The sequence below is a fragment of the Deltaproteobacteria bacterium genome, from assembly GCA_016208165.1.
GTDB lineage: Bacteria > Desulfobacterota > Desulfarculia > JACQYL01 > JACQYL01 > JACQYL01.
This window is the reverse complement of record JACQYL010000001.1, coordinates 1-57671: the sequence shown is the minus strand read 5'-3', so window position 1 is coordinate 57671 and position 57671 is coordinate 1. Positions and strand designations below refer to the sequence as shown.

The 57671-nt window shown below is 55.1% G+C and carries 53 protein-coding genes and 2 pseudogenes (1 of these 55 running past the window's edge); 16 read left to right on the top strand and 39 right to left on the bottom strand.

Translation table 11 applies throughout. The features are described 5' to 3' along the window. Positions 1-959: the 5' portion of an MFS transporter gene (locus tag HY788_00275; GenBank protein MBI4772609.1), read on the bottom strand. The gene continues 367 nt to the left of window position 1, outside the view; the window shows 959 of its 1326 coding nt (coding positions 1-959); it begins with the start codon at positions 957-959; its stop codon lies beyond the left edge, outside the window. A 695-nt stretch (positions 960-1654) separates the two neighbouring features. Here HY788_00275 and HY788_00270 point away from each other — a divergent pair. The 3 genes from HY788_00270 to HY788_00260 all read left to right on the top strand — a co-directional run bounded on the left by HY788_00270 (position 1655) and on the right by HY788_00260 (position 4560). After that, positions 1655-2350 carry a glycosyltransferase gene (locus HY788_00270; protein MBI4772608.1) on the top strand — a complete coding sequence of 232 codons (696 nt, stop codon included), beginning with the start codon at positions 1655-1657 and terminating at the stop codon, positions 2348-2350. Beyond that, positions 2347-3534, top strand: a complete 1188-nt coding sequence (locus HY788_00265) for a DUF4915 domain-containing protein (protein MBI4772607.1) — start codon at positions 2347-2349, stop codon at positions 3532-3534. Before HY788_00270 ends, HY788_00265 begins: the two co-directional genes overlap by 4 nt. A 108-nt stretch (positions 3535-3642) precedes the next feature. Next, entirely contained in the window at positions 3643-4560 is a 918-nt protein-coding gene (locus tag HY788_00260) for a sulfotransferase (GenBank protein MBI4772606.1), read from the top strand. A gap of 146 nt (positions 4561-4706) precedes the next feature. Here the strand turns inward: HY788_00260 and HY788_00255 are convergent, their stop codons facing one another. The 10 genes from HY788_00255 to HY788_00210 form a co-directional block, all read right to left on the bottom strand. Next, positions 4707-5222 (bottom strand): Rieske (2Fe-2S) protein, encoded by a 516-nt coding sequence (locus tag HY788_00255; GenBank protein MBI4772605.1) that lies wholly within the window; start codon positions 5220-5222, stop codon positions 4707-4709. Continuing rightward, positions 5219-8473, bottom strand: a complete 3255-nt coding sequence (locus tag HY788_00250; protein MBI4772604.1) for an efflux RND transporter permease subunit — start codon at positions 8471-8473, stop codon at positions 5219-5221. The genes HY788_00255 and HY788_00250 overlap by 4 nt, the downstream gene beginning before the upstream one ends. A gap of 34 nt (positions 8474-8507) precedes the next feature. Beyond that, positions 8508-9602 carry an efflux RND transporter periplasmic adaptor subunit gene (locus HY788_00245; GenBank protein MBI4772603.1) on the bottom strand — a complete coding sequence of 365 codons (1095 nt, stop codon included), beginning with the start codon at positions 9600-9602 and terminating at the stop codon, positions 8508-8510. Between the two features lie 96 nt (positions 9603-9698). Further along, positions 9699-10376, bottom strand: coding sequence for a dienelactone hydrolase family protein (locus HY788_00240; GenBank protein MBI4772602.1), 678 nt, complete (start codon positions 10374-10376; stop codon positions 9699-9701). 295 nt (positions 10377-10671) lie between these two features. Then, positions 10672-11553: a hypothetical protein gene (locus HY788_00235; GenBank protein ID MBI4772601.1), complete on the bottom strand. Its 882-nt coding sequence runs from the start codon at positions 11551-11553 to the stop codon at positions 10672-10674. A gap of 93 nt (positions 11554-11646) precedes the next feature. Then, on the bottom strand, positions 11647-12768 hold the full coding sequence (locus tag HY788_00230) for a DUF3696 domain-containing protein (protein ID MBI4772600.1): 1122 nt from the start codon (positions 12766-12768) through the stop codon (positions 11647-11649). Then, entirely contained in the window at positions 12758-13933 is a 1176-nt protein-coding gene (locus tag HY788_00225) for a DUF262 domain-containing protein (protein MBI4772599.1), read from the bottom strand. Before HY788_00225 ends, HY788_00230 begins: the two co-directional genes overlap by 11 nt. Before the next feature lie 442 nt (positions 13934-14375). Further along, positions 14376-14576 (bottom strand): hypothetical protein, encoded by a 201-nt coding sequence (locus tag HY788_00220; protein MBI4772598.1) that lies wholly within the window; start codon positions 14574-14576, stop codon positions 14376-14378. A gap of 120 nt (positions 14577-14696) precedes the next feature. Then, positions 14697-15932: an insulinase family protein gene (locus tag HY788_00215; GenBank protein ID MBI4772597.1), complete on the bottom strand. Its 1236-nt coding sequence runs from the start codon at positions 15930-15932 to the stop codon at positions 14697-14699. A 9-nt stretch (positions 15933-15941) separates the two neighbouring features. Then, positions 15942-17189: an insulinase family protein gene (locus tag HY788_00210; GenBank protein MBI4772596.1), complete on the bottom strand. Its 1248-nt coding sequence runs from the start codon at positions 17187-17189 to the stop codon at positions 15942-15944. Positions 17190-17846: 657 nt separating this feature from the next. Here HY788_00210 and HY788_00205 point away from each other — a divergent pair. From HY788_00205 to HY788_00185, 5 genes are all read left to right on the top strand, one after another. Beyond that, a complete protein-coding gene (locus HY788_00205) occupies positions 17847-18281 on the top strand; it encodes a hypothetical protein (protein MBI4772595.1) in 435 nt (144 codons plus the stop codon). A 287-nt stretch (positions 18282-18568) separates the two neighbouring features. After that, a complete protein-coding gene (locus tag HY788_00200; protein ID MBI4772594.1) occupies positions 18569-20302 on the top strand; it encodes an AMP-binding protein in 1734 nt (577 codons plus the stop codon). Between the two features lie 165 nt (positions 20303-20467). Next, entirely contained in the window at positions 20468-20902 is a 435-nt protein-coding gene (gene moaC, locus HY788_00195; GenBank protein ID MBI4772593.1) for a cyclic pyranopterin monophosphate synthase MoaC, read from the top strand. A 10-nt stretch (positions 20903-20912) separates the two neighbouring features. Further along, a complete protein-coding gene (locus tag HY788_00190; protein MBI4772592.1) occupies positions 20913-21413 on the top strand; it encodes a molybdenum cofactor biosynthesis protein MoaB in 501 nt (166 codons plus the stop codon). Positions 21414-21497: 84 nt separating this feature from the next. Continuing rightward, positions 21498-22775 carry an MFS transporter gene (locus HY788_00185; GenBank protein MBI4772591.1) on the top strand — a complete coding sequence of 426 codons (1278 nt, stop codon included), beginning with the start codon at positions 21498-21500 and terminating at the stop codon, positions 22773-22775. Between the two features lie 73 nt (positions 22776-22848). Here HY788_00185 and HY788_00180 read toward each other — a convergent pair whose 3' ends face one another. Further along, a complete protein-coding gene (locus tag HY788_00180; protein MBI4772590.1) occupies positions 22849-23823 on the bottom strand; it encodes a helix-turn-helix domain-containing protein in 975 nt (324 codons plus the stop codon). Between the two features lie 674 nt (positions 23824-24497). Here HY788_00180 and HY788_00175 point away from each other — a divergent pair. After that, positions 24498-24929 (top strand): MaoC family dehydratase, encoded by a 432-nt coding sequence (locus HY788_00175; protein MBI4772589.1) that lies wholly within the window; start codon positions 24498-24500, stop codon positions 24927-24929. 136 nt (positions 24930-25065) lie between these two features. Here the strand turns inward: HY788_00175 and HY788_00170 are convergent, their stop codons facing one another. The 24 genes and pseudogenes from HY788_00170 to HY788_00055 form a co-directional block, all read right to left on the bottom strand. Further along, positions 25066-26961, bottom strand: coding sequence for a HAMP domain-containing protein (locus HY788_00170; protein MBI4772588.1), 1896 nt, complete (start codon positions 26959-26961; stop codon positions 25066-25068). A gap of 185 nt (positions 26962-27146) precedes the next feature. Next, on the bottom strand, positions 27147-27566 hold the full coding sequence (locus HY788_00165) for a hypothetical protein (GenBank protein ID MBI4772587.1): 420 nt from the start codon (positions 27564-27566) through the stop codon (positions 27147-27149). A 452-nt stretch (positions 27567-28018) separates the two neighbouring features. After that, positions 28019-29348: pseudogene (locus HY788_00160) on the bottom strand (IS1380 family transposase). Between the two features lie 411 nt (positions 29349-29759). Further along, on the bottom strand, positions 29760-30320 hold the full coding sequence (locus tag HY788_00155) for a hypothetical protein (protein ID MBI4772586.1): 561 nt from the start codon (positions 30318-30320) through the stop codon (positions 29760-29762). Between the two features lie 41 nt (positions 30321-30361). Next, complete coding sequence (locus HY788_00150) at positions 30362-31204, bottom strand: universal stress protein (protein MBI4772585.1); 843 nt, start codon at positions 31202-31204, stop codon at positions 30362-30364. 126 nt (positions 31205-31330) lie between these two features. Next, the gene (locus HY788_00145; protein ID MBI4772584.1) at positions 31331-32389 is read right to left on the bottom strand and encodes a hypothetical protein; all 1059 of its coding nucleotides are present in this window, start codon (positions 32387-32389) and stop codon (positions 31331-31333) included. A 157-nt stretch (positions 32390-32546) separates the two neighbouring features. Then, positions 32547-33149, bottom strand: a complete 603-nt coding sequence (locus tag HY788_00140) for a hypothetical protein (protein ID MBI4772583.1) — start codon at positions 33147-33149, stop codon at positions 32547-32549. A 75-nt stretch (positions 33150-33224) separates the two neighbouring features. After that, positions 33225-33572 carry a hypothetical protein gene (locus tag HY788_00135; protein ID MBI4772582.1) on the bottom strand — a complete coding sequence of 116 codons (348 nt, stop codon included), beginning with the start codon at positions 33570-33572 and terminating at the stop codon, positions 33225-33227. A gap of 28 nt (positions 33573-33600) precedes the next feature. Next, positions 33601-33795, bottom strand: coding sequence for an ATP:cob(I)alamin adenosyltransferase (locus HY788_00130; GenBank protein MBI4772581.1), 195 nt, complete (start codon positions 33793-33795; stop codon positions 33601-33603). A gap of 330 nt (positions 33796-34125) precedes the next feature. Then, positions 34126-34371 carry a YHS domain-containing protein gene (locus HY788_00125; protein ID MBI4772580.1) on the bottom strand — a complete coding sequence of 82 codons (246 nt, stop codon included), beginning with the start codon at positions 34369-34371 and terminating at the stop codon, positions 34126-34128. A gap of 90 nt (positions 34372-34461) precedes the next feature. Beyond that, complete coding sequence (locus HY788_00120) at positions 34462-34953, bottom strand: hypothetical protein (GenBank protein ID MBI4772579.1); 492 nt, start codon at positions 34951-34953, stop codon at positions 34462-34464. A gap of 290 nt (positions 34954-35243) precedes the next feature. Beyond that, the gene (locus tag HY788_00115) at positions 35244-35876 is read right to left on the bottom strand and encodes a redox-sensing transcriptional repressor Rex (GenBank protein MBI4772578.1); all 633 of its coding nucleotides are present in this window, start codon (positions 35874-35876) and stop codon (positions 35244-35246) included. Positions 35877-35971: 95 nt separating this feature from the next. Beyond that, positions 35972-36349: an ATP synthase F0 subunit C gene (atpE, locus tag HY788_00110; protein MBI4772577.1), complete on the bottom strand. Its 378-nt coding sequence runs from the start codon at positions 36347-36349 to the stop codon at positions 35972-35974. Positions 36350-36428: 79 nt separating this feature from the next. Beyond that, complete coding sequence (gene atpB, locus HY788_00105) at positions 36429-37118, bottom strand: F0F1 ATP synthase subunit A (protein ID MBI4772576.1); 690 nt, start codon at positions 37116-37118, stop codon at positions 36429-36431. 5 nt (positions 37119-37123) lie between these two features. Continuing rightward, on the bottom strand, positions 37124-37459 hold the full coding sequence (locus HY788_00100; GenBank protein MBI4772575.1) for an ATP synthase subunit I: 336 nt from the start codon (positions 37457-37459) through the stop codon (positions 37124-37126). Between the two features lie 13 nt (positions 37460-37472). Next, complete coding sequence (locus HY788_00095; GenBank protein MBI4772574.1) at positions 37473-37751, bottom strand: AtpZ/AtpI family protein; 279 nt, start codon at positions 37749-37751, stop codon at positions 37473-37475. Between the two features lie 87 nt (positions 37752-37838). Next, positions 37839-39125 (bottom strand): glutamate-1-semialdehyde 2,1-aminomutase, encoded by a 1287-nt coding sequence (gene hemL, locus HY788_00090; GenBank protein ID MBI4772573.1) that lies wholly within the window; start codon positions 39123-39125, stop codon positions 37839-37841. Between the two features lie 2 nt (positions 39126-39127). After that, positions 39128-39592: an Lrp/AsnC family transcriptional regulator gene (locus HY788_00085; protein ID MBI4772572.1), complete on the bottom strand. Its 465-nt coding sequence runs from the start codon at positions 39590-39592 to the stop codon at positions 39128-39130. A gap of 77 nt (positions 39593-39669) precedes the next feature. Next, positions 39670-41349 carry a response regulator gene (locus HY788_00080; GenBank protein MBI4772571.1) on the bottom strand — a complete coding sequence of 560 codons (1680 nt, stop codon included), beginning with the start codon at positions 41347-41349 and terminating at the stop codon, positions 39670-39672. A gap of 12 nt (positions 41350-41361) precedes the next feature. After that, complete coding sequence (locus HY788_00075) at positions 41362-41802, bottom strand: response regulator (GenBank protein ID MBI4772570.1); 441 nt, start codon at positions 41800-41802, stop codon at positions 41362-41364. Continuing rightward, positions 41799-43532 carry a PAS domain S-box protein gene (locus HY788_00070; protein ID MBI4772569.1) on the bottom strand — a complete coding sequence of 578 codons (1734 nt, stop codon included), beginning with the start codon at positions 43530-43532 and terminating at the stop codon, positions 41799-41801. The genes HY788_00075 and HY788_00070 overlap by 4 nt, the downstream gene beginning before the upstream one ends. Before the next feature lie 2 nt (positions 43533-43534). Beyond that, a complete protein-coding gene (locus HY788_00065) occupies positions 43535-44815 on the bottom strand; it encodes a PAS domain S-box protein (protein ID MBI4772568.1) in 1281 nt (426 codons plus the stop codon). Positions 44816-45241: 426 nt separating this feature from the next. After that, positions 45242-46285, bottom strand: a pseudogene (locus tag HY788_00060) (PAS domain S-box protein). Positions 46286-47106: 821 nt separating this feature from the next. Beyond that, positions 47107-47697 carry a class II aldolase/adducin family protein gene (locus HY788_00055; GenBank protein MBI4772567.1) on the bottom strand — a complete coding sequence of 197 codons (591 nt, stop codon included), beginning with the start codon at positions 47695-47697 and terminating at the stop codon, positions 47107-47109. A 332-nt stretch (positions 47698-48029) separates the two neighbouring features. Between HY788_00055 and HY788_00050 the strand changes: the two genes are divergently transcribed. From HY788_00050 to HY788_00030, 5 genes are all read left to right on the top strand, one after another. After that, complete coding sequence (locus HY788_00050) at positions 48030-48746, top strand: pyridoxine 5'-phosphate synthase (GenBank protein ID MBI4772566.1); 717 nt, start codon at positions 48030-48032, stop codon at positions 48744-48746. Between the two features lie 6 nt (positions 48747-48752). After that, positions 48753-49130, top strand: coding sequence for a holo-ACP synthase (locus HY788_00045; protein MBI4772565.1), 378 nt, complete (start codon positions 48753-48755; stop codon positions 49128-49130). 1 nt (position 49131) lies between these two features. Continuing rightward, entirely contained in the window at positions 49132-50733 is a 1602-nt protein-coding gene (locus HY788_00040; protein MBI4772564.1) for an NAD(P)H-hydrate dehydratase, read from the top strand. A gap of 49 nt (positions 50734-50782) precedes the next feature. Further along, a complete protein-coding gene (gene tsaE / locus HY788_00035; GenBank protein MBI4772563.1) occupies positions 50783-51280 on the top strand; it encodes a tRNA (adenosine(37)-N6)-threonylcarbamoyltransferase complex ATPase subunit type 1 TsaE in 498 nt (165 codons plus the stop codon). 126 nt (positions 51281-51406) lie between these two features. Further along, positions 51407-52642, top strand: a complete 1236-nt coding sequence (locus HY788_00030) for an aspartate kinase (protein MBI4772562.1) — start codon at positions 51407-51409, stop codon at positions 52640-52642. A 101-nt stretch (positions 52643-52743) separates the two neighbouring features. Here HY788_00030 and HY788_00025 read toward each other — a convergent pair whose 3' ends face one another. Next, positions 52744-53331, bottom strand: coding sequence for a hypothetical protein (locus tag HY788_00025; protein MBI4772561.1), 588 nt, complete (start codon positions 53329-53331; stop codon positions 52744-52746). Positions 53332-53537: 206 nt separating this feature from the next. Between HY788_00025 and HY788_00020 the strand changes: the two genes are divergently transcribed. Together HY788_00020 and fetB are read left to right on the top strand one after the other, a co-directional pair. Continuing rightward, entirely contained in the window at positions 53538-54209 is a 672-nt protein-coding gene (locus tag HY788_00020; GenBank protein MBI4772560.1) for an ATP-binding cassette domain-containing protein, read from the top strand. Positions 54210-54212: 3 nt separating this feature from the next. After that, the gene (gene fetB / locus HY788_00015) at positions 54213-54992 is read left to right on the top strand and encodes an iron export ABC transporter permease subunit FetB (protein MBI4772559.1); all 780 of its coding nucleotides are present in this window, start codon (positions 54213-54215) and stop codon (positions 54990-54992) included. Between the two features lie 52 nt (positions 54993-55044). On the opposite strand, the gene HY788_00010 is transcribed toward fetB, so the two are convergent. Together HY788_00010 and HY788_00005 are read right to left on the bottom strand one after the other, a co-directional pair. After that, the gene (locus tag HY788_00010; protein MBI4772558.1) at positions 55045-55914 is read right to left on the bottom strand and encodes a B12-binding domain-containing radical SAM protein; all 870 of its coding nucleotides are present in this window, start codon (positions 55912-55914) and stop codon (positions 55045-55047) included. A gap of 83 nt (positions 55915-55997) precedes the next feature. Then, a complete protein-coding gene (locus HY788_00005) occupies positions 55998-57326 on the bottom strand; it encodes a radical SAM protein (protein ID MBI4772557.1) in 1329 nt (442 codons plus the stop codon). Positions 57327-57671 lie beyond the last annotated feature (345 nt).

The following is a 57671-nucleotide window of genomic DNA, read 5'->3' as shown; positions in this document are numbered from 1 at the left end:
ACGAACAGGGTAGCCATAAGGGTACCTTTCTGGCCGAGGCGATCCGATAGAAAGCCTAAAAGGAGGGATCCGAAAAACGCCGTCCCCTGAATCACCAGGAAGAACAGGATCAGCTCGTGCGTCTCCATGCCCACCACGGCGGCTCCGAAGATCGAGGCGAACACAATGACGGTTTCAATGCCGTCGTTGAACAGGAGATAGGCGACTAGGAATTTCGTGAATTCCTTGTGTTGGCGTATATGATGAAGGGTCTCGAACACCCTCGAAAATCCGAGGCGAAGGTATCCGGAACCGGGCCGCGCCGTTGTGCAGTCCCGCCTTTCCTTCACCCAGAAGAAAAACGGCAACGCAAATACTCCCCACCAAACAGCCACGGAAACAAAGCAATGACCCACAGTGAAGGTTTTGGCGGGAAATCCAAGCCAATGCGGAAATTCGAGCATCACCAGATTCAGCGCCAGCAGGAGCCCGCCTCCTATGTAACCGAGAGCCCATCCGATCCCGGAGATACGGCCCACATTGTCTTCGTTCGAAATTTCAGTCAAAAATGCATTGTAGAAAACCATCCCTCCACCGAAGCCCACATTCGCCAGAATGAACAGCGTGCTTCCCAACAGGACGTCTCCGGTGTGCACGAAATAGAGCAGGGCGGAACACACCACTCCCAGGCAGCAGAAGACGCCGAGAAACCTCTTTTTCGCGCGGGTTTCATCCGCTATGGCGCCCAGTACGGGACCCATGAACGCCGCCACCGCGTAACTCATGGAAAGCACATAGCCGAACAATGCCGCGCCAGGGATTCGTACCCCCCAGATCAGGACACCGGTCTCCCCACCGGCCACCACCTGGGCGAAATACTTGTTGAAGATCACGGCGAGGATGGTGGTGGCGAACGCCGAGTTGGCGAAATCGTACAGGCTCCAGCCCAGCACCGCTTTGTTGTATATGCTCCGGTCCAATATCGCACCTCGATACCCGTGTTGAGCAGCTGCAGTGGAACTTAATTGGTTCTACGGAGAAGGATCCGCCGGAAGCGAGTATCCCTCGAATTTCCTGAGCATGACCTGACCGCTTTTGGCTTCGTGGACGAGCCCTCGGGAGTACTTGCGATGGTTCGCGCAACGCGCCGATGGCGTCCAATACATTTGAGCGTCCGGGTTCTATGGTCTTAGTGCGCTTAGGTTCTTCATCACCTTCTTGGGACAGGGTACCTGCTTTCTTGGGGTGTAACAGTCCTTCGCGATGTTTACCCCTCAGTTCATGATAGGGCTGCTCTTCCCGTCGCACAACAAGTCTAACAAAGACTTCCCGAAAGTTCAAAGCAGGGAACCTCCGGCTGAAGTGTCATGAGGCGCCCTTTATACACGACCGTGAGGAAGTTGACCAGATATTAGGATAAGCTAATGTTGTCACCTAGATATTAAGATAGAAGCGAATCACCGTGGAAAACCGCTTCCCAACCGAGTTACCCCCATGGTAAGACGGAATTTAGTCGAAATTGAATGCACCTGCAAAGCGGGGGCGGCGGAAAGTTCTGCAAATGCTCGGCGTTGTTCCATTCGTGTCCGCGCTCCCGAGACCGGTATTTGTGCCTCTAATCCCGCGCCTCCGACGAACCGGCCGGCGCCATTCTTACATTACTGGACTTGTACCGATGTACACGCTCTGCTCTATAGTTCTTCCCATTTGCAATCAGGCTGATCACATCCGAACCGTTGTAAACGAGTACGCGGAGAAGCTCGCCGAGCTCACCGTCCCTTATGAAATCATACTGGTAGTAAACGGCTGCCGTGACAACTCGGAGGCCCTCTGCCGGGACCTCGCGGAGAGGCGCGAGAATGTCCGCCTGATTGTCAGTCGCACCGGTGGCTGGGGGCTTGCCGTAAAACTGGGCATGAGTTCCGCGGGCGGCAATCTTCTGTGCTTCACCAATTCCGCCCGTACCACGGCCGACGATCTCCTGTTTTCAATCCAGTTCGCTTTGGACAACCCCGGAATCGTGGTCAAGGCCAATCGCAAAATTCGCGAAACTGCCCTGCGCAGGCTGGGCTCCATCCTCTATAATATCCAATGCCGGATGCTGTTCGACATTCCGGTTTGGGACATAAACGGTACCCCCAAGTTATTTCCCAGGGATTTTAAGCACCTGCTTACACTATCCGAGGACGGCGACCTCTTCGACATGGAGTTTATTTTCCGGTGCACCATGAATGGGTACAGGATAGTGGAATTCCCGATTAACCTGACGCCCCGGCACGGAGGAAAAAGCACCACAGGCATTTTATCGGCGCTGAGAATGTACGGAGGGGCCTTTGGATTTTACCTGAATTCGCCCGGAGGTCGCAAATGAAAGGCGTTTCATGGACCGAACCGGACGGTTTGTGGGGCAGAAACGAAGCTCTTTGGAGAAATCCGGCCCAGGTTGCGGGACTGTGGGACGGGGCCGGTAGTATCGATCCAAGGCTTCTCGAGTTTTACGTAAGCGGCAAGTGGTGGGACACTCTGGAATCCGCGGAAATAACCCTCATCGTCAGCAGGGAATACGAGCACTCGCTGATCGCCCTGGGGACCGATGGAAAAGGGAATGGACGGGTCACCAGATGGCCGATTCCTCATCCTTCCGGCCTGGCCGTGGACAGACAAGCCTGCAGACTATATGTAGCAAGCACTCGGAATCCAAACCAGATTTTCGAATTCCTTCCCGCTCGCGGGCGGCAGGAACGCAAGGAAGCGAAATGGCGCGGGACCGGTGGCGATAAGAGCCTCGTGCCCGTGGGCTCCAGGTTTTTCCCCGGCTGTCTGTATATTCACGACATAGCACTCATCGGCCGGGAACTACACGCCAATTCAGTGGGAAACAACTCAGTGATTCGCCTGGGAAATGACGGCAGGTTCGAGCACGTCTGGTGGCCCCGGTGCATCGAAACCGGGTCGGAACCCTCTCTGGGGATAAATTATCTCCAGTTGAATTCCATAGCCGCCGGGAACTCCATCAACGAATCCTTTTTCTCGGCCTCATCGGAGCGTATCTCATCCAGGCGTCCTGGTCACAGGAATTTCCCGGTTAAAGGAAGAGGTGTGATCTTCTCCGGGAAAACGGGCGAGCCCGTGGCGCGAGGTCTTACCAGGCCGCATTCGGCGCGACTTCACCGGGGCCGGTTATGGGTCGATAACAGCGGGTACGGCGAGATGGGCTTCATAGACGACGGAAAATTCGAGGCTGTGGTAAGACTGAACGGTTGGACACGGGGACTTTGCTTCCATGAAGATATTGCATTCCTGGGCACATCGAAGGTCATTCCCCGTTTCGGCCAATACGCTCCGGGACTGGATATCGAGAGTAGTATATGCGGCATTCACATGGTGGATGTAAGGTCGGGAGAGATCATTGGGAGCCTCATCTGGCCACACGGGAACCAGGTTTTTTCCATCGAATGGCTGCCCGCCGGCTGCGTTTCAGGTTTTCCCCTGCCGGGAAATGGCAGGACCCGGAAAGTGGAGATCGAGGAACTTTTCTATAATTTTAGAACCTGACCGAGTTCCGCCCGGCGAAATACCTTCGCAATTGATGCCGAAAGGTTTTTTTCCGACGCGGAGTTCACCATCGGAAAACCTCGACGCGAGGCGCAAGAATACATGGAAATGGAATTCCGGTTGCTAATGATCGGCGCGATGTATGAGAACGGAGGAAACGTCACCCACCGACTGTTTGACGGTCATCCCCAGATGTTTGTGTATCCTTTCGAATCGCAGATCGGGACCTGCCTGGTCCAGGATATGCTCTCATCCGTTTTCCCCGTGAAATACCGTTGGCCTGCTTTTGAACTCAACGCCTCGGCCATCGACGACTACAAGGCGATTATCGATGAGGAGTGCAAGATTCGAGCACGAACGCCTCATGCGAGCAAGTTTCGCCATATGCCCTTCGACTTTTCCGACGACAATCGCCGCGAAATCTATCAGAGCTATATCAGGGAATCAGGCAGGTCGAGGTCGACAAACATAGCGGCATTCTTCAAGTCCACCTTCGATGCGTGGAAAGACTACAGGCACAATGGGAAACGGACCTTATACGTCGGATACAGTCCGATAGTCGTTGTGGATTTCGAGAAGATTTTTTATGATTTCCCCAATGCACATTTTCTCCATGTTGTTCGAAATCCATGGTCAGCGTACGCCGATACCAAGAAGAGGCCGGTCCCGATGAGCTTGGCGAACTACATCCTGGGCTGGAACCTCAACCAGCATTTTGCGCTCCTGGGCCGGAAGAAATTTCCGGGAAGGCTTCACATAGTGCGGACCGAGGATGTGATGGCTTCCCCTGAAAAGACGCTCGGAGCAATCTGTGAGAAGCTTGGTCTCGAGTCGGCCCACAGCCTTGGCCAACCGACGTTCAATTCAATACCCCTCGAGGAGGTCTACCCGTGGGGGACCATCAAAAAGGCGACACCCGAGGCAAACAAGGCTACCGCCGCCGAACTATCGGTCGAAGAGCGCGAGGAGATCCGCATCCGGACCTGGCAGTACCTCGAGACATTTGACTACAGGAACTTCATTTGAAAAGGGTACTGAAACGAAAATTCTGCAACGAACCAAAGTCGATTCAATCCCATGGCATCGGGAATGCGTCATAGACCATGGTTGTTGAAACAGGCGGGAAATACCGATTCGGGAGAGGCTTCAAGGGGCGGTAAAGCGCTCATGCGCTACACGCCTACCCGGTAGGACTCGGACACGTTTTCTCGGAGATCGACCATAAGTTCGTCATCCCGCCCACGGCGGACCAGGATCCGTTGCATGCTCTTTCGGGCCGGACCGGACTCGTATATTCCGCCTTCCGAGAAACGGCTTCCGTGGCAGGGACAAACATATTCCTTCCGATCCGGATAGTAAACGGGTTTGCACCCCAGATGAGGGCAACGATCCAGGAACGCGAACAGGCCTTGGTCGTCGCGGTCCAGCCAGAATTCGGCTCCTTTGAAAGGGAACCGCTCAGGCATGGGCACGGGATATCGTACCTTTTCCTTCGGCCCGCTTGCCGCCAGGAAAGCAGAGATGCTTCGAAGCATGACCGCCAAAACTATTAGGACAAGGGCCCAAATCAGAAACAGCACGCTTCGGCGCGAGGCGCCGTCAGTCGCACTCCCGGACGGCGAAAATGCTTCCGGATCAGGAGCGTCTGTTTCTTTCATCTCGATCGGTCGGATTTTGTCCCCTTTCACGATCCCCCGTATGCTCCACTCGTTCCGAACCGCTTCCTATATATCATGAAATAGACCACGGGAACCATTACTAGTGAGAACGCCGTTGACACGAACAGCCCGAAGATCAACGCCCAGGCCAGACCGGAAAATATGGGGGCCAGGGTTATGGGCCAGGCGCTCAGCGCCGTAGTCGCGGCCGTCAGGAAAATGGGCCGCATGCGCACGGCTCCGCTCGATAGTATGGCGGCCTCGAGGGACTGTCCCTCGGCGAGTTCGTCCCTTATGAAGGTGATCAGCACCACGGAGTTGCGAACCACGATGCCCGCCAGGGCAATGGTCCCGATCATCGCGGTGGCCGTGAAGAAAATCGGATTCGGGTAACCTCCCACCTGTCCTCCCGTCACCGCGTTGAGCAGCCAGAAGCCGGGCATGATGCCGATGATGGTCAGAGGCACCGCGATCAACAATACGCAGGGAATCAGGTAGCTCCTCGTTTCGTACACCAGGAGAATGTATATACCCAAAAACGCAACGGCGAAGGCGATTCCTAGATCTCTGAACACATCCACCGTGATCTTCCATTCTCCTTCACCCGTCCATTCGACCTGAAATCCTTCCGGCAAGGGGTTTCGTTCGAGCTTCCGTTGCATGCTGAAAATCGCTTCCGCCGGCGGTCGGCCCGCCAATTCACCATAAATGTACACCAGGCGGCGGAGATTCTTATGGTAGATCGTCTGATCCACGGTCGACTCCGTGAAAAGACCCAGTTCGGCAATCTGCACCGGCACGCCCGGATTCCCCCGGACATAAAGCGCCTTGAGGTCCTGCAACGTTGATCTTCGAGCCATCGGAAGTTGCAGATAGATGTTGAACGGATTCGCTTCGTGTGGAAGATGCACCACCCCGGCGTCCGCTCCCCCCAGAGCCATCTGCACCGTACGGGCAATATCCTCGGTGGAAACGCCGTTCAAAGCGGCTTTCACTTTGTCCACTTTGAACACATACAGAGTTTGAGGAAATTCCACCGAAACGTCCAGATCCACGAGCAGAGGCTCCTTGGCCATCATGTCCCGAACCATGCCCGAGGCTTCGATCATTTCTTGGTAGGTGCTGTAAGGCGCTCCGTATATTTCGGCCGTTATGGTGGCGATAACGGGCGGTCCCGGCGGAATTTCCACGATTTTAACATTGGCATGGAACCGTTCGGCTATGTGCTCGATATCCTTTCGGATCCGCAGCGCGATGGCGTGACTCTGCTGCTCGCGGTGATATTTGTCGATCAGGTTCACTCGGATGTCGGACACATTGCTGCCTTCCCGAAGATAATAGTGCCGCACCAGACCGTTAAAGTCCATGGGGCTCGAAAGGCCCACATACGTGGTATAATCGGTCATCTCGGGTACACTCGGCAGATACCCGGCTATGGCGTCCGTGGCTTCCGCCGTGCGCTCGAGGGTCGTTCCTTCGGGCATGTCCACCACGATCTGCAGCTCATTCTTGTTGTCGAACGGCAGCATCTTGAGCGGTACCAGCCCTAGGGCGGCCAGAGACACGGCTCCGAAAAACAGAACCACCGTCCCGGCGAGCAGCAGGAAACGCCAATAGGACGAGGATAGAAACGGACGCATAATCCGGCTGTAGCTTTTGCGCAGCCAGGCCGGCGTCACATCTCGAGGAACGGTTTCGGCCGACTCGCTCTCTCCCTGTTTTCGCAGCAGATAATAACTGAGCCAGGGCACGATGGTAAGGGCGCACACAGTGCTGAACGTCACCGCCAACGGCACGTTGATCGCCATGGGCCTCATGTAAGGACCCATCATGCCCGTGATAAAGAACATGGGCGTGAAGCTAACAATGATGGCCAGCGTGGAAAGAATCACCGGCGGCAACACCTCCTGCACCGCGGCAATCGTGGCGTCCAACGGTTTGCGCAGGCGCATGCGTATGTGCCGCTGGATGTTGTCCACATTGGTGATGGGGTCGTCCACCACCAATCCCAGAGACAGGATCAGGGCGAAAAGGGTCACCCGATTGATGGTATAGCCGGCCAGGTAGTTGACCAGAAGCGACAAACTGAACGTTATGGGCACCGCGGTAACTACAATGAAGGCTTCGCGCCACCCCATGGAAAACAGAATCAGCCCGGCCACGATAATCCCTGCAACGATGAGGGATTCCACTAAGTCGTTCACCTTGTCGTTGGCTGTCCGGCCGTAATCCCGGGTAATGGCGATGTCCATTCCGTCCGGCAGAACCGTGCTCCTGAGCTCCTCCAGTCGAGCCTGAACGGCCCGGGAGACGCTTATGGCGTTGGCGCCTTTCTTCTTGGCGACGGCAATGGTAACCGAAGGATAAGGACCCGGGGAAGCCTGATGGTCCGAACCGGTCCATCGAGGGTCCGCCGCCGGTCCGAAACCGAAACGGGTATAGCTGTCGATTTCGTCGGAACCATCCGAAACCCGCGCCACATCCCGGAGGTACACCGGCCGGCTCTCGTGAACGCCCACCACCAGGTTCATGACGTCTTCCGGACGAGCCAGTGCATCGCCCGCGTCCACAACCTGTTCCCGATTGACCGAGTCAAACGAACCGGCTCTTAACGTAACGTTGGCGGCCGCAAGAGCCCGGGACAGGTCCAAAGGCTGCAGACCATGAGCGGCCATGGCCTCCGCATCCAAACGCACGTTGAGTCGGCGCCGGAGTCCCCCAACGATTCTGGTTACGCCCGTATCGGGAATAGCCTGAAGCTCGATTTCCAGTTCTTCCGCCACCCGCCGGAGTTCGTACTCCTTGTATCGCCGGCTGAACAACGTGGCGCACAGAATGGGAACGTCGTCTATTTCCACCGGTTTTACGACCCATCCCGTAACTCCCGGTGGAATAAAATCCACATTCATCTGAATCTTGTTGTACAAACGAATGAGACTGTCTTCCCGATCCTCGCCCACATAGAACCGAACCGTCACCACGGCCAGGTTGGGTTTGGACATGCTGTAAACGTATTCCACTCCGTCGATCTGGTAGAGCAGTTTTTCGAGACGCGTGGCCACCAGTCGCTCGACCTCGCCGGCGCTGAAACCGGGCATGCGGACGAACACGTCCGCCATGGGGACTACGATCTGGGGATCTTCCTCTCGGGGGGTCATCAGGAGAGCGCCCATACCGGCGGCCAGCGCGAACAGGATCAGCAGAACGGACAGATTCCGGCTGATGAAGGCCCGGACCACACCTCCGATCACGCCATCCCTTTGCTGAGACACTTCAGACACTCGTCACCTCAACGTTATCAAAGTCTGTCTCGCATCAATGCAGCAGAACCCGCTGAAGCGGGGCTCCCGGCTCGGGAGACTCGATTCCCGAAAGGACCTCGAGCCGGTCCCCGAACCGTCTGCCCGTTTGCACCTCCTGCCGCACGACCGTCCCGTCCGGACGCACCAGGTCCACGAGTTCAACCTGTCCGATCCGTCGGACCGCGGATGCGGGAACGAGGAGCCGGTGGGTGGCGCCGTGAGGTACATACAGCCGACCGAACATACCGGGGAAAAGCCCCTCACGATAGGGAAGGACCACCTTCACCGTAAAGGCGCGGCTCGTCTCGGAAGCCTGGGGAACGATTTCTTCGACGGGGCCCCGACAACTGCAATCGCCGGCGTCAATTCGCATATCGAGCTCCATTCCAAGGCGGATGAACGGCAGCAGCGATTCCCGAACCGTCGCCTCGAGTCGCAGATTGGCGGGATCGTACATGGTGAGCAGCGTTTTTCCGGGTACGGCCATATCTCCCGGCTCCACCATGCGTTCGATAATTCTGCCGTTGACGGGTGCAGGAATCCGGGTAAATTTCAAAGACGATTCCACCACCTGGATTTCTTCCAACGCTCTGTCGACATTCGCTTCGGCCGCGGACTTTTTCATTTTCGCCAGATCGAATTCCTGCTCACTGGCGGACTTCCGATCCAACAGTTCGCTGACCCGACGGAATTCCCGTGACCGGAGCATGCCTTCCGCCTTGGCGGACTCGTAGCCTGCCCGGGCCGCCGCCTTCCTGGCCTCGAGCTCCCCGCGGTCCAGCTCGATCAGAAGGTCCCCTGCTTTCACTAGATCTCCTGCATAAACATTGACCTTTTCCACGCGTTCGAGGAGTTTACTCGCGATCAGCGTGCTGTGTTTGGCCCTCACCGTTCCCACAGCCTCCGCCACCAGGGGCATTTCGGTCCATTCAACAGCCGCCGGAGTATCCCCCGGTCCTATGCGGGCCTCGGACAAAGGAATTTTGTCCGGCGCAATCTTTTCATTGAACGCCCTCGTCACCCAGAGCCCCAGGAGCAAAAGCAGCAGCAACGCTCCTGTCAGGCTCAGCAACCGGGTCATCAAACGTTTCTTGTCTGTATTCGGCATGGTGGGTGGTGGTCCCTATCTTTTGAGTGGCGGATGCTTGTTGAACGGGTTCTTGGCCAAAATTCCGTGATACACCTGCCTGATGTTGCTGAAAGCCTAAGTGAGCCAGTCAAGCATCTTGCTCACGATACGGGCAAATACATCGGTTTCTGAAATCCCGGACGCTCTGGGCAACTTAAAGGAATGGTCGCCCCCATCAATGACCTCGAGGTCCCAGGGCGCTCTCAGTTTGGACAACACGCTCCTGAGAAGTTTCAGATCGCATAAAGAGTCCCTTGAGCCGGCGAAGAACAGCATGGGAACCGAAATATCATAAAGACGGGCATCCCGCAGGCGATCTTTCTCGCCGGGCGCGTGCAACGGATATCCCAGAAAGACGAGCCGGTCCGCGGGCAGTGCGCCGGCGGACACCATCTCGGCGGCGATGCGGCCGCCCATGGATTTTCCGGCGGCCACCACGCGTTCCGGTCTGATTTCGTCGTGTTCTTCCATAAATTCGAACGCGGATTGCCAGGCCGACTCGAGGATTTCCCGGCGGTCCGGGGCCTTGCGCCCCTGTTCCTTGTAAGGAAAATTAAACCGTAGCGCCGGATACCCGGCATCCGCCAGTCCCGAAGCCACGGCCTCGAGCAACGGGTTGTGCATGTCATTGCCCGCTCCGTGGGCGAGGACCACCGCAGTCCCCGTACCCGGGCGGAAATCGCCCGGCATGGAAACGATACCCGACACGCCGCCCGCACCCGCTACTTCGATGGACACATGACTTTCGTGCATAGGGTCATCCCATGGTTCGAATCGGCCCGGTCCGCCGGGGGAACTTCCTACCTGCTCAGCCGGCGCCACCAGGCCCGCTCCCCGACGAATGAACCTCCAGAGCTCCCTTTAGAAGAGGATGTACCTGAATATAGAACGAAATCCGGTGGTCGTCTATTTAAAAAATGCGGCCGCAGTGGGGGAGAAAAGGATCATGATCCTGGCAGGTAAATATTGAGATCCCAATCGGAAACCGAATAGCTGTTCCGCTTCTGCAAAAAAAAGAATGGAAGTCTTGAACTTGAGTCGGCTGCTTTTACTTTCCGTGTCTGGCTGTTGGCAGATGTCGTCCTATGTATGCTATGGTCACGATCTGTTTTTCAGTATCAGGATGGAAGTGTATGCGCCAGTTGATGCCTCTAATCTTCGTGTGGTAATTATATACTGCGAAGTTACCGTTAGAATTAGAAAACCTGCGGGCGTCCGCAAGTTTCTTGCTGGTCCTTGTAGACAGGCTTTCTGCGGACCATTCGATGCCTTCCGGGTTGTACGGCCCTCCAGCCCACTTTTTCATCGCACTGTTCAGTATGAAAAGATGTTTAAGAACTTGGCGGAAATGAGGTTCACGCCCCGATAACTGTTGAATTTGCGCCTTGGTTGCAGGGAGAAACGCGAGACGAGGAAATAGAGATTCCTTTTGCTCCCAGAGTGAGACCCCATCGACGACCTGTCTTTGAGCACGTTCACCAATCCATACGCAACGGCGGCATACATGGTCTAAGTTACTCAAAGAGCAGACTTCCACAGTTTCGGATCCCAATCTACTATTTAGGGCATACATCACTTGATACACGACTTGAATGGGATCCTGTTCGAACCTCTGATCACCTCCAAGGGAAAGAGCACATGTATCGTCAAGATAAGCCACGCCCAAACCCTCAGCTTTTTGACCTTGGAAATAGAATTCGTGCAGGCCCAAGTCGTCTGATTCCAATTTGTTCCAGAGTTCCTCGACAAAAGGGGCTTTCGTTGCTACGGTCTTGAATAATAACCGTTCGTCCCGGTTCACGCGTCTGTCCTGAAGCCAGTGCGAGACAGTATATTGGGAAGCAACCAATTCGGACATAAGGTTTCGTTTGGTACGAAGGATCTTCTCAGAACCGCAATCAGCAACGGCCTTGAAAACGAGCAAGAGCATATGCATGCGTTCCTGGGCATCCTTTACGCTCGTAGAGACCTTCTGGAAAGACAACTCGTTCAATATCTGATGCAATCGGGGAACCCTGCGGCCTTAAATCAATTCCATTAGGAGACGCTCTGTTTGATCGAAAAATCCTTCCGGCCAGTTATCGATTCGTCCATCCTTATCCACCCGAGGAGACTCCACAAAATGCTGCCCACCAGGCTGGTTCCGTTGGAAAAAATGAATGCGCACATCCTCGCTGGCAATACAACCATCCCTCACTTCTACGCGTACTCCGTTCAGTATATGATCACTGTGAGTCTCCACAATGAGTTGTATCCCGCCAGACGCGGCGAGTGCGAACAGTCGCCCCAACGCCACTTGTCCCTGCGGATGCAGATGTGCCTCCGGATTTTCCATGAGAACCAAATCTCCTGAAGAAGACGACAGAACGGCCACAAGAACCGGGAGCGTATAACTGAAACCGAAGCCGACATTGGGCGTCGAATATGGTCTGGACATTAGCCCCTTGGTAGAAGAAGGAAAGGAAACCCTCAACGAAGTCTTGCCTATGTCCGGGAAGGAAATCGGTTCCAATCGCGCACCAGGACTGATTTCTCCCAGCCACAAGTTAACCTGTGAATAAAGATTTTCCTCCGTCGAGTCAGAGGTTTTCGGATGCAGCAACCCTTGGAGGCACCGCAGGCTTTTTCCGTATTCTTCAAGATAGGCCACCGCGAATCGCCCATCTGCGCCCAATTGTCGCAATTTGCGAACATAGTAGGCAGAGATCTCGTAGATTTCTCGTGGCCCCATGCGCTCAGCCGCCAAATAATGGAATCGATTGCCGAAAACCACCCATTCAGGCAAGACCTTTGGTCCCTCTTCCAGCATCAGCACGTCCGCATGGGGATCCTCATACCTGAATTTCCAGGACTCCTGCATCCCGCCAACGGTCAATTCAAGAACAATATGCTCGTCTCGAGCACCTTCGAACAGCACATCGCCTGCCCTGCCCAGATTCACCAAATCGCCGTTCAGTAGCAAACCATAGTGTTCCAACACGTTCCGCATGGCCGATTGTCGAAGCAGCAACAAGCTCTGTAATACTGTTGACTTACCCATGCCGTTGAGACCTGTGAGGAGGGTAATCGGAGCAAGCGAAACCTTCTGGTCTTCGAAGCACTTAAAATTCATTAGATGGATGGCCTGCAGGTGATTAGTTTGCATTGAGGATATCCTCTACAAGTTTGGCAACGGTTTTAAACCGCTGCTTCACTTTCTTTACGTCCCCAGTTCCTTGAGATACCGCGGCGACAAACTCGTCATTAGTGTTCAAAACCTCAATAAATCTACTGATGACGTCATCTTTTCGGTGGATTAAATGTTCTAATTTATCTTCAGTGAGTTGGCCCAGAGTGACGGACCAGACCTCAAAGATGGCCTTGTTGATGGGATTTCTCCAGGCCGAAACCCCATCCCTAAGGCTTTTCCTGAAGGCCTGTCTTCCAAAGATCAGCCTTGATGCTCTCATAGCCCGTTGAAATCTCACCTCTAGGTCTTCGAGCTCATCATTTCCGACGGTGTTCAATCTAGCCATTTGTTCATGCAGAAACCCATCAAGATCTGCTACCTTATATTGAGGGTACGGAACGATCGTGAAAGCCATGAAACGAAGTACAAATTCCTGATCTTCCATACGATCGGGGCGCACGCTCCCTTGGGTCGCCTCTAAGAAAGCCTTCGAGCACGCGAGTTTCTTTAGGAATTGGGGTGCATTCCCTTGATTCAGTGCGTGCCTGATCTCTTGGGCCGAGAGAACTAATCCACCCGTGTTGATTCGCCTAAATATGTTAAACTTTACCTGGGGTGGTGTGCCCGGCTGAATGAGATGCGCAACGACCTGCGTCTCTCCGATACGTCTCTGCAGGTGTCGGGGTAAGTCTTTGAACATGCTATTTTCGTAATTAATCAAAAACTCGAGGTGATGAAGCCTCATGTCGCTTAGGAGAAACTCCTGTAACGTCCAAAGACGCTGCAGTCCATCCACTACGACCCAGTTTTCGTCGTCAGTGGCGTCGAAATAGAAAGAGGGCAGGGGCATGCGAAGCAGTAATGATTCTATCAGGCGACTTTTCTGGGCTGGCGACCAGAGGTCCGCCTTTCTCTGAAAACTTGGGAACAGATCGATTTCTCCCTCTTGTATCCTCGTCACCAAGAGGCTAACCGTCGGCCATGAAGTGATGATCTGCGTCTTTGTGGGATCGAAGGGCTGTGTTATGGGCTCGTCTCCCTCCACTTCCTCGGGTTCAACACCACCGTCTTCTGGGGCGGAATCGGAGCATGCCGATTCAGTGTCTATTTCTAATTCTTGAAGGTTTTCAAATCGATTCATGTGCGTTCCCCTGGCTCTATTAAAGGGATCGGTTGTAACAGAGTTCCGAGACAAACAGCTTTTTGGCGATTCGCTCCCGGTAGATGAACAGATTGTTCAGTCTTTTCAGAGTACCCGCCTTGAACATCGCATCACTTCAAGAAGGACGATCTTCCTTACTTCGCTGCCCCCGATGACGCTCCTAACCTAATGAAGAGTTTATGCAAAAGGCCTTGCTGTATTATTAGCCCGTATTCGTCGATATTTATAGCCAGAAAAGCCAAGAGAAGCAAGCTTAGGACTTTCTGGAAAGAATTCCCGGAAGGAGGTCGGAATCATATCATTTTATCGAGAGAGGACTGTGTCGGGGGGCAAGCCCGCATGTTGACTTCTTTCCGATTCTCTAGCTTACCCAACAGCCTCTCTTTCCGTGGCCCCAAGCGGACCATCTGTGAAACAATCCTCAAATCTTCTTTCTCTCCGTGCCGTGCGGTTCTTCCTGCGGATACGGCTCCATGGCGTACACCCATATTTTGTGGCTTCGCGGAAACTCCTTTTTGATCATTACCCGCAGGCTTTTCTTCAACCCGGAGGCCTCCACGGAAAAACGGTCGCAGAAGAATCCTTCTTCAATGATTTCATAAACCGTTTCGGTCCTTCGCACGACCACGACCGATCAGTTTCTTTTATACGGCCGGATATCCGGATGATGCCCCATGGGCGTGTTGTCCAATCTCTCCAGCAACGCTGCGATGATGTTGGTTTTGTCGATCATGATCCCGGATCAGATCCTCTCGAGGGGCCCCAGCGGCACCAACGCCGGTTCTCCGTCCAGAGGAAATTCGTCGAGGAAGTCCCTTACCCGGTCCACCGTTACGTCCTCGATATCCTTCATGGCTTGGGTCACCGTTTTTCTGGCGGCTCCGGCGTTTTCGATTTCCGCCAGCTGGTTCCAGCGGCTGAGGCCGTGCTCCGCCTCGCGCACCAAGGCGGACTCCGCCTTTATCCTGGACCTCGAAAGGGCCGCCTCGTCGATGCGGCGATGCACTCTTGCCATCTCCTCACGAATGAGCCCCAGGACTTCTCCGGCTCTGGCCGGAGCGGTGGAAGCGTACACGTACATCAGTCCCGAATCGTTGAAGCCCACATGGGAGGCGCTCACCCGGTCCACCAGGCCTTTTTGCTTGACCGACCAGTACAGACGGCTGTTTTCCTCCTCCCCCAGATAGCGGGCCAGCACGCGTGCGGCGGGCGCCCACGGACTTCCCACTTCCGGTCCGGGCCAAGCCAGGGCCAGATGTTCACGTGCAACCTCCGGACGGTGCGCCGGCCGGGTTTCGGAGTGAAACACCGGGACGGATTGGGATCTTCCCGTTTCGCCCGAGGTCCACGTCGCCGTATGACGCCGGACTGTTTCCACGAGCCGTTCCCTTTCAATGGCTCCCGTGGCCAGGAATACCATGTTATTGGGGGTGTAACGGCGTCGAAAATAAGCCGTCATATCGCTGTGGCTCACGGCGGTCACAGTCTCCGCGGTGCCCAAAACGCTGGTTCCCAAGGGATGATCTCCAAAGGCGGCCTGTATCAGTCGATCGGCAATGAGAGCCGAAGGATTGTCATTGTACATGGCGATTTCCTCGAGGATCACGCCCTTTTCCATGTTGAAATCCGCTTCGTCCAATTTAGGACGCATCATATCCGCGAGGATGTCGATGGAATCCTCCGCACGTTCGGCTTGAACCCAATGGAAGTAAGCCGTGCCTTCCCACCAGGTATACGCGTTCCACAATGCGCCAAGATCGTCCACCTCCCGATTGATCTGATCCCAGGAACGCCCGGCCGTGCCTTTAAAGCACATGTGCTCCAAGAAATGAGACATACCGGCACGGTTTCTCGGTTCGTCCCGGGATCCGGTGCGCACGAGAAATCCCACCGCCGTGGAACCGAGCCGAGGGATGCTTTCAAAAACCAACGACAGTCCGTTTTCCAGTTTGGTGCTCCAAAACGGGTTTCCCGCCATGACGTTTTCCTATCGAGTCTCACCGGGCTCTTGGGGCCCTAACACCGCGATGGTGCGTGGGGTCGGTGTGTAATGTCGGGCCGCGGCCCGGGCTTGTTCCAGGGTTACGGAGGATACGCCGTCCAGTATGTCCTCCAAGGAGCGGGGCGTCCCCTGAAGCAAAAGGTCATCCACCAACGAGGACGAACGCGCGGCCACGAGTTCTCCCACGGTTCGCAATCTTCCGAGGATGACCGATTTGGCGCGCTCGAATTCTTCGGCGGAGATGTCTTCAGCCAGACGGTTCACTTCGGCCAGGCATACCTTGAGGGTTTCGTCCGTGCGATCGGCCCGGGTGCCTGCGTACAGAAGCGTAATCGCCCCGGATCGAAAGGGGCTGTAGGCCGTGCTCACGGTGTATACGAGACCCCTCTTCTCGCGAACCTCGGTAAAAAGACGGCTCGAGCCGCTTCCGGAAAGCACGGTGGCCGCCACCTGGGCCGCATAGAAATCGCCGGCGTCCCGTGGAGGTCCCGGATAAATGACAGCAATATGAGCCTGTTCGCTTTTCTTGAGTTCGTGCACCACACCGGGAGCGATGCGGACCGGATGAGCGTCCGGCACTGCCCCGGCCTTATGCCAGCCCAAAAGCGCTTTCTCCACAGCCTCGAAAAATGTTCCCTCTTCCATGCCCCCGGCTGCCGTAAGGATGAGTGCGGCCGGATGGGCGATCCGATCCCAGAACCGGACAACGTCGTCTCGATCGAGGGACGTTACCGATGCTTCGGTTCCCGGCTTGGGCCTGCCCAATGGGAATCCCAGGGCGGCCCTTAAAGACGTGAGCACGATTTTTCGCTGAGGCTGGTCTTCCAGGCTTTTGATCTGTTCGAGGGTCAGCCTTTTTGCGAGCGCCACCTCGTCCTCGGGGAAGGCGGCCGACTCGAACACTTCGCGATAAATCAGAAGCGCTTCCCCTACCTTGGCGGGCAACAGATGGGCTCGAAAGGTGAATGCTTCCGCTCCCGCGTTGACGGATCGGGAGACGCCGAGGCTGTCCAGGGCATCGAAAACACCCGCCGCGTCTTTTCTATCCGTCCCTTTCATCACGGCCAGTTCCGTTACATTGGCCAGACCCAGCTTCTCGGCGGGCTCATCCCCAACGCCGCCCACAAACCGGAGACACATGGCAAAGGATTGAGCCCCTTCGAAAGGTTCGAAACAAACGCGCACGCCATTGTTCAACACGCGCAACACAGGACTAGAACTACGATTACCCATGGGATCACTCAAATCGTTCGTGGTCGTCAAAAAAACGGAATCCGGCGAGGTGTCTTCCCGAAGGGGCCCCTGCCAAGGCTGTCTCAAATTTGAGGCCTTCGTAAAAAGTCCCCACGGCGTCATACCGGACTTGATCCTGCATCCATAAGTATATGAAATTACTGGATTCCTGCTTTCACCGGAATGACGGAAAACGGTCGCTCTCGAGTCTTTACGAGTTCATCAAATATAATTCATAACATGATAGCCGGACGGCAGTGTGTCAACCCGCAAAAGAAATGGTCGCGGCTTCGCATTTAGGAATTCGCATACAAACCGCGATGCCGAGCGACCATCCCTGCGAACCCAGGCAGTATACCGGCCGAATAAAAGGGCGGTCAAGCGACATCGCATGCTCCGCCGGTGCGAGAGAGCGAACGGGAACAGGTTGGATCAACGGATGAAATCGAAAAGAAAGCTCGGATGCGTTCCCGTACGATTCCTCCCGGCCCCCCGCTGATTCGACCCCAGGCGGAATCTTCGGTAGAAAAGGTCCGACTTTCCCTTGCTCCAACCCGTTGATAACGATATAATCCCGCCGTATCGGGGATTCGGACCGATGAAGATAGGGGTCGGATCGTAGCTTCAACACAGGATGCTCTATGAGGAGATAAGACCTTGAAAAAAAGCCTGATTGCCTTGATGACGTGTGTTTTGTTAGTGGGATGTATGCCCGCATTGGCGGGACAAATCGAAGGAACCGTGAAACCGTTTATGTGTGTCATTTACGGTATATCCTGCCCTATCAACCAGGAAGACCCTGTTGCAGCCACTGCGGAACATATTATCGTGTACACGGATGAAGGGAAGTACTATTTTGTTTTGAATGTTTCGAATCGTATACTCGCGCGACATATGTTTGGAACCGTCCGTATAACAGGGGACGTAAAAGGCAAGTACAATGCCATATACGCTGACAGCTTGGAAGCGTACGACGAAGGTGAATGGGTGAAGACTTGGACCACTCAAATGGAAGAAACCATCAGACAAATCCCAAATGATATCGAAAAAAAAGCGCGACAAGAACAGAATCAACATAAAAGCGACAAGTAGTTCGAAAGACAAATGCTCTTTAGACGGCTCGAACTAAGAAAGACAGTGGCTCTGGGGCGGTGTTCGACTTGCGACCACTTGGTTTCCGGGAACGATAACAGCCCGTTGAAACAGCCGGGTTGTTACAGGCCGTTGAAAAACGATGAGATGCAAGGCGCGCAAATCCCGCGGAATGAAGGCGTACATAGAGTACGTCGCAGTGACGAGGGATGAAGCGCAACGCCGCAGATCGCGCTTTTCAACAGCCTGATAACGGGTGTGCATGGTCCTTACGAAGGGGGTGGGTTATGGAGAGTCCGTATTACATTGATGAGAGCAAACCCTGGTTTCAACCTGAAGCAGGATGGCCGTCGGAAGTCCCCAAGAATCTCGAGTTTCCCAAGATCGGTCTGTATGATGTCCTCGCCGAATCGGCGGCCAAGTATAAAAGCCATAAGGCGATCTGGTTTCTCGACACGTTTATGACATTCGGCGAATTGCACGGGCGCGTCCTTTCCGTGGCCGCGGGATTGGCAGCCAGGGGCATCAAGAAGGGCGACGTGGTGGCGCTGGTGCTGCCGAATTCGTTTCAGTACGTAATTTCCTACTATGCCTGCATGCGGCTGGGCGCGATCGTGACCGGCGTAAACCCCACCTACAAGTCCGGCGAAGTGCTCCACCAATTCAAAATTACCGGCGTCAAGGCCGTCATCGTGCTGGATTCGCTCATTGAAACCCTGGTTCAGCCCATCCTGAAGGACTATCCCATCGAGATTCTCATCGTCACCAACATCGTGGACCAGGTTAAGTTGAGTCCCCTCAAGAAATGGTTGGGGAAAAAGCTCGGCAAGATTCCCCATGGTCCCGTTCCCTCGGGAGCCGTGCGGTATATGGATCTTGTCCGTACACCGCCTAATCCACCGAAAGTGCATGTGAGCGCCGATGACATCGCCACGTATATTATGACCGGAGGCACAACCGGAGTGCCCAAGGCGGCCGTGTTGTCCAATTTCAATTGCGTCTCCAACATGATCCAGTTGGACGCCTGGGTATTCATGGGTGGGGCCGGGGCCTGCAGCGTGGGTGTGCTCCCCCTGTTTCATTCCTTCGCCATGACCGTGGTAATGAACCTTTCCATCAAGGCCGGCATGTGGATGATGTTGTTCCCCAGACCTCCCGAAACCGAAGCATTGCTCAAAACCATCTGCGCCATTGGGGAAGACCGGAACACTTACTATTCGGGAGCGGAAGTTCTGTTTCAGCGCATTGCGGACTTTCCCGGCGTGGAGAAGTACCCCATTGCCAAGAAACTCCGCTGCTGCATAAGCGGGGCCGGCCCTCTTCACCGACCGGTTCAGGAATCGTTCGAAAAGGTCACGGGCGCCATCATCGTCGAGGGATACGGCCTTTCGGAAGCAACACCCGTGGTGTGCTGCGGTCCGCTGACGGAAGGGGTTCGCATGATCGGCAAGATCGGCCTGCCCATGCCCGGCACCGATTGGAAGATCATGGACCACGAAATGGGAACCAAAGAAATGCCCACAGGCGAAACCGGCGAACTCTGGGTGGCCGGACCCCAGGTGATGGTGGGCTATCTGAATCAGCCGATGGAAACCGCATCCACCATTCGTGAAATCGATGGAAAGCGATGGTTGCTGACCGGCGATATCGGCTACATGGACGAATGGGGAAGGGTGGGCATCAGCGACCGGAAGAAACAGCTGATCAAGGTCAGAGGGTATTCGGTGTTCCCCAAAGAGGTCGAAGAACTCGTCGGGAACCACGAGGGCGTCTCCGAAGTGGCCGCCGCCGGCCTCCCGGACGTGGCTTCGGGGGAAGCCATCAAGGTTTGGGTGGTGCTCAAGCCGGGCTACAAGGAGAAGCTTACCGAAAAGGAGCTGTGGGATTGGTGCAAGGAGAACATCTCCCATTACAAGGTGCCTAAATACATCGAATTCAGGGACGAACTGCCCAAGACCCTGGTGGGCAAAGTCATGAGACGCCAACTGCAGGAAGCGGACCCGCTGTATGGTCGCAAGTAGGTCCGGGTAGGACGGGGAGCGGTGTCTTCAGGCGTGTTCGGGGCTTAGTCCGGGCGATCTGAACACCCGCTGTTTGGAAAAGAACCGGTATGCGCTGTACATACGGCGCTTCACCGGCGATTAGGCCGCAAAACACGCGCAACCTTTTCCGGGATGGACTCGAATATGGGCATGGTGGATGTGTCCTCGAAGGACGTCATACTGAGAGAAGCCGTGGCCGAGGGACTATTGATACTCCGGCCGGAGACGCTCGATCGTATCCTTCGGAACGAAATCAAAAAGGGTCACCCGTTTTGTTTTGCCGAAGCATCGGGCATGCTTGCCGTCAAACAGACGCATCTCGTCATCCCCCACTGCCACCCCCTTCCGGTGGAATCCGTGGAACTGACGTTCGAAATCGAGCCTTCACATGTGCGGGTCCGTTGCGGGGTCAAAGCCCGGGCCCGCACCGGCGTGGAAATGGAAGCATTGGTGGGTGTAAGCGCGGCGCTGAACACCATTTGGGACATGGTGAAGTATCTGGAAAAAGACGAAAACGGCCAATATCCGTTCACCCGCATCACGGACGTGCGCGTAGTCGCCAAAAAGAAGGAGCAGTAGGGTTTTGATCCTGCCATCGGACCATCCCCATCGTGAGCACGCCCCCTCCAGTGTGGCCGTAGCCATTCTCAGCGTGTCCACCTCGAGAAACCTGGAACAGGACAAGAGCGGAGATCTGATTCGGGATCTGCTCGAGGATCGAGGACACCGCGTAACCGGTCGGGAAATGGTGAAGGATGACGTGACCCTCATCCGGAATGCCTTCGGACGACTGCTCGGTACGGCGGCCCGCGCGATTGTTGTGACGGGCGGCACGGGAATTACTCCTACCGACGTCACTGTCGAAGCGCTCCACCCCCTGTTGGACAAGGAATTGACTGCCTTCGGTTCCCTGTTCACTCAATTGAGCTATGAGGAAATCGGGCCTGCCGCCATTCTGTCGAGGGCCACTGCGGGAGTGACGAATAACAAAGCCGTGTTCTGTATCCCCGGCAGCAGCAAGGCATGCAGGCTCGCTATGGAGAAAATCATATTACCTGAACTCACTCATCTCATCGCCCATCTGGAATGAGATCGGATGCGTATTTCCTAGAACGGTTTCAGGCACACGGCAATCTAGTCCGTCTGTTTTTCCTCTCTGATCAAGGAGCGCCGCATGACCCCGGATTCCATGTCCAAGGCGTTGCGCTATCGGTGGTTCATTTTCTGGATTCTGGCCTTTGCTTACATCATGGTGTACTTCCATCGCCTGTGTCCGGCCGTCTTGGCCCTGGACATGATGAAAGATCTGAAAACCGGCGGTGCTCTGATCGGGTTTCTGGGTGCGGCGTATTTCTATCCGTACGCCCTCATGCAACTTCCCGCCGGCTTGCTCTCCGATTCCTGGGGTCCCCGCCGCACGATAACGTTGTTTTTCTGTCTGGCGTTTGGCGGATCCGTGCTGCTCGCTCTGGCGCCATCGGTCTTCTGGGCCATAGTCGGTCGGACACTGGTGGGGATCGGGGTCTCGATGTTGTTCGTTCCCACCATGAAGATTCTGGCCGAATGGTTTCGACCTCGCGAGTTCGCCACCATGACCGGTATTCTCATGGCCATGGGAGGAGTGGGCTCTCTCAGCGCCGCAGCCCCGCTGGCGGCCCTAAGCTCCTGGATCGGATGGAGATCCTCCTTCATGGCGGTAGGAGCTTTCACGCTGTTGCTGGCAATATTGGTCTGGTTGTACGTACGCGACAGGCCCGGCGATTTCGGTTGGCCCGCGCTTCATGAATCCAGGGCGCCTTCCGGCGGCGCCACCGGCCTCTTGCAGGGAGTCAAGAAAGTACTCACGTACCGCTACTTTTGGTTCCTGGGCGTATGGTTTTTCTTCACTCTCGGCATCTTTTTCAGTTTCGGCGGACTCTGGGGCGGCCCTTTTTTCATGCAGGTTTACGGACTGACCAAAGGTGAGGCGAGCCGCATTCTCTCTATGATCGCGGTGGGCATGGTCATAGGCAGCCCTCTCTTGAGTTTTCTTTCGGACCGGGTGTTCCGGGGACGAAAGCCGGTGATCATGCTCTCGAGTCTGATCCTTTTAGGGATCACGGCCCTCCTGGCCTTCTATACCCAACACCTGCCCGTGCCCGCTCTATACCTGCTTGTCCTCGGACTCGGCATCTTTTCGAGCGCCATCGTTGTGATTGGCTTCACCACCGCCAAGGAACTGTTTCCCGTGTACATGGCGGGAACATCCACCGGCCTGATAAACCTGTTTCCTTTTGCCGGGGGAGCCGTCTTTCAGCCGCTGTTGGGATATATTCTACAACTGCACGTACAACCGAACGGGTCGTTCAGCGTGGAGGGATACCGGCTGGCCTTTCTGGTGCTCTTTGGCTGCGCGGTCGTTTCCGTGATTTCGACTTTTTTCCTCCGGGAAACGATCTCCAGAGAAAGGTAGAGCCGAATCCGTGAAAACATAAAACGGAAGTCTTGGACTATGGACGAGCCGCGATTCCAAAATCGATCGCCGGCTACGGGATGATACGGAACTTTTTCTGATATTCCATTGGTAAAAGTCCGGTGTGCTTTCTAAACACTTCTCTAAAGGAGTTGCTGTTTTCATAACCCAGGTGATGACAGATTTCGTCAAACGTCAGGAAGTGTTCCTCCAACAGTCTTCTCGCGGTTTCCACTCTTGTTCGCTGCAAATATAATAACGGCGTATCGCCGGTTGCACATTTGAATCGGCGTTCGAACGTGCGCCGGCTCATTCCGTTCTCTCTGGCCACTTCGTCAAAATCGACCCTTTCCGTAAAATTAGTTTCTATCCACTGCTGAACCCTCTTTATCTTTTCGTCCCTATGCTTCTTCTGAAATTCCAAAACAGCATACGGAACCTGGGAGTTTCGGTCCATGTCGTGGATCAGGGTTTTGGCGCATTGAACAGCCACCTCATGGCCGCAGTATTTTTGCACAAGGTAAACGGAAAGATCGACGCCGGAGTACAATGCTCCCGAGCAGTACAAATTGCCCTCATCCGTAATCAGCCGTTCCGGTTTCAGATGGACCTTCGGAAACATCTCTCTGAAGAGGTTTACAAAGCCCCAGTGGGTCGTTGCCGTTTTTCCGTCCAAGAGTCCGGTTGCGGCCAGAAAAAATCCCCCCGTGCAAACACTGGCGATATCTGCTCCCCTCCGATAGTGATACTTAAGCCATTCCAATGCCTTAGCGTTATATTCTATTGTTTTTCCAAAATTGGCGATACAGGCGATCATAATGAGATCGGTTTCTTGTACATCGTCAATCGAGCAGTGGGGTTGAATCAAAACGTTATTGATGCACTTAACCGGTTTTCCGTCCATACCGGCGATTTCAACATCAAAATACGGTGTCGGCTTTAAGCCGTTAATGTGATTCCAGAGTTTGCCGGCATGAAAGAAAACATCCATGGGACCCATTACGCTGGTTCCAGTCGTATTGTAGAGAGCTAATATGGTCACCTTCATATCATCCATCCATCATGGCTGAAGCATTGCTAATAGCCAACAACCGTTCCATTTAGCATGCTACACTCATTTATCGAATTACAAAAAGCTCGGTTTTGCAATAAGCATATAAGGAGCCTAAAATGATCTCATTGGTGAACGATCACACACAACCTCTCGGCGTCGTTTCGGTTTGATATGGAAGTCAAAATGTACATGAAAGATAGGTGTCGGAAGCCTTTCTGATGATCCCGAACGCGCCGCTGCTGTGTTCGCACGTGAATGATGCAGTGCCGATTTGACGCTATCTTGAGGTTCAATGTCGTTTTTGCCACTTTCCACACCCTATTTTTAATACTATGCTTATGTCAAGCTCAAGTTCTCAGGCGTCCTGATTGAAGAAGGCGGCCGGCAACCGCCGGAATAGAGGGCGCCAAACAGCACAGGTGATCGCTCGGTTCCGGGGAAGCGACGAATGCACCGAAAAAGTGGGAAATCAGATCGCCTTGTATCGGGTCCCCTCACGGGTTTTCTAACGAATTACCATGGCGGAATCGGTTTTTAACATTTAAGCACTGACACCCGGAAACTTCTGCCGGTGAACCGGGCGTCAAGAACTGGACAGAACTCTGAATCTGTGGAAAAATCATCGTATGAATGGCCGCGATTATTTATCAATTTAGAGGAGAATGCTGATGGCAACAGGAACACTGGCGGAAGGAAATGTTGGGGACAAGTTTGACTGCGGATCAAGAACCATCACCGGAACCGAATTGGACATGTTTTGCACGATCGGCGACCTGAGACTGGATCCCTTCTTGATCGATGAGGCTGCCCAGGCTCTGGGTTTCAAAGGAAGATTGGTGCCTGGTCCGTTTCTGTTCACGATCGTCTTCGGATTGGCGGGGGATCTATTGAAAGATCACGTGCATGTGGGCACGAACAACCTCAAGGTGCGAGGCCCGGTCTTCCCAAACGACCGGATCGGGCTGGAAATCGAGATCCTGAACAAGAAGGAAGACAAGGACAAGGGAAGAGTCTTCACCACGTGGGGATTTGCTCTTAAGAACCAGAATGACGCGGTTGTCTTTCAAGGTGAAAACACCTGTATGCACCAGGCACGATAAGCGTCGTAGGTAGTCCGAGCAAAGAACCGGAAGGTTGGAAGCATCTTAGTGAGTCAGCCGCGATACACTGAAGCGGCTTGTGCTGGAAGCACGTCGAGAAGTTACCCATCTGCGGAGTTCGTCCGTATATACTCCCTCATCCTGTTCCTTCTCCCTGTCCTCGACGGGGAGAAGGAACAGGATCCCTTCGATCCGCCTGCTGAAACCGTTCTTGATCCTTCCCCCCTTCGAGGACAGAGGATTTCTTTTGTCCGTCTCTCTCCGGAGGCCTGTGATCATGTTGAACGGGATGTTCCCCACCGTCTCGTGAATGGCCCACTTCTACCGATCCATCGACAACGTGTAGGGTTACTTGATCGTGCACTCCTTTGAGCCGGGTCTTGAAGCTACGGAGAACCCGGAAAGCTTCCCCGGTTCGCCGGCGAACCGATTCGGAGACCACCACTTCCCCCCCTTCCGCAACGGACTGGATCCGTTGCGTGAGGTTCACGGGCGCGCCCACAATGCCGTACTTGGCTCTGGACTGGGACCCTATGTTTCCCACGATCACCTCGCCGGAGTGGATCCCGATCCCCATGCTCAACCGGGGTATTCCGAGCCCCTGATTTTCGTCGTTGACCCGTTCCATGGCGGACTGCATTTCAAGACCGCATTGCACCGCATCCTTGGCCTTCTCGTCGACGGTCGAGGTTATCGGGTCGAAAAAGACGAGGACGGCATCCCCAACAAAATCGATGATAATACCTTTGTATCGATGGATGATTCCGATAATATATGAAAAATAGCGATTCAGGACCCCGATTACAATTTCCGGACTCATGGCCTCACACAGTGGCGTGAACCCCCGCAAATCGGACATCAGGATCACCACCTCGCGCTTTTCTCCTCCCAGCCGGGTCGATTCCGGCCCCCGAAGCAGTTCCTCGGCCACCTCCTTGTCCACGTAGCGTCCGAACATATTGCGAATCCGTTCCTTTTGCCTCAACTCCGCGATCATGGTGTTAAAGCTCCTGGTCAGTTGCCCCACCTCGTCTCGACTTCTGACGGAAAGCGTTCTTCCGTAGTCTCCCGAGGCGACCTGCTTTGCGGAAGCGGAGATCTCCTGGATCGAGCGGACCGTTCCCGCGGTTGTCAGTCTTATGAGCATCAGCACGATGCCGATACAAATAATTCCGAAGCCGAAGAAATAGGTACGAAATCGTACGATGGGCCCAAGAATTTTATCCCCTGGAGCAAATACGACGATGGTCCATGGGGCATTTTGCAGCCTGCAGAACCCTGCCACCTCGCCGGGAGGATGTCCACGGCCTAGTACCGTCCCGAACGGCCGGTCTTTCAGGGCCTCCAAAATGGCTAATTCCAAGGAATCGCCGGCGCCGCCCAGACGACGCCGGCCCGCGTCGATGGCGGCCGTATGAGCCAGATAAGCGCCATTTTCGTCGACCAGGCAGGCCTTGTCTCCTTCGGTCCAACTCGAAGAGAGCACACCCTCCAGCAGATACTCGAAGCTGATGATCACTTGAAGCTGACCCACGGTCCGGTTGTCCCTATCCAGTAAGTTCGACTCGATGGTCACCGTTTTCTTACCGGTGGTGGAATCCAATTTTGGCGGGGTTATTCGGGCAACTCCACCCTCCTGAAACGGCTTCATGTCCGTATTCATGTCCTTGCCCGTTCCCGCACCCATGTGATCCCCTGAAGTACCACCTGCGCCCCCGTACTCAGGGAACCATTCGATATGGGCGCTTTCCACTCCCCCGAGTTGTTGCAGCCGGGAAATGAGCCAATCCTGAATCGATGTCTGGAGCAGCTCGCCGGACTGCTGGAACATCCGTATCCATTCCAGAGGCCGGCTCAACCTCATATCCATCTGGTGAGCGCCCCGTTGAAGCTTCAAAACGGCGGCTTCCCGCCATTCTGAAAGCATGGTGTTTCGCGCGTACAGAAAGCCGATGCTTCCTATCAGAAACAGCAGAAACGCAATCGGAATCAGCACGAAAAACATCAAACGTTGTTGGAGACTATTCGCCACAATAAGCACTCATCGCATATATACCAATCATCTCTCCGGATACCCCGATGCTCACCGGGGTTCCGCATTCATTCCCGAGGCCGACCGGCCACCCAAAAAGTCAGGCGGGAAACCGTTCCCGGTTTCCCGCCTGCTTCCGGTCGACACCAGCTGCGAAAGTAAGCACCTGATGGTTTGAGGACATTTCATTTGGGATGGGCGGGAGAACCACCGAGACCCCACTTGAACATCTTCCTGAGCTCCTTTTCCATCTCGGTAGACCAGACGGTTGTCCAAGATCCGTCGGCTTTCGCTTTCAGCTCGTCCACTTTAATCGAGTTGTACTCCGGATTCTTCTCCCCCACCACCATGACATCTTGGTTGATACGGCGAGCCAATACCGCCCGATCCATATTCGGCAACATGTACCAACTTCCGTCCGACGTCACGAGGACGAAGTTCGGTTCCATGGCTGTCAAGGCGTCCTCAAATCCTACCGGGCAGGGCTTCTTCTCGAGGGTGCACATGAGCCCCTGAATCGTTCCTTCCCACTGGCCGGCGAACGCCGGATAGGACATCAACATGGAACACAACACCAATGCGGATACTAAAACAGCCTTTTTCATCGCAACCTCCTTCTTTGTCCGTGGTTAACCTCGTTTGTTACAGTTTCCCGTCGCTCACCATTCCGGATTCTCACCAATGCTCTTCAAACGCTCACAAAACTATTGATAGTTAATATTAATCACCATAAAGAACATGTCACCCGGCAAGAGCCGATTTTCTTTCCGTCGTGACCCATGAGAAAAGGCCCCCATCTCAAATATCAAGAAACGTGTTGCTTTTTTAGCGACCTCCCTGAATCAGTGAACTGATTTTGTTAACGGTTCTTTGCACAGTTTTGGGAGCATTCTTTCGGATATTTGCCAAGGTCCGATGGGAACTCCATAAAGCACTGAGTCCCCTGTTGTGCTTTCAACTGCCGGTTACGGCAAAAAAACGATTTTTAGGGCGTTCAGGACATAACTATCCTTTCAATCTTCACATCCGGTTTCAAAACGGGTAATCAGGACCCTTGTTATCCCGGAGGCAGCCGCATATGCACATCCGTAAACGCTTCATAGGCCGGACAGTGGGGACCGAGGCGCGAGATCAAGCCACGTCCTGTCCGGATGAGTCGGCCCGCGACTGTCATGAGTTCCTGAATCACCGTACGAATGCGGCGGCGTTTGGCCGGGTGGCACACCGGCGAGGTGTCGCCGAGAAGCCCGAACTGACCGATAATACGCACCATATTATGGACCATGCCCGCACAGGTCAGCACCAAGCCATTAGTAGCGAACTTGCCGGGCGGCAGCCGCTCCATATCGAGATCGGCCTTGATTTCGCTGTGAAACTGCTCGCTCGTCCCATGCCCCCCGTACAACCGGATGATCCGTTCCTCGGGCAGAACCAGGTTGTGGTTCACCATCCTTCCAGCCTAACCTGCGGCGCCAGCAGCATTTGGCCGTCCCGATCCATGGTGCGTTCGGTCACCCGCATCACGCGCATGAATCGCTTCTCTTTCCCTTCGACTTCACGCGTCTCATGCACCGTCATCACGGCCACCTTTTTGCCCGGCCTGGGTTGGGTCACCTTGCCTTCGGCGAACAGCCGGTCACGCCAGGCCGGCGGGTCCTCCTTGCGGGGATTCCACTTAATCACAAAGGAGACGTTCCCGTGTTGCCGGAGCGTCACCAAGGTCTCCAACGCGCAGTGGGCCGCGTCGAGGCGCACCAAAAGCGTTTTTTCCGTCAACTGCCGCGCCCGTTGAACCACCCTATCCAGAAAAGGAACAAACCCATTCTGGCTGTTTTGGCCGCCTTAGCGCAGATCGAGGCCTATGCACCAACCCTCCTCGCCAAGGTATGCCGCTATGGGTGCGTACCCGTCAAAGCCTTTGTACGTTCGGGACACTCCGTCTTTCTTGGTATCCGAGTTGTCCATGGGAAACACGTCGATATCCAGCGGCGCGTGTCCCATGGCTCCCGCCGTCACAGGCGCTTTCACTCCTTGGAGCATCTCGATGACGCTCGCGTTGACGATATCCGTAAGCACCCCCGCATTCTTGTCAAAACGCTGGCGCAAGGTCTCTGTCGACGGCGCCTTCCGGATACCCAGCGCCGCCCTGAACCAGTCGCTGCGCCGCGCATCCCGGCCACGGCCTCGAAATCGCTCTTGCCGACGCAAAGCAGTCCCAGATAGCTCTTCATCACATCCGAATGAGACACGCTCGGCGTCCGGGGCACGGCCAAATCCAACTTCCGACACAACTCGGTGTGGTGGTTGACCAAAAGTCCCGCCAAGGACAAACCCGAATGCGCGGTGTAACACTCACTTTCGGATCTTTCGATGGTGATTTTCTGCATAGCCTCCACCTGTTGGGTGAACTCAAAACAGAGAACACTATTGCCTAAATTGCATCAATTATCAACTGGTTACATACTTATCTTCGACAAACTGATGGTGCTCGCTTCACGGATTCAGGTTCCACCCAATTCCTTCCGGCAAGGTCAAGCCGAGCCGGAGCCATGTAACTTCTCACCATCGCCCCGATCTCGCCACCTTGCCGAACTCTTGGCAGAGGCATGGAGACGCGTGCCACAATGAGCTGGATTCCGGTTTGCGCCCTGCTTTACGGGGCTTGGACGGGATCACGAATTCCGGCAGACCCTCTTACGCCGGAACGACCAAAAACAGAAACGGTTTCGAAGACCATGCCCCGAATAAACACAAGTCACCTTCCTTTTGGACGGTGTCGGGCCAAAGCCTCTGCTCTCTCAGTGGCGATGATGTGGGTCTTCTTCCTCGGAGGCGCTGAAGTCAAAGCTCGCCTTGTGCATGACGTTGTTGATGGGAACCTCCACTTGTATTGTATAGTCATGTTCCTTCATCAACCACTCGGCCTGGTAACAGAAAACGGCCGTATAGGGTACATACTCGGAACGGATGCGCGGATTGGTGCGATCGTCAGGTCTCCTCAACGAGGCTCGACCTACAACGAGCCGTCGTCGCCTGTATTGAGCCGGCTCGAGACGGATCTCTCTCGATGCCCCGGCCGGAGTCACTATAACACCCCTGAGGAAAGGCTCTTCCAACGGAACCGGCCTTTCTTGGGCGTCTGTGACGAAGATCTCGATTTCTCCTCGCCTGTGGTCCACAAGAAACGACACGTGATGGTCTCCAACGACTTTCGTGTCCGGCAACCGGTGGGGGTGATCCGAAGGAGTCTCTTCGACCGTTCTCACTATGTCCGGCTGACAGGCAACCAGACTCAGTCCGAATAATCCCAAGAATATGGAAACCGCAATAACCCCTCTGATTCGAAAGTGCCTGCGCATGATTTGGGTCCTCGTTCAAGGGTTAGGAAACAATCCGGCGCCTAATAGACGGTAATTACCGGACAGTCAACAGAACGAATCACCTTTACCGGCAGATTCCCGAACAAGAATTCCTGTTGCTTCGGCATCTTCGCGCCGGCGACAACAATGGTGTCGTATCGGCCTTTTTCCTGTTCTCTGACGATCTGATCCGCCGCATGACCGTGCTGAAACCGTACGGTCTTGCTGATCACCTGGTCCTCGCCAAGGCCCGATGATTTCAACATCTGCGCCGACTTAAGCAATATCCCTTCCAACGCTGTTTCCTTCTCCGCTCTGTAGGCGTTCATCTCGTTCTCACTTGGAAATAAATCCGCTTTCGGCTCACGAAAGATACCCAATAACGTGGCCCTTGTATGTTCATTTTTGGTAAGCATTCGTGCCACATAGTCAACCTCTTTCAATGTGTCGTTCGATGGTTCGAGGCATATCAATATGTTTCGCCCAGCATCTAACTCATTCAATTCATTGACTTTATATTCCTGAGTACCCTTCTCCGGCTTTTCACCCAAGATAAACTTTCGCCTCAAGTCCGAGTACCTACCCACGATCAATGCGACGATATTAAATGTCGCTATTTCAGCTATGTTACTTACCATAAAGAACGACGGCGCCCCAGAAGAACTCATCATAGCGCATGGAATATATACCATGGATGACGCAATTGAGGTTATTAAGCCTCCCTTCATACCGTACCAAACTGCGCCTAATAGAATGGGTATAAGATACAATTCCCTGTATATAACATGCAATGGCGCTTTCTTCATAGAGGTTGAATAGTGAAGCACGGTAACAATAACTATGAGAACGAAGATAACAGATATCTTTTTGATCTTATTGGACATATATACGATCTCCCATGGAATAGGTTGGCAAAGACGTATGGCCCTATTAACTTGTAATTATCCCCCCCAAGACAATGCTACCCGTGTCAGAAAGACCAGTTCAATATCGGCGTCCAACATTCCGTCTCACAAATCAGAGTCCTTACTATTTTCTCGACACGCTCTATCGTGCGGAGTCTGGATAGGCAAAGAAGCCGTAAACACGGTTCCTTTTCCCGGATTATCGTTCATTTCCAGCCTTCCTCCGTGAGCTTCGATGATCTTTTTGGCGATAGGAAGCCCTAATCCGGTCCCATCCTTTTTGGTTGTGAAGAAAGGAGAGAAGACTTTCTCTCGGAGATCAGGGGGTATCCCACAACCGGAATCCCTAACTTCTATCCTTACGTAGCCGCTGCTCGAGGAGGTCTTTATGGTCACCGTCTCCTCCTCGGGCGTAACTTGTACGGCGTTCCACATTAAATTAATCAGTGCTTGCTCCATTCTCATTTGGTCCAGGAACAGGGTGGGCAGATCTTTCGCACATTCGATGTCAATCTTCACCCTTCGCTTGCCATCCGCTTCAAGACATATGGTTACTATTTTTTTTACAATATCCGATAGGTCTGTTGTGGATCGACTCAACTGCAAAGGCCTCGAGAAGTCCAGCATCTCATTCACCATATTCTCCAGTCGCCGGGCTTCTCCAATAACGATATCGAGCTTGTCGTAGCAGGCGTCATCGTTTCTCATCCTTTTCTGGACCCACCTGGCAAAGCCTCCTATAGCAATGAGCGGGGTCTTGAAATCGTGAGCAACGCTGGAAAGCGCCTTTCCGATGGCCGCCAGGCTCTCAGCTTCCACGAGACGCTTGTGCTTGGCCTGTTCTCGATCTCTCAGTATGCCCACGAGAAGAGCCATAACATAGTAAAGCGCTATTCCGATCAGCGCGTGGAAATCTTGGACGGAAAAGCCTTCCCAACTCATCCAAATGAACGGAAGATACAGAAGAGCGATGATGGACGAAGTGATCAGGGCGCCTCGTACGCCGAACCAGAAAGCCGCCAGGACCAGAGGAAGATAGTACAGTTCACGATAGAAGATATGATGGTGGGACAATGCGATATCCGTACCGTAATGGAGACCGGTTATCCCCAATACAAGTATGCCCAGCAACATCCGTTTGGTTCCGGGCGGTATCTTCGTCATGTTCCCGACCTCGTGACAGTCCGCGGCTCATCCGAACGAAGAATCCGGTAACACGCGGGACTTGACATCCGTGTCATATCTTCTCTTTTGCAAAGTCGCACATAAAAAACATTGTGACGGCCCGGTCCTCTCAAAGAAGAAACAAGCCGGGACATCGTCAATCGACCTGCTTCCCTGATTGAACCATCCGCTCCTTAATCTCATCATCGATATCAATCATCTTCACCGCACCGCTCGTGGTGTAATCCATGATCTTCACTTCGGTGACTTCGCGCAACGACTTGATGGTCGAATCGATCTTCCGTCCCTGCTCCTCCATATCCGCGAGGACCTTAAGGATCTCTTGATCGGAGGTCAGCCTGCGGCATTGCCTGACCTTCCCTCCGATAATCATGTTGGCGTTCAAAAGATGGTGCGCTATCGTAACCGTCACCTCCTTGAGCGTTTGGATGGCAATCTTGTTCTTATTATTTTCGACTTCCAGCAGAAGCATTTTCCTTTTCCTTTCAAAAACGAGGGCGACCAACAGGCCGATCAACCCACCAAAGATCACGAACGCGGATGCCATGGGCAACATCGTGGACTTGAGGGCCACGAGGCTCCGAAGAGTGATCCCGCCCCATTCCGGATGCACACCGGCTGCACCTCGGCGGACATGCATCAGCGCGTACACCATCATCGTGTAAGGGTGAAGAAGTACAAAGCCGCCAATCATTCCCAGGAAGGTGTACAGGACCTTTGTTTTCGATCCCTTGCTCATGACTTCACCGCCCAAAAGTCAATCTTGACTTGGTCCTTGAATATCATTCATTTGTTGCATGTGTTCCATCATTTGCTAATGAGAAAGCTCCTGTTCAGGCTTGTGAAAAAGGAGAATGAGAATAATCGAAATTATTAATACTCCAATGATGGAACCTGCTACTATAAACAATTTACGAAAAGCGGGCTCGAACAATCGGGATGAAAAATAGGTGTCCTTGATTTTCCGCCTCTCCTCGCTGTCCTTCTCTTCGAAGGCGGCAAGTAGCAACAGCAGATCAGAAAGTCGATTGAGGTATTTGAGAATATTGGAGTTCTCAATCATCTCCTCGTCTTTCATCTTTACGACAGCGCGCTCTAATTTTCGAATACCCGTTCTGGCGACATCCATATGGGATGGCGTCTCATCCTGACCGAACGCCACAAAGCCCGGAGGAAGAGACAGCGCCTCTTCAAACTCCTTTCTGAACTTGGAGCAGGATCCGCTTGACTTTCTTCTCGGGAAAAGAGGCCCTCGCCAAGCCTAACAACGAGTTGGCTTCGTCGAGGATTCCTCCCAACTCGATGGCCAAATGGTACTTGGGAACCCTTTCTCCTCTCAGAAGGCCCGTGCGACCCGTGTCGCCTTTCTTGGTGCCTATGCCCATCGTCGGTTCCGGTATTAGACCGCCGGCCGAAAGCCGGCTTATCTTCGAGCTTGAATGCCGATTCTTACAACAAGAAGCAAGGCCTCGATTTCTCAAGCCTTTTGTGTGGAGTCGGAAACCCCATACGGTTTCCGGGAGGCGCCGGGATGAGGGATGGAGAATTCATTCAGTGCGGCTCAATCGATATTCAGAGACCTGAAACCTCAGGGATTCCGTGGAGGAGAATTGTGAGCCGCTCCATAGGGAAGGAATCCGCCATTTAAAGGCGCCTCAAAGCAGTCAGTAGCCCTCTGAGGGAGGGCCACTTTTGTAAGATACCATAGAACAGGATCAGTGACAACAATCGCATCCGCACTTCGGCGGATTTTCGGCGTTTTTCTCCGCCAAACGATCCATGAAGCGACGAAACACGCCTTTTCTCCTTACAAAACTTTCGGGGTCTGTTGAAAAGCGTTTTTCGCAGGCCTCACTGCAGAAAAAGTACATTTTACCCTCGTAGATTGCCGTTGGATACACTCCGAAGACATCCCTCCCGCACACCGGGTCTCTTGGAGTATACAACTTCTTCGCGTTCATGCTGTTCCTCCGGGTTTGCCCTCATGGGAGCCGTAGGGCGTTGGTCGGGGAAGATTCGGGGAAGATATTCCTCTTCCCCGAAAACACGGCTTATTGTTGCGGACCGAAATGGCCCCACATAGGAGCGCCCGTATCCGGATTCCTGAACTGCATACTCTGGCCCGTCGTATGATCATCAATGGAAAACACCACAAAGTGGGATGAGGCTCCATCCGATGGGAATCCGCCTCCACCGTGCATTCCGCCTCCTCCACCAACGCCCGTACCGTACATGAGGCTGGCGCCGGTGACGGTTATGGAGTCACCCACTTCCATATCATAGCCCCGATCCTGCCAGTAAAGCACGTTGCCCGCATAGATCGTCCACTGTACGGTCTGCTCGTCGGTGACTACCATGACAGGAGGTTGAACGTAATCCACCGTCGCATTGAAGGTCACGAGTTCGAAATCGGCGATGTCACCGTACATGGGACCACGCGTGTGAATGGGCCCGTGTCCGAAACCCGCATACACCGGTACGCTTAACATGGATAGGAAGCCCATGATCAATCCTAAGGTTCCCCATTGTATTCTTCTTTTCATTTCGCATCTCCCTGAGTTTGGGTTTATGATGTCATGTCTTATGACACCTTCTTATAATGAAATATAAGCATTGTTTGTGCCAGGAGTATGACCGAACTCAAGATATGAGGAAACAGTCTGATATTACAAGACAAGTTTGGGCTTGTCCGACCTCTTGACGTAAACCGCCGCTTGGGGAACCGCGTAATTCTTATACGGCCGCCGGAATGAACTGTTTCTTTTTTATACGGAATTCCGGGCAGGAGAGCGCCGATGGAACGGGTGGCGTCCGCCGGTGTCCAGGGACCGTATCAGCCCTTGGAAGAAAGATGATAGGCCAGGTTGTCGAGCTTGACCGTGAAGTCGACGTTTTCCACCTGGAAACCTTCAGGAACGTGAATTTGGGTAGGCGCAAAGTTCAGGATGGCGGGCACATTGGCTTTGATGAAGCGGTTGGCAATATCCTGAGCCCAGTTGGCGGGAGTGGCGATCACTCCGATCTCGAGGCCCGTGTCCTTGGCGACCAGTGAAAGCTCGTTGACATGGTGAATGACCAGGCCGTTCGGCAGCTTTTTCGAAATCTTCTGGGGGTCGTTGTCAAACGCCGCCATAAAGATGTAGCCCTGTCTGGAGAAGTTTTCGTGGGACAGCAGAGCAAGACCGAGGTTCCCTACCCCGACGATGCCCATTTTCCATTCCCGGTTCAGCCCAAGAATGCGTTTTATTTCGAAAAGCAGCTCTTTCACGTAATAACCCACTCCCCGGACCCCGAATTCGCCGAAGTAGGACAAGTCTTTCCTGATCTGGGCCGGATTCACTTCACACAGCGTGGCCAGCCGCTCTGAAGAGACAATCCGTACGTCCTCTTGTGCGATACGCTCGAGTACACGAGAGTACATGGAGAGACGCGTGATCGTGGCTCCAGGTATTTTCGCGTATTTCATTCAGATTCTCCGCCGGTGTTGTGAAAGAAAACACATAGAGTGGGGCAAAAACGGGGTTGTTACCCTGAAACAACCCCGTGGGCAGTTCTTCCAGTTTACAAGGGCAGGCCGATCATCTTGGCCACCGGCGCCGCCATAGGATAGGCGTACAACAGAATCAGGGCCACGACGAGCGCGTAGATACACAGAGACTCGACCATGGCCAGACCGATCAGCATGGTCACCGTAATCTTACCGGAAGCCTCCGGGTTGCGGGCCGTTCCCTCGACCGCGCCCTTGATGGCGATACCTTGGCCGATGCCCGTTCCAAAAGCGGCAATACCAATTCCAAAACCGGCCGCCGTAACAACGGCTGCGAACAGCTTCATGCCCGAGGCTGCTACCGTGGGATCGACTTCGGCGAACGCCAATGTCGCCATGCCCAACACAAAAAACGTACTCAGCATGGTCAGACGGAAAGTTCTCCTGTTCATTTCTTCCTCCTAGCTCCTAAGATATTATATGTTTCGCCTTCTTCCACAAAGGCTGGCACAGCCAACGATTCAGATTCAATCAATGCGACTCTTCCAGAGAACCCGCAATGTACATCATGGTCAGCAACGAGAAAATAAACGCCTGCACGAAGCTGGTGAAAATGGCCAGGAACATCATGGGAACCGGCGCCAGAAACTTCCCGGCCAGAAACAACAGAATGGCCAAAACCAAGTCCTCGCCCATGATGTTTCCGAAGAGACGGAAGGTCAGGGAAAGCACGCGGCTGAGATGTCCGATGAGTTCGATGGGAAGCATGAGAGGAACCATCCACCAGATGGGACCCGTGAAGTGTTTGATGTATTTGGGCCCGTGCTCTTTAAGCCCCACCGCATGAGTGACCACAAAAACCACGAGTGCGCACGAGAGAGGCGTGTTGATGTTTGCGGTGGGTGACAACATGCCCGGGATCAGACCGATCCAGTTGCAGCACAAGATATAGAGACCCAGTGTGGCAATCAAAGGAAAGAACGGGCGTCCTTCTTCACCCATGATGGAAATCTGAAAATCTTCGATTCCTGAAATAACCATTTCAAAAAAATTCTGGCCGCCCGAAGGGATCATTTTCACTGCGCCGGCGCAGAGCTTTCCAACAACAATCAGGAACAGCATGATGAACCAGGAATAGACAACGTGGGGGTAGTGGTGTGCAAACGAGCCAAGCCCTATCAACTCGAAGAGCTTCGATAAAAACAGAAACGGGTGTTCCATCTGGCTCAAGCCTCCTTGATGTAATTCTTGTAAAACTCGAAAAATCCGAACAGAACCAAGTTGATGACTACGGTCGAAAGCCCCAACAACAAGCCCACAGGGTTAATGTTTCCAAACTTCAGCAGGAGGAAGATCGCGATTCCCGTGAGAATCAATCGGATGTAGTATTTGAACACTACGACCACGGAGGCGCCGGATGCCGATGCGGTCGAGATGAACGCTCTCCGCAGCGTGCCATACAGTACATGGAAGTTCGCCATGGCCAGGAGTCCTCCACAGAGAACGCTCAAAGAGAAGCGCGTACCCACGACCGGCCCGGATCCCGCAACGAGCAGCGCCAAGACAATACCGTTGTTAATCTTTAGACGCCGTACCTGTCGAGTTTCGTTTGTCGAGTTTGTTTTCTCTCTCCTGTGCTCGTTTTCCAATAATGTAAATGTTTCTGAAGCCCGCTATGATTCCCAATATAAGGAAAATCAGCGTGAGCCACGGTGATGTGCCAAATACGTGGTTATCCAGGTAATACCCGACGCCCAGACCGATGACCGTGGCCAGAACGATTGAAATTCCCATGGAGCTGGCCATGGCCAATAGCCTGATATACTCCGGCCGCTGTCCCTTAAAGAAGGCCATTCGCGCCCCCATCGGTCCGGCGATATTAAGAGCTTTCGAGTTCTATCACGGCCTTTTCAGAGGTGTCAACCTCTTTTTTTGTTTTATTTAACTTAGTCGCCGTAAGGAATCCCGAAACGCATCCCACGCTCTTTCCAAGTCCGATTCGCAGTGAGCCATCGAGATAAACGAGGCCTCGTAAGCGGACGGCGCCAAATACACCCCTCGGTCCAACATGAGGCTGTAGTAACGCGCAAACCGTTCCCTATCGCTACGCATGGCGCCGACGAAGTCGGTTACAGGATCACTGGTAAAGAAGAGCGCGCCCATGGATCCCACGGCGTTCACAACAGCGGGAATGCCCGCCTCTTTCACGCACTCCTTCATTCCGTTCCAAAACAGGGTGCTCTTTCTATCCAGCGTTTCATACACATCCGCACCCATCAGAACGTCCAGAGTGGCCAGACCGGCCGCCATGGCCAACGGATTTCCGGAAAGAGTACCCGCTTGATAGATGTCCCCCTCGGGCGCCATGCGACGCATGATCTCTTGGCGACCCCCGAAGGCGCCGACCGGCAGCCCTCCGCCGATGATCTTGCCCAGGCATGTCAAATCGGGACGGATACCGAAGCGCTCCTGGGCCCCGCCCCATCCGACCCTGAATCCGGTGATCACTTCATCGAAAATCAGCAGCGCGCCCGTTTCCCGAGTATGGCGGCGCAGCGTTTCCAGGAAGCCGTCCGCAGGAGGTACAACGCCCATGTTTCCTGCAATGGGCTCGACAATGACGGCCGCAATCCGCGCCCCGGCTTGTCGCATGCACGCTTCGAAGGCGGCTGTGTCGTTGTAGGGCAGAGAAAGCGTGTTTTTGCAGACATCGTCGGGAACTCCGGGACTACCGGGTATCCCGAACGTCGCCAGACCCGAACCGGCTTTGACCAGAAGCCCATCCGCATGACCGTGGTAGCAGCCGTCGAATTTGACCACCAGATCGCGCCCCGTATATCCTCGAGCCAATCGTATGGCGCTCATGGTGGCTTCCGTTCCGGAATTCACCATGCGAACCATCTCCACGGAGGGCACCGCATCGACAATGGTTTGGGCCATCTTCACTTCCAGCTCGGTGGGAGCGCCGAAGCTCGTTCCGTTCACGGCGGCGTCCTTGATGGCGGCTACCACTCGATCATCCGCGTGCCCCAGGACCATAGGCCCCCAGGAAGCCACAAAGTCCAGATATTCCCTTCCGTCGGCATCGTAGATTTTCGAGCCTTTGGCTCTTCGTATAAACAACGGATCGCGTCCCACGGACCGACAGGCTCTCACCGGGGAATTCACCCCGCCGGGTATGATCCGAAGCGCATGTTCATACAATCGAGACGACACGGTCGAGTCCATGGCTAAAAATACCTCATGCTGGTCTTCTTGTGCTCTTCATCGCTGTACAACAGCCGATATTGATGAATACCTGCTCGCTTTGCTATTTCACCGGCAACACGCTCGCATTCTTCCCGAGAGCCGCCGTGAATCATGGCGAACAGATTGTATGGCCACCCACCCATGGGCGTACGCCGGTAACAGTGCGTAACCTGGGGATACTCGCTGATGAGGGCGCCCACTTCATCCGTTCTCTCGTCTTCCACTTTGAATGCGGCCATGGCGTTGGCTTCGAATCCCGAAACCTGATGCCGAATGGTCACTCCAAACCGACGGATCACTCCCTTTTCCGTCAGCTCACGGATGCACGCCAACACCTGTTCTTCGGTAAGGTTCAATTTGCGGGCAATGGTCAGAAACGGTCTGGGCTCGACGGGTAAGTCGCCCTGTATTTCCGATAGAACGGTCTTTTCCAGATCACTGATCATGCGTCGCAATAAACCAGAATCCCGGATAAAGTCAAGGATGGAATATAGGATCGGATGGCGGTTCAAGGGATCGCGTTTTACGGTCCTCCAACCGATTTCGCGCGCATGCACCGGCGGATCGCTTCCAGCAGATCGGATGCCGCGCAGCCCTTGGTCTTGTGCCCAACGGCGCCGGCCTTTAGAATCGCAAGAGACCGCTCTTCGTCTTCGTACATGGAAAAACCGATGATCCGAATATCCGGTGACTCCCTGCAAATGATCCGGGTGGCCTCGATGCCGTTGACCTCGGGCATCGAGATGTCCATGAGGATCAGGTCCGGCGCCGTCTTACGCGCCAACTCAACGGCTTCCCTCCCGCTGCCGGCCTCGGCGACCACCTGGATATCCCTTTCACGGTTCAACAGGCGGGCGATACCGTCGCGAAAAATGGCGTGATCGTCGGCAATCAAGACACGGATTAGCGGCGCCTCATCCTCGAGCACCGTTTCGGCGCACGTTTGCGCCGGTTCGGGGTAGGACGCGCCGGAAAGCGGCGCGGCGGCCTGATGCGCGTATGGCACGAGTAACGAAAAACAGCTACCCTTTTCCAGGGCGCTCGAGATCTTCAAGTGGCCGCCGATCAGGTCGATCCGCTCTTGGATCGTGAACAACCCAAATCCGGGATAATTATCTCCAGACGGCTTTAATTGGAGGGGATCAAATCCGACGCCTTCATCTCTGACCGTGATGAGCATGCCGGTCTCATCCACAGGTTGTACCCGCACCTCGGCCCACGATACCTTGGCATGCTTGACCACGTTGAAGAGCAATTCGCGCACCGACTCGAAGAGCATGATTCTCACGTCCTCATCGAGCTCGGATCTGTCGTCGACGGTCAGATCGACCCGAAGGGCGTACTCGTCCAGCATCCGGCGGACCAGCCATTCGAGCCCGGCCTCCAGTCCCGCCTCGTGCAAAATGGGAGGGCTCAGTTCCGCGGTGAGCGAGCGTGAGACCTTGATCGCCTCGGATAGAATATCTTCTATGCGCGCCGCAGCCAGGGCGAGATCGTCACCCGTCAGCTGATCCAGCCAGGTGACCTGAAGCTTGGCGGATGCCAACTGTTGCTGCAGATGATCGTGCAGGATCTTGGCTATTCGGTTGCGCTCGCGGCTCTCGACAACGGTCAGTTGACGGGCCAGAGCCCGCAATTGAACCGCGCGCTCCTGCAGTTGTGCGTTAGCCAGCCGCACGTCGTCCTCGGCCCGACGGCGCTGAGCGATTTCCTCCTGGAGCGTGTCGACGGTGCGAACCAGCTCGGCCGTTCGCTCCCGGACCTTGTGTTCCAGCTCGTCCTTGGCCTGCCGCAGGGCTTCCTCGGCCCGCTTTCTCTCGGTCAATTGCTCGGATTCCAAAAGTGCTCGCCGGATGACTGTCCCGAGCCGCTTCAACCGCTGCTTTAAGACATAGTCGGTCGCTCCGGCCTTGAGGCACTCAATGGCCGTTTCCTCGCCGATCGCTCCGGACACGAGTATCAACGGTATATCCTCGAAGCGACGCCGCGCCAGGGATAGGGCGGCCATGCCGTCGAATCCTGGGAGAGCATAGTCCGCTAAAAGTATATCGGGCACAAACGTATCCAACGCGTCAAGAAAAGCGGCCTTGTTCTCGGCCCAGCGCACCTCGAAATCGAAACCGAACTTGCGCAGTTCGCGCTGAATCAGCTCTGCATCCGAGAAATTGTCTTCGAGAAGTAGTATTCGGAGCTTCTCGTTCATTGGGATCCCCCGCTACAGGTCGGGTAATTTGTTCCGACGCAACCAGTACGATCCCACGTCCGACACCACTTGGGCGAAGTCGGTGAATTTGATCGGCTTTGTCACATAGCTGTTGGCGCCCAAGTTGTAAGTATCATGGAGATCGCGCTGCTCCGATGAAGAAGTCAGGATGACGACCGGTATACTCTTGGTGCGCTCATCGGTTTTGATTCGACGCAGCACCTCGGTTCCATCGACTTTCGGAAGTTTCAAGTCCAGTAGAATCAACCTGAGGGGGCCAAGGGATCCTTTGACGCAGCCGTCCTCCCCGAAAAGAAACGACAGGGCTTCCGCGCCGTCCCTTAGGATGACCAAATTGTCGCCTAGATCGTGTTTCTTGAGCACCCTCGTAATGAGTTCCGCATCGTTCGGATTGTCCTCCACGAGAACGATCTCCGTTTCACAATCGATCATCTTGTGCCTTTCTGCGGCAAGCTGAAGTAAAAGGCGGCTCCTCGATCCAGACGGCCCTCCGCCCAAACCGAACCGCCGTGACGGGTGACGATACGGTACACCAGCGCGAGTCCCACGCCGGTGCCCTCGAACTCCGTCACCGAGTGCAGCCGCTGAAACACCCCGAAGAGCTTGTCGACGTACCGCATATCAAAGCCTACTCCGTTGTCCCGAATGAAGTAAGCACCGTCCCCCCCTTGGGTTTCATAGCCGAACTCGATCAGGGCCCGTTCCCTGGTTTGGGTAAACTTTACGGCGTTGGAAATCAGATTCACCAGGACTTGACGTATCAGCGCCTTGTCTCCTTGGGCCGGCGGAATCGCACCCATCGTGAAAGCGATGTTGCGCCCCGAGGTCCGGGTTTCAAGTTCATCATACACGGATTGCGCCAGGTCGGCCATGTCGATTTCGGTCACGGTCATGGTCTGCCGCCCGAGCCGCGAAAACGTCAACAGGTCGTCGATGAGCTGACCCATCCTATGGGCGTTTTCCTGCACGAGAGCGAGATAGCGCTTGCCATCATCGTCCAGCAGCGGCGCCCAATCTTCCATCAATGCTTGGGTGAATCCGCTGATGGCGCGCAAAGGCGACCGCAAGTCGTGGGAAACCGAGTAGGAAAAAGCTTCCAGCTCCTTGTTGACGGATTCCAAGAGCGCCCTGGCCTGTTCAGCTTTGACGCGTTCCACTTCCACATCATCCAGGATGTTCATAAGGGCGCGCTGCGTCTGATCCGATTTCTCCCGCTCGGCATTCATATCCTCCAGAAGATTCAAGGTCGCCTTTTGGATCTGTTGAAAATTAAGACGCTCTTCATCGAGGTCTTCCAGCAGGTTCATCGTGGCCAGCTGGAGGTTTTGCAGGTTGGCCTTCTCTTCGTCGAAATCTTCGAGGATGTTCAAGGTCGCACGGTAAGTCTCTTCGGCTTCCTTGCGCTCCCCGATATCCAACGCGTGTTCGACAAATCCCCGCACCTGACCGGCTTCATTCAGGTCGGGAGTACAGGTTCCACGCACCCAGCGGGGTCCATCCCGCATCAGCAACTGGTGCTCGTAGGTGACCGCTTCACCGGCCAGAACACGCTCGGCGAATGGCTCAACGGCCAGCCAGGCCGTCTCGCCCAGCACTTCACGGACGTGCAGTCCCCGTATTTCCCTGGCCGAGAGGCCCACCCATTCGGCGTACGTCTTGTTGACCCAGTGGTACAGGCCGCCGGAATCGACATAGGAAATCAGCGTCGGCCCGGCATCCGAGATGAGCCGCAGTTCTTCTTCCCGATCGCTCAGGGCCTTTTCAACCTTCTTGCGTTCCGTGATATCGATAAAGACAACCACCGCACCGATGGTCCTGCCGTCCTCGATAATCGGTGATGAGGAATACTCCACGGGAAACGGGGTGCCGTTCTTACGCCAATAGATTTCGCTGTCCTTGTGAACGCCTTCGCCCGTGCGCAGCACGCCGAGGACCGAGCACTCGGAAGGGGGATGAGGAGATCCACCCGGCCGGGTGTGGTGGATAAGCTCATGAATGCTTCGACCCAACCCCTCCTCGGACCCCCAGCCGGTCATGACGGAAGCGGCCCGATTGAACAGTGTGCACCGTCCTTCGGCATCCAGCACGTAGATCCCCTGATCCGTGGCATCCAGGATCAGTTCCACGGGTTGGGCCTTCGGCCCGGCGTTGCGGGAAAGCATTCTCACACCCTCTGGCTTAATTTGCGCTCATATTCTTCATTGATTTTTCTTAGATCCTCGATTTCCTTCTTCAGTTCAACCATCTTGAGTTCGCGCCCCACCGTCAGTTTCTGGAATTTTTCAAGCTCCGCCAGCCGGTCCAGCTCTCTCCGACGCTGTTCGAACAATTCCTCCTCGACGCGTTTACGCGCCGTTACGTCGCGCGCGGCGGCAAAGACGCCTATCACGTTTTCTCGGGTGTCTTTGTACACGCTGGCGTTGTAAAGAACATCGGTGAGTTGGCCGTTGTTGTGGCGAATGGTCAGCGCGTAGTGGGTAACAAAGCCCTTGGCAAATACCTGTTGATAGCCTTCGCGAGCTTTTTCGGGTTCCGTGAAATAGTTGGAAAAGTCGGTGCCGATCAACTGGTCGCGACCGACGCCCGTGACCCGAATCGTAGCCTCGTTGACGTCCGTGATTTTGCCGTCGATGCTGATCGTCACCAGCGGGTCGAGGGATGATTCGATCAGACTTCGGGCATATTGTGAAGTCTGCTGTTGGGCCGTGACGTCGCGCGCCGCGGCAAAAACCCCAATCACGTTCTCGCGGGTGTCTTTATACACGCTGGCGTTATAAAGAACATCGGTGAGCTGACCGTTATTGTGGCGGATAGTCAGCGCGTAGTCGGTGACAAAGCCTTTTTGAAATACCTGCTCATATCCCTTGCGTGCAGTCTCAGGCTCGGTGAAGTAGTCCGAGAAGTCCGTTCCGATAAGCTTGTCCCTGGAAAAGCCGGTAGCTTTGATGGTCGCTTCATTGACGTCCGTAATCTTTCCTTCGGGGCTGATGGTGACCAGGGGGTCGAGACTGGCCTCGATCAGGCTCCTGGCATACTGCGAAGCCTCGCGGAGTTGTTCCTCAGCCTCCTTCTTTTCCGAGATGTCGTTACTCATGAGCAGAAAGCCGAGGGGATTACCTGAAGGGTCGTTTCGGCGTGTAACAACCACGCTCGCCATGAAACGGGAGCCGTCTTTGCGAACCCGCTGAAACTCGGCCTCGGCCAGTCCTTTTTCATAGGCCATATCCAGCATCTTGTCCACGATGCCCGACTCGAGGTCCTCGGGCGTGTGTAGGATGCTCGAGTCTCTGCCTATGATCTGCTCCGCCGTGTAGCCGTAGTTGCGCCGGGCCCCCTCGTTCCATGAGAGGATACGGTGGTTCAGATCTTTTCCGATGATCGAGTATTTGGTCGAACTCTCGAGGATGTTATCCAGGAAGTTCTTTGTTTCCGAGAACTCGCGCATGACCCGTTTGGTGTCCGTCACGTCCCTGGCGGCGGCAAAGACACCGAGAACGTTGCCCCGTATATCCTTGTAGACCGAGGCGTTGTATAGGACGTCCACCAATTTCCCGTCTCTGTGCCGGATGGTTAGGGCATAGTCCGTGACAAAGCCCTTTTCGAAAACCTGCAGGTACCCTTCCCTGGCCTTCTCGGGTTCCGTAAAATAGTTCGAGAAGTCCGTGCCGATGAGCCCGTCGCGGGGAAGACCCGTCACCTTTATGGTCGCTTCGTTGACGTCCGTGATTTTTCCTTCCGGGCTGATGGTGACCAGGGGGTCGAGGCTCGCCTCAATGAGGCTCCTGGCGTACTGGGCCGCCTGACGCTCGGCCGTGACATCGCGGGCTGCTGCAAAGACGCCGAGGACACTGCCGGTGACGTCCTTGTAGACCGAGGCGTTGTACAGAACGTCCACCAGTTTTCCATCCCTGTGCCGGATGGTCAGGGGGTAGTCCGTGACAAAGCCCTCCTGGAAGACCTGCTGATATCCCTCCCGCGCCTTATCGGGCTCGGTGAAATAGTCCGAAAAGTCCGTTCCTACCAGCCTGTCCCGGAGGATGCCGGTCACCTTCACGGTGGCCTCATTGACGTCCGTAATTTTTCCTTCCGGGCTGATGGTGACCAGCGGGTCGAGGCTCGCCTCGATCAGGCTTCTGGCATACTGCGCCGCCTGCCGCTGAGCCGTGACATCGCGCGCCGCGGCAAACACGCCAAGGACGTTGCCTTGCATGTCGTTGTACACCGATGCGTTGTAAAGCACGTTCGTGAGTCGCCCATCCCGATGCCTGATGGTAAGGGGATAGTCCGTGACAAATCCTTGCGAAAAGACCTGGCGATATCCCTCCCGTGCGTTCGTCGGCTCGGTAAAATAGTCCGAGAAGTCCGTCCCAATGAGCTTGTCCCGGGGGACTCCCGTCACTTTCACGGTCGCTTCATTGACATCGGTAATTTTCCCCTCGGCGCTGATGGTGACCAGAGGATCGAGACTAGCCTCGATCAGACTCCTGGCGTATTTGGACGTCGCCTGTAACTGCTCGTCGATTCGTTTACGTTCCGAGATGTCGCGAGCAATGGAGGAAGCTCTCACGAGGTTTCGGGAAACGTGGATAAGGGAGCCGTCTTTGCGCCTGCGAAGGGTTTCGTAGTGCTCGACACGCCGTCCCTTGCGGATTTTGGCGAGGATCTCGTCCATCTCCCTAGGATGGTCGGGAGAAAAGAGGAGGGAGATAGGCTTGCCGATGATTTCCTTGGCCGAATAACCGTACATCAATTCGGCGGCAGGGTTCCAACTGGTAATGACCCCGTCGATCGTCTTGCCCATGATAGCGTCGTCGGAGCACTCGACAATGGAGGCCAAAAACGCCGTCCGCCCATCGTCCGATTTGTCCTTGTCCCGGCTTATTCCCTTTGCGTTGTCTTGCCTTTCTTCTTTCATTCGTTTCACCTCTTCTACACCCTCTGGGATGAGGACTGGGTGTTCGTGGCGTCATCCGAGGATTCCACTCAAAACCGCATGCCGACCCGCCACTGGTTAACATCCGCCACGACGTTGGAACGCCGGGCTCTCAAGTGCGTCAAAGCTGAATCAAGGAGCCGAACCCCCGACATTTCCCGTAATCAGGCATGAGGCTGGAGCCCCAATATCACCGGCGAAACGATCCCGTTGGCCTGTTGATGTTTGTGTAACAATTGACTTTCCACTTTCCAGAAGCAGGGAAGGCTTGAGCTGGGGAACGCTGTCGGAAATTTTGTCATGCTGCGTGCCGGTGCGAATGTCACTTCGCCTGGGTATTGAAGCACAGGCACCAGGTTCCGATCAAAACCATGAATTCACGGGGCAAGGCGATTCTTACAGACTCGGCGAGGACCTTGCCGGCGATATCATGAAAGCATCGTAAGATCCATTTAGGCGCACGTCCACGTGTTCGCGCTCCCGCAGCATTTGCCGGGCGATGTATCGTGAATACTCTACGACAAGCACCCGGCGTATCCGCTCAGAGAATTTCCGGAATCGGCGAAGGGAAATCGGGGGCCGCACGTATGCGCATGCCGGCATTTCGTAAGCACCGTCGGCGCACGCCGATGTGCAGTAAGAAGATATGCTCAAGGTCATCAGGACTATCAGATTCGCCACGATCGACCCGAGAGGTGGAAGGACTGCAACGAATCGCCCGATCGTAAGTTGATGTCCCGGAATACTTTCGCCAAGACCGGCTATTTGTTTAACATTTCGACTCTTATCTGTCAAATGGAAGTCTATAAGGAAGACCGGGTAGATGACCGCTTAACCTTCGAATCCAAACGCCTCTTCATGCTTACCAGATATAGAACCCGGCACGCATGCTCGACCGCGCACAGGCACGCAAAGGCTCCCACCGGATCCGCTCCCGCCGAAAAAACGCCGTGCCCCCGCACAATAGCCGCAGGCGCGTCCGCCAAGGTTTCCGCCAATACGGGAGCCAATTCCTCTCTCGACACATTGCCGTCGAGGATGGGAATCCCCTTCAGTACGTGCCGGCTCTCCATGTCGTCCGGCTCGAGCCGATCTCCCGCCTTGTTAATGAGCGATAGAACCACCGAGTAGGTAGGATGCCCGTGAAACACATAGCGAGCCTTCGTCCGTGCATAGACGGCTCGGTGCAGCACCAGATCCGAAGAGGCCCTCGAGTCCTCGGGCCCGGGATCCCTCACATGCACCTGAACCAGTTCATGTTCCAGCTCATCCAGCATACTCCCGCTGGTGCTGATCCATATGCGATCGCCTTCACGGCCGCTTACATTTCCAAAAAAAGCTCCGGTGAGTCCCTGTTCGACGATCTTTTTTCCGAATTTGATCAGTTGACGCATGTGGCTGCTCCTGTCTTTCGATATAAGACCAACAGTAGGTTGAATCAGCGGGCAAAGGGAGCCTAACGCAACATGTACGGCCCGGCGAATCGAAACGCTTCCCTCCCGACGATTATAAGCGTCCGGCGCCGGCGGAGCAACGTTTCGCTGCTTTCTTCCCGGCCTCCCAACCGCGTAAACCGTTCCAGGCCTGCCGCGGCCTCGCGTTTCCACGGTTTTTCAGTTTCAATTGAATGCGTTTTGCGATAAGAAAGAACCTTCGACGCAGCCGGCAAAGACCTCGCGCGCCCATTTTGCTTTTCGGAAAACCGTTGTCCCTTCAAGGAGAAGCCATGCCGAAACTCTCTGTGAATATCGATCACATCGCCACTATACGGCAAGCAAGAAGAACCTTCGAACCCGAGCCGGTGACCGCGGCCGTGCTGGCGGAATTGGGCGGAGCGGACGGCATCACCTGTCATCTCAGGGAAGACCGCAGGCACATCCAGGATCGCGATGTATCCCTGTTGAGAAAGGTCGTCACGTCAAAACTGAATCTCGAAATGGCGGCCACGGAAGAAATGATTCGAATCGCCCGAGAGGTAGGTCCCGATATGGTCACGCTGGTTCCGGAAAAGAGGGAAGAACTGACTACGGAGGGCGGACTCGATATTGCCGGTAATTTCGATTCGTTGTCCCGCGCGGTGGCGCAGCTCAAGAAAGGGGGGCCGGCCGTAAGCCTGTTCGTAGACGCCGCGTTCCATCAGATTGCTGCGGCAAAGGAGGCCGGTGGAGACATCGTCGAGATTCACACGGGCCGGTATGCGGACGCCGCTTCCGAGGATGAGGCTTCGGAACGTTTCGAAGAAGTGCTGAACGCGGCGCGAAACGCGGCGGACTTGGGACTTCGAGTGGCTGTCGGCCACGGTCTGACGTATCAGAATGTAAAACGGTTCGACGGAATTCCTGAAATCGAGGAGTTCAGCATCGGCCACTCCATTATCGCCCGAGCCGTGATGGTGGGTATCGAACGAGCGGTGCGGGACATGATCGCGCTTATTCGGGGGTAGTCCAGGGTGATTCTTGGCATTGGAGTGGATCTCGTAAAGATATCCAGGATCGAAAGAATGCTCGACCGGTGGAACCACCGTTTCCTGAATCGCGTGTACACGCCCGACGAAATCGCCCGGTGCGCACGACGAAAACGCCCGGCCGCGTCTTTTGCCATGCGTTTTGCGGCAAAAGAGGCGCTTTCCAAAGCTCTGGGAACCGGCTTTAGGCAGGGGTTGGCGTGGAAGGATATCGAGGTTGGTCACGACCGCCGGGGGAAGCCCATGCTGCTGCTTCGAGGTAAAGCCGAACAGATCGCCGCCGAACAAAACGTGCTCAGGTCTCATGTGAGCCTTTCCGACGACGGCGAATATGCGGTCGCCATGGTGGTGTTGGAGGACTGACATGCTCGTGGTAACGGCCGAAGAAATGAGGATTTTGGACCGTCGAACCATCGAAGAGGTAGGCGTCCCGGGGTCGGTTCTGATGGAGAACGCCGGTCGGACGGCGTATCAGATCGCGGATCGTTGTTTCGGGCCGTTTCGAGGGAAACGTATTTGCGTGCTGGCCGGCCGCGGCAATAACGGCGGCGACGGATTTGTGCTGGCCCGTTACTTCTTCGAGGATGAAGCCCGGGTTCAGGTCTTCCTGCTCTCGAGCATGGACCGGGTAACAGGCGACGCCCGGATCAATCTCGATATCTGTCGAAAGCTGGGTGTGCCCATCCATGAAGTCCTCTCCGAGGATGACCTGCCCGCATCGGAGACGCAATGGGCCCACGCATACCTTCTAGTAGACGCCTTGTTGGGCACCGGTCTCAGTTCCGAAGTCCGAGGACTGTACGGCAAGGCCATTCAAGCCATGAACCGGTTTCCAGCCAAGGTGCTGGCCGTGGACATTCCGTCCGGCCTGGACTCGAACCGAGGCGTGGCTTTGGGGGAAGCGGTTCAGGCGGACGTGACCGTGACATTCGGATTGCCCAAAATAGGTCAGGTCATCTATCCGGGCAGGGCGCTTACCGGGGCATTGTACTGTGCGAACATCTCGATACCGCGCCGCCTGATCGGCGAATTGGAAGTCGTTCGAGAGCTTCTGACCTTTGAAGGAATACGGCTCCCCGAGGAACGAAATCCGGCCGGCCACAAAGGCAATTTCGGACACCTCTTTGTCCTGGCCGGGAGCACGGGCAAGACCGGAGCCGCGGACCTGGTCTGCCGCTCGGCGGCCCATGTGGGAACAGGACTGGTAACACTGGGTATTCCGCGCAGCCTCAATTCAATCATGGAGATAAAGTTGACGGAACCCATGACCGAGCCCTTGCCCGAGACGGCCGAGGCGTGTCTGGGCATGGTTTCCCTCGAGTCTATCATGGGCATTATGGAGCGCAAAACCGCCCTGGCTTTGGGGCCGGGTATTTCCACCAGGCCCGAAACCGCGGAGCTGGTCAGGGAACTCGTTCGGAGCAGTCCGTTGCCCGTGGTTTTGGACGCGGACGGGTTGACCGCCATATCCGACGATACGAGGGTGTTGAAGCAAGCCCGATCCCCGTTGATCCTGACTCCCCATCCGGGAGAGATGGCGCGGATGACTAAACTTTCAACGGTCGAGATTCAAGCGGACCGACCGGCCGCGGCTCGGACGTTTGCGAGAGAGCACGGCGTATACCTGGTGCTGAAGGGAGCGAGAACCTTGATCGCCTATCCGGATGGAAGCCTGTTCATCAATTCTACGGGAAATCCCGGGCTGGCCACAGGCGGGTCCGGCGACGTCTTGACCGGAATCATTGCAGGATTTCTGGCATTAGGGTTGCCCCCTGGCGAAGCGGCCAAAACGGGCGTTTTTCTGCACGGGTGGACCGCGGACTGGATCGCCGCTCGTAAAGCGCCTGTCGGATACCTTGCCGGAGACGTGTGCGAAGCCTTGCCGGAATGTCTGGCTCGGCTCGAATCCCGAAGAAAAGAGCCCGGTGACACCCCCTTGGTCCCGCTGGTTACGACCGTACCGTAGGTCCCGCGCGGTGAATGTGAGGCCGGTCGCCTTGGCAGAGGTTCACCCCATGGTCGAGGAGAAAACCGTTTCATGGATCACCTCGTCGCCGGAACAGACCGAGCGACTGGGCGAGCTGCTGGCGCGGCTCCTGGACAAGGGCGATGTGGTGGCCCTGAGCGGTGATTTGGGCGGAGGCAAGACGACATTGACACGAGGCATTGCTCGCGGCATGGACGTACCGGATCAATACGTCATCCAGAGTCCCACGTTCACCCTTATCAACGAATATCCGGGCCGCGTCCCTCTGTTCCATTTGGACTTGTATCGGATTGAAGTCCTTCGCGACGGCGCCGAGTTGGGTCTGGAGGAATATTTGGAGCCCGAAGGGGTCAGCGTCATCGAGTGGGCCGAAAAATTGGGCCCGGAACTTCCATCCAGCGCCCTCGTTGTGGAACTCGGCTACTTGGGGGAATATACAAGGAGTATCGTTATCCGGGCCAAAACCGAAAAAGCGCGCCACCTGCTGAAGGCGCTGGCCGAATCTTATCCTCCTGAAAGATCTTGAAAGCATCAGGCGAATGCTGTACAAGGCCGCTGAAATCTTTTGGACGAACCACACTCCCTTCCTTCAGCAGAGTATCGGAAGAGATCTGGTTGTTTAAAGCATCGACCCCGAGAGGAGGTGCACACATTGGCGCTAATTGTAAGAAAGTACGGGGGTAGTTCCGTCGCCGATCTGGAAAAGATCCGGAACATCGCTCGAAAATTGGTGGACTTGAGGCGGGAGGGAAACGATCTTATTGTGGTGCTGTCCGCCATGAAGGGCGAAACGGACCGACTTATCAATCTGGCAAAGGAAATCAACCCCAGACCGGATCCCAGGGAAATGGACTGTCTTGTCTCCATCGGCGAACAGACCACGGTTTCGCTCATGGCCATGACTCTGATAGGCATGGGGCAGGACGCGGTTTCATTGTTGGGTCACCAGGCGAGAATTCTCACGGACAACGCTTTCGGCTCCGCCCGTATCGAGAACGTGGACGCCTCACGCATGCGTGATGAATTGAAGAAGGGCCGGATCGTCGTAGTGGCCGGTTTTCAGGGCATCGATCCGGACGAAAACATCACCACCCTGGGTCGCGGCGGCTCCGACACCACGGCCGTTGCGCTGGCCGCCGCCGTATCGGCCGACGTGTGTGAGATTTTCACGGACGTCACCGGAGTCTTCACTACCGATCCCAACGTGGTCCCCAAAGCCCGAAAACTGGACAGAATTTCCTATGATGAAATGATGGAAATGGCCAGTCTTGGGGCCAAAGTTCTAGAGATCCGTTCCGTCGAGTACGCAAAAAACTACAACGTTCCCCTCCATGTTCGATCCACATTTTCCGATGAACAGGGAACGATGGTGGTCAAGGAGGATAAGAATATGGAAAAACAAGTGGTTTCCGGCGTGGCTTACGACAAGAACGAGGCCAGGTTGACGGTCACCAAGGTCCCTGACAGGCCGGGAATCGCATATAAGATCCTGAAGCCCATTTCGGACGCGAACATCGTAGTGGACATGATCATTCAGAACACTCGGGCCGAGGACATGACGGACATCACCTTCACGGTTCCGAAAAAAGATTTCCAGACCGCGATGCACCTTCTGCAGGAAACGGCCAAAGAGATCGGGGCGACTCGAGTGCTGGGGGATGACAACATCTCAAAAGTGTCCATCGTGGGTGTAGGCATGAGAAACCATCCGGGGGTGGCCACCGAGATGTTCGGCGTGCTGTCCCAGCACAATATCAACATCATGATGATCAGCACCAGCGAGATCAAAATCTCCTGCGTGATCGACGAGAAGTACACGGAATTGGCCGTAAGGGTGCTGCACGACGCTTTCGGCTTGGGCAAGGATCCCAAAGAAGCGCATCAGTAACACGAGAGGGCGGGATGTATCGGGTTAGAAATCAGCGTCCGCCATGTGACCCGTCCAACGCCGTCGGAAGCGCGCCCACGGAACGACGGCCCGGACGTCTCTCAATCCACGGAACCCAGCGACTTGATCATCCTGCTGATGCTCTGAACGATCTCACCCATGCGAAAGGAAGCGTCCGTGATGGATTTGAGTGATTTGTACAGAGGGTCCGATTCGTCCGCATCGAGCATGAGGAGCTGACTCTTTCCTGAAATGATGGTCAATGGCTGGTTGAGGTCGTGTCCTGCTTTGCGGAGGTTCATCAGCACTTCAGCAGCGGCCCCCGATGCGGCCGCGAACCGGGCGCCTCGCTTGTCATCGCCCGGGACACTCAAATAGTAAGCGATCATTGGCGTCGCGTTGAGTTCAATTGTTTTGGCGGCAACGAATACGGGAATACGTTCTCCGTTGAACGCCTGCGCTTTCGCCTTCGAATACGATTCGGATGCTTCCTGCCGGTCCGGATTTTCCGGCATGAGAAGTTCCCTCACCGGAATGCCCTCGAGGGACTGAACATCCTTGGCGCCCAATAGCGACACGGCGGATTCGTTGGCGAAAACCAGACCGCCGTCGCTTTCGATCAAGACGGGCATGGGACATGCGCTCAACGCGAGGCGACAAATTTCTATCGTCATCTTGGAGGGTTCCATAATCCTTACCTATCCGGAGAAGCTATTCAGGCGATGGCGGGAGTGGATAATACCAAGGCCCATTTGCCCACGGATCCGTATGAAGTTAAATTGGATGTGTCTTTTCCCTTCCCAGCCTTCGGCAAATTATCTCCCATGTTCCGAAGTTGTCAAGGAATAGTGACGGGCACGGACGTTTTCGAATCCAAACCGTGGGTGATCCAGGCATGAATACCGCGATGTTCCGTCTTGAAAGCGTTTCCCTTGCCTTTCGCCCGGGCCGTTTCCTGTTCAGGAACGTGACCCTTGAGGTTGCCTGCGGGGATGTGGCGCTGCTACAGGGCCCTTCAGGATGCGGCAAGTCAAGTTTCCTGAAACTGCTGAACCGCATTCAAGAACCCTCGGAAGGCAAAATCTTTTTCGAGGGACGATCCGTCGATCATTTCCCTGTGACAGAGCTGCGCCGTCGCGTTTCATACCTCCATCAGTCGCCGGTTTTGTTGAAAGGATCGGTAGGGGAGAATTTGCGACTCCCCTTCAGCCTCCGGGCCTCGGGTCGCAAAAATGCTCCGGGTGAGGCCGAACTCCGGCAGTGGCTCGAACGGTACCTGCTCTCGGAAGTGTCCTTGGAAGATGCGGCCGAGAACTGCTCCGTGGGTCAAAAACAACGACTTTGCCTGATCCGGGCCCTACTCCTGAATCCGGAGGTGCTGCTGCTGGACGAGCCGACGTCCGCTTTGGATGAGGAGTCCGCCTCCATCGTGGAACGTGAAATCGTCCGGGCGAACCGGGAGACGGGCGTCTCCGTTTTCTGGGTGACGCATCATCCCGTAAATCTTCCCACGGCCGTTCCCGTACGTCGATTCAAAATCACGTCCCAGACCGTCTCAGAGGGGTAACTGATGGGCGCTGTTGACATAGGACCGCTGCAACTGGGCCTGTGTGTGGTGTTCGTGCTGTGTTCCGGCCTATGTTCGCTGGCGTTGAAACTGAAGCTCGAGCGGGACCTGATGATCGGAGCCGTGCGAACGTTCGCCCAGCTATATCTCATGGGTTATGTCCTGCGCTTTGTATTCGGCCTCTCGCAAGCGTGGCCCGTACTGATCATCTTCTGCGGCATGATCTTTTTCGCCGCCTGGACCATTCGTGGAAGGATCGAAGAAAGGACGGTCCCTTTCTTTCAATCCACCCTGGTGTCCATGCTCGTCACCTACGTGGTGGTCACCGTCACGGTAACCGGGGTGATCGTCCAGGCCAAACCGTGGTATCTGCCCCAGTACTTCATACCCCTCGGAGGCATGGTGGTCGGAAATTCGATGAACGCCATCGCCGTGGCGCTGGACCGGCTGTTTTCCGAGTTGAGAAACCGGAGGGCGGAGGTGGAAATGATGCTGTGCCTGGGAGCGGACTATCGGGAAGCCACCCAGAGCATCATGGCAAACGCGGTTCGCGCCGGTATGATTCCGTCCATCAACGCCATGATGGGGGTGGGCATCGTATTTCTACCCGGCATGATGACGGGACAAATCCTGGCCGGCTCGGACCCGGTGTTAGCCATCAAGTACCAGATCGTAGTAATGCTCATGCTCACCGCATCCACGGCCCTCGGCAGCGTGGTCGTGGTGTGGCTGGCCCGGAAAAACTGTTTTACTCACGCGCAACAGCTCAAACTGGGGGAATAAGCCGGCATCAGCCGCAGCTTTGATGACGTTCATGTCTCCGTTGAGGCGGCTCTCATAGAGCCCTCATCCACTCCGGCTTCAGCTCAACCTCCCCGACCAGTGCGCGATCGATCAAGGCCAACGTCTTCTCCCTGTCTTGCGGAAGCCGAGCTTTGACGGGCAGATAGTTCGAGGCGTGGTTCGAGAAGAAAAGTCCGCCCGTCAGATGCGTGTGGGCGATCATCTCGCGCAGTTCCGTCAAGAAACCGTTTACATCCGGAATTTCGAAAGCCCCTCGCTGCTGTTCTTCCCACAGTTCCGTTCCGGGAATGACAATGACGGTGAGGGCCCCAACGTAATCCGGATCCATTTCAGTCAATAACGCCCCGGTGGCCCTTGCATGCTCGAGAGACCGCGACCTGCCGGCGATACCCAATAACACGGTTACACTGAGCTTGATACCGGCCCGCTTGAGCCTTTGTCCCTGTTCGATCAGAGTTTCAGGAGTCGAGCCTTTCTGGATCCGTTTCAGGGTATCCCCGTCCCCGCTCTCCACACCGTAATAGGCGATGCCCAGTCCCTTACCGCGAAGCTCGTTCAATTCCTCATCCGTTTTCATGCGAACGGATTTGGCATTGGCGTACAAGCCCACACGCCGGACCCAGGGAAGCATTTCCCGAATGTTGTCCAGAAGCCGGACCAACCGCTCCTGCGGCATGATGAGGGCGTCCCCGTCCATGATGAACAGCCGGTCCTGGCGCTTGCAGTAGTGGGAAGCGAACCGAAGATCGCTCATCAACGTTTCATTGTCTTTGATGCGGAACCGTTTGTCTTTGTACGTAACACAAAACGTGCATATGTTATGGCTGCAGCCCACGGTGGCCTGCAGCAGAATGCTGTTCGCCTCGCTCGGGGGACGGATCAGCATCCCTTCATAGTGCATTCCGTCGGGAATGGTCTCCATTCAGTGAAATCCTTTCTCGCAAGAACGGCGTTTCTTGAGTCTCTGAAAAACTAAGACTTGTCCTAGGATAATGCAAGTCGGCCTCTTCCTTCAACCGGCTCTCCGGCATCCGTCACCGTCTTGTTGAAGTATCCGATGGTCAGCCCTGGAAACGCGTCCCGGATTCGCTCATAGGCGGTCCGTATTCCTACTGCTTTTTGGTTTGATCGAGGCATATGGTTCAGATACAGACCGGGGTCTATACACAGATTCTTGAAATGAACGAAATGACCCCCCGTATCCCTCAGGAGCTGTTCGAGGGCTTGAATTTCGGCTTCGTCGTCGGTAATTCCAGGGAAGATCAGGTAGTTGATCATTGTGAACCGCTGCCTTTCAACGCTGAGTTTCAAAGAACTCACGACGTCCTGAAACGAATACCCCTTGGGACGATAGTAAGCATGGTAGAGATCCGACCTCGCGCTGTTCAGGCTGATTCGGATCGAGTCCAATCCGGCGTCCATGATGCCGGCCACCCGGTCGGGCCAACTGCCGTTCGTGTTTAGATTGATAGTCCCTTTCGATGTTTGCCTTCGCATGGCGGACACCGACTCGGCAATCAGTTTGCTTTCCGTGAGCGGTTCGCCTTCGCATCCCTGCCCGAAACTGACAATGGCATTCTCGGCACCCTCTAGATGAGGTACGGCCAGGTCCAGCACGTTGCCGACCGTGGGGCGGAATGAAATCCTGTCGTGGGAAGCCACGCAGGAACTGCCTTCCTCCTGCCGGGAAAGACAGCCCAGGCATCGGGCATTGCACGTTCGGCTCACCGGAAGGGGAGCCTCCCAACGCTTGAGAAACAGGTTCTTTGCGGCAAAACAGTGGTTGTTTACCGCGCAGTTTCTGACGTGATCCAGAAGGGGATTCGTTCCCTCCCGCGCCTCCATACGTTCAAGAGCCGACATCAGGTCGCGGTCATCGTAGTTTCGAGGATCCCAGGCGGGATTGTGTTCCACCAGAAAGGCCGAGGCGCAAAAGCCCGATTCGTCCATTCCCACGGCCGTGTAAGCCCATAGAGGAAGCATGGGGCCTTTCGATGTGTACCGGGCGGCAGGGAGGAGTGTTCTCGCGTAGCCGGGCTCCGGAAACGCCGCCACCGCATGGCATCGGATCCGCCGTTTTCCGAGTTTGACTTCTTCCACCACCCTCATTTTCCCGCTCCGGGGGTCGTAACCCACCGGCGGCCGTCCGGGCAGAAAGAACAGCTTGCTGAATTCAGGTAAATCCGTTAGATCCTCGCGCCTCGGCAATACATTGCCGCGTCCGTCAAATCCGGCCATTTCCATGTACGGGTGATCGTATATTCGGCCCTGATCGTCGGCGAACAGCATTTTCGGCCGCTCGGTTTGAGCCATGAATGTGCCTCCGTTTACACCGTATTTGGGGGAATCCCCGGAAGTCGTCTGGGGGGAACGCCTCGGAGGAAACACGAAACGGGTTACGAACCACTGCCCAACAGTTGCGGCGGCCCATGACGGAGTAGCCCCTGCGCGCTCGCCGACTCAACTGACCGCGTGGTCCCGGAGCGCCCGCCTCCGGCGGAGTGGAGCTTGCCTGAACAGTTCCGATGGGGGCAGGGGTTTTCCCGTCGCCGGCCTCTTCATATGCAACCGGCAAAACCCGTTTTCATTCGCCAGGTTTGGCGGACTTACCTCCTCCTTCGTCGCAATCGTCTTCACCGGAAGGAGAGGTCTCTCTCC

Excerpts from the sequence above, each read along its gene's own strand:
- HY788_00210 (MBI4772596.1), bottom strand. The coding sequence starts at position 17,189 with ATGGGTAATCGTAGTTCTAGTCCTGTGTTGCGCGTGTTGAACAATGGC.
- HY788_00115 (MBI4772578.1), bottom strand. The coding sequence starts at position 35,876 with ATGAAATACGCGAAAATACCTGGAGCCACGATCACGCGTCTCTCCATG.
- fetB (MBI4772559.1), top strand. The coding sequence starts at position 54,213 with ATGGGCGCTGTTGACATAGGACCGCTGCAACTGGGCCTGTGTGTGGTG.
- atpE (MBI4772577.1), bottom strand. The coding sequence starts at position 36,349 with ATGAACAGGAGAACTTTCCGTCTGACCATGCTGAGTACGTTTTTTGTG.
- HY788_00225 (MBI4772599.1), bottom strand. The coding sequence starts at position 13,933 with ATGAATCGATTTGAAAACCTTCAAGAATTAGAAATAGACACTGAATCG.
- HY788_00120 (MBI4772579.1), bottom strand. The coding sequence starts at position 34,953 with ATGAAAAGAAGAATACAATGGGGAACCTTAGGATTGATCATGGGCTTC.
- HY788_00230 (MBI4772600.1), bottom strand. The coding sequence starts at position 12,768 with ATGCAAACTAATCACCTGCAGGCCATCCATCTAATGAATTTTAAGTGC.
- HY788_00095 (MBI4772574.1), bottom strand. The coding sequence starts at position 37,751 with ATGGCCTTCTTTAAGGGACAGCGGCCGGAGTATATCAGGCTATTGGCC.
- HY788_00245 (MBI4772603.1), bottom strand. The coding sequence starts at position 9,602 with ATGCCGAATACAGACAAGAAACGTTTGATGACCCGGTTGCTGAGCCTG.
- HY788_00240 (MBI4772602.1), bottom strand. The coding sequence starts at position 10,376 with ATGCACGAAAGTCATGTGTCCATCGAAGTAGCGGGTGCGGGCGGCGTG.
- HY788_00070 (MBI4772569.1), bottom strand. The coding sequence starts at position 43,532 with ATGCTTTCCCGCAACGCCGGGCCGAAGGCCCAACCCGTGGAACTGATC.
- HY788_00065 (MBI4772568.1), bottom strand. The coding sequence starts at position 44,815 with ATGCGCGAGTTCTCGGAAACAAAGAACTTCCTGGATAACATCCTCGAG.
- HY788_00005 (MBI4772557.1), bottom strand. The coding sequence starts at position 57,326 with ATGGCTCAAACCGAGCGGCCGAAAATGCTGTTCGCCGACGATCAGGGC.
- HY788_00020 (MBI4772560.1), top strand. The coding sequence starts at position 53,538 with ATGAATACCGCGATGTTCCGTCTTGAAAGCGTTTCCCTTGCCTTTCGC.
- HY788_00155 (MBI4772586.1), bottom strand. The coding sequence starts at position 30,320 with ATGCGCAGGCACTTTCGAATCAGAGGGGTTATTGCGGTTTCCATATTC.
- HY788_00270 (MBI4772608.1), top strand. The coding sequence starts at position 1,655 with ATGTACACGCTCTGCTCTATAGTTCTTCCCATTTGCAATCAGGCTGAT.
- HY788_00085 (MBI4772572.1), bottom strand. The coding sequence starts at position 39,592 with ATGATCAGTGATCTGGAAAAGACCGTTCTATCGGAAATACAGGGCGAC.
- HY788_00265 (MBI4772607.1), top strand. The coding sequence starts at position 2,347 with ATGAAAGGCGTTTCATGGACCGAACCGGACGGTTTGTGGGGCAGAAAC.
- HY788_00165 (MBI4772587.1), bottom strand. The coding sequence starts at position 27,566 with ATGAAAAAGGCTGTTTTAGTATCCGCATTGGTGTTGTGTTCCATGTTG.
- HY788_00125 (MBI4772580.1), bottom strand. The coding sequence starts at position 34,371 with ATGAACGCGAAGAAGTTGTATACTCCAAGAGACCCGGTGTGCGGGAGG.
- HY788_00080 (MBI4772571.1), bottom strand. The coding sequence starts at position 41,349 with ATGAACGAGAAGCTCCGAATACTACTTCTCGAAGACAATTTCTCGGAT.
- HY788_00130 (MBI4772581.1), bottom strand. The coding sequence starts at position 33,795 with ATGGGCATAGGCACCAAGAAAGGCGACACGGGTCGCACGGGCCTTCTG.
- HY788_00215 (MBI4772597.1), bottom strand. The coding sequence starts at position 15,932 with ATGGCGGGAAACCCGTTTTGGAGCACCAAACTGGAAAACGGACTGTCG.
- HY788_00150 (MBI4772585.1), bottom strand. The coding sequence starts at position 31,204 with ATGTCCAATAAGATCAAAAAGATATCTGTTATCTTCGTTCTCATAGTT.
- atpB (MBI4772576.1), bottom strand. The coding sequence starts at position 37,118 with ATGGAACACCCGTTTCTGTTTTTATCGAAGCTCTTCGAGTTGATAGGG.
- HY788_00175 (MBI4772589.1), top strand. The coding sequence starts at position 24,498 with ATGGCAACAGGAACACTGGCGGAAGGAAATGTTGGGGACAAGTTTGAC.
- tsaE (MBI4772563.1), top strand. The coding sequence starts at position 50,783 with ATGGTCGAGGAGAAAACCGTTTCATGGATCACCTCGTCGCCGGAACAG.
- hemL (MBI4772573.1), bottom strand. The coding sequence starts at position 39,125 with ATGGACTCGACCGTGTCGTCTCGATTGTATGAACATGCGCTTCGGATC.
- HY788_00140 (MBI4772583.1), bottom strand. The coding sequence starts at position 33,149 with ATGAGCAAGGGATCGAAAACAAAGGTCCTGTACACCTTCCTGGGAATG.
- HY788_00185 (MBI4772591.1), top strand. The coding sequence starts at position 21,498 with ATGACCCCGGATTCCATGTCCAAGGCGTTGCGCTATCGGTGGTTCATT.
- HY788_00025 (MBI4772561.1), bottom strand. The coding sequence starts at position 53,331 with ATGGAACCCTCCAAGATGACGATAGAAATTTGTCGCCTCGCGTTGAGC.
- moaC (MBI4772593.1), top strand. The coding sequence starts at position 20,468 with ATGGGCATGGTGGATGTGTCCTCGAAGGACGTCATACTGAGAGAAGCC.
- HY788_00235 (MBI4772601.1), bottom strand. The coding sequence starts at position 11,553 with ATGCTCTTGCTCGTTTTCAAGGCCGTTGCTGATTGCGGTTCTGAGAAG.
- HY788_00260 (MBI4772606.1), top strand. The coding sequence starts at position 3,643 with ATGGAATTCCGGTTGCTAATGATCGGCGCGATGTATGAGAACGGAGGA.
- HY788_00145 (MBI4772584.1), bottom strand. The coding sequence starts at position 32,389 with ATGACGAAGATACCGCCCGGAACCAAACGGATGTTGCTGGGCATACTT.
- HY788_00075 (MBI4772570.1), bottom strand. The coding sequence starts at position 41,802 with ATGATCGATTGTGAAACGGAGATCGTTCTCGTGGAGGACAATCCGAAC.
- HY788_00010 (MBI4772558.1), bottom strand. The coding sequence starts at position 55,914 with ATGCACTATGAAGGGATGCTGATCCGTCCCCCGAGCGAGGCGAACAGC.
- HY788_00050 (MBI4772566.1), top strand. The coding sequence starts at position 48,030 with ATGCCGAAACTCTCTGTGAATATCGATCACATCGCCACTATACGGCAA.
- HY788_00200 (MBI4772594.1), top strand. The coding sequence starts at position 18,569 with ATGGAGAGTCCGTATTACATTGATGAGAGCAAACCCTGGTTTCAACCT.
- HY788_00055 (MBI4772567.1), bottom strand. The coding sequence starts at position 47,697 with ATGCGTCAACTGATCAAATTCGGAAAAAAGATCGTCGAACAGGGACTC.
- HY788_00180 (MBI4772590.1), bottom strand. The coding sequence starts at position 23,823 with ATGAAGGTGACCATATTAGCTCTCTACAATACGACTGGAACCAGCGTA.
- HY788_00040 (MBI4772564.1), top strand. The coding sequence starts at position 49,132 with ATGCTCGTGGTAACGGCCGAAGAAATGAGGATTTTGGACCGTCGAACC.